The organism is Acaryochloris thomasi RCC1774 (assembly GCF_003231495.1).
Classification (GTDB): Bacteria; Cyanobacteriota; Cyanobacteriia; order Thermosynechococcales; family Thermosynechococcaceae; genus RCC1774.
On record NZ_PQWO01000007.1, the window covers coordinates 1 to 56,860 of the forward strand.

At 50.5% G+C, this 56,860-nt stretch carries 57 protein-coding genes and 1 pseudogene (1 of these 58 cut by a window edge); 38 read left to right on the forward strand and 20 right to left on the reverse strand.

What is annotated here, in order from left to right:
• From C1752_RS12370 to C1752_RS12395, 6 genes and pseudogenes are all read left to right on the forward strand, one after another.
• Window positions 1–329, forward strand: a pseudogene (locus C1752_RS12370) (photosystem II q(b) protein); the annotation flags it as partial.
• Window positions 330–595: 266 nt separating this feature from the next.
• Window positions 596–1,312, forward strand: coding sequence for a GNAT family N-acetyltransferase (locus tag C1752_RS12375; RefSeq protein ID WP_110986390.1), 717 nt, complete (start codon window positions 596–598; stop codon window positions 1,310–1,312).
• 38 nt (window positions 1,313–1,350) lie between these two features.
• Complete coding sequence (locus C1752_RS12380) at window positions 1,351–1,815, forward strand: YiiD C-terminal domain-containing protein (protein WP_199464380.1); 465 nt, start codon at window positions 1,351–1,353, stop codon at window positions 1,813–1,815.
• 115 nt (window positions 1,816–1,930) lie between these two features.
• Window positions 1,931–2,917, forward strand: coding sequence for an acyltransferase family protein (locus C1752_RS12385; protein ID WP_158535086.1), 987 nt, complete (start codon window positions 1,931–1,933; stop codon window positions 2,915–2,917).
• The gene (locus tag C1752_RS12390; RefSeq protein WP_110986392.1) at window positions 2,917–3,099 is read left to right on the forward strand and encodes a hypothetical protein; all 183 of its coding nucleotides are present in this window, start codon (window positions 2,917–2,919) and stop codon (window positions 3,097–3,099) included. Before C1752_RS12385 ends, C1752_RS12390 begins: the two co-directional genes overlap by 1 nt.
• A 210-nt stretch (window positions 3,100–3,309) precedes the next feature.
• Entirely contained in the window at window positions 3,310–5,511 is a 2,202-nt protein-coding gene (locus C1752_RS12395; protein WP_199464381.1) for a caspase family protein, read from the forward strand.
• Window positions 5,512–5,751: 240 nt separating this feature from the next.
• On the opposite strand, the gene C1752_RS12400 is transcribed toward C1752_RS12395, so the two are convergent.
• The gene (locus C1752_RS12400) at window positions 5,752–7,485 is read right to left on the reverse strand and encodes an Rqc2 family fibronectin-binding protein (protein ID WP_110986394.1); all 1,734 of its coding nucleotides are present in this window, start codon (window positions 7,483–7,485) and stop codon (window positions 5,752–5,754) included.
• Between the two features lie 287 nt (window positions 7,486–7,772).
• Between C1752_RS12400 and remA the strand changes: the two genes are divergently transcribed.
• Both remA and gmk read left to right on the forward strand, forming a co-directional pair.
• Window positions 7,773–8,039, forward strand: a complete 267-nt coding sequence (gene remA, locus C1752_RS12405; protein ID WP_110986395.1) for an extracellular matrix/biofilm regulator RemA — start codon at window positions 7,773–7,775, stop codon at window positions 8,037–8,039.
• Window positions 8,040–8,068: 29 nt separating this feature from the next.
• A complete protein-coding gene (gene gmk, locus C1752_RS12410) occupies window positions 8,069–8,623 on the forward strand; it encodes a guanylate kinase (RefSeq protein ID WP_110986396.1) in 555 nt (184 codons plus the stop codon).
• Between the two features lie 10 nt (window positions 8,624–8,633).
• Here the strand turns inward: gmk and C1752_RS12415 are convergent, their stop codons facing one another.
• The 8 genes from C1752_RS12415 to C1752_RS12450 form a co-directional block, all read right to left on the reverse strand.
• Window positions 8,634–9,137 (reverse strand): GspH/FimT family pseudopilin, encoded by a 504-nt coding sequence (locus tag C1752_RS12415; protein WP_110986397.1) that lies wholly within the window; start codon window positions 9,135–9,137, stop codon window positions 8,634–8,636.
• Window positions 9,138–9,214: 77 nt separating this feature from the next.
• Window positions 9,215–9,808 (reverse strand): prepilin-type N-terminal cleavage/methylation domain-containing protein, encoded by a 594-nt coding sequence (locus C1752_RS12420; protein WP_146242333.1) that lies wholly within the window; start codon window positions 9,806–9,808, stop codon window positions 9,215–9,217.
• Window positions 9,809–9,873: 65 nt separating this feature from the next.
• Window positions 9,874–11,112, reverse strand: a complete 1,239-nt coding sequence (locus C1752_RS12425) for a hypothetical protein (RefSeq protein ID WP_110986399.1) — start codon at window positions 11,110–11,112, stop codon at window positions 9,874–9,876.
• Between the two features lie 154 nt (window positions 11,113–11,266).
• A complete protein-coding gene (locus C1752_RS12430; protein ID WP_110986400.1) occupies window positions 11,267–12,532 on the reverse strand; it encodes a hypothetical protein in 1,266 nt (421 codons plus the stop codon).
• A gap of 588 nt (window positions 12,533–13,120) precedes the next feature.
• On the reverse strand, window positions 13,121–14,680 hold the full coding sequence (locus C1752_RS12435; RefSeq protein WP_146242334.1) for a PulJ/GspJ family protein: 1,560 nt from the start codon (window positions 14,678–14,680) through the stop codon (window positions 13,121–13,123).
• Window positions 14,681–15,027: 347 nt separating this feature from the next.
• Entirely contained in the window at window positions 15,028–15,594 is a 567-nt protein-coding gene (locus C1752_RS12440; RefSeq protein WP_110986402.1) for a GspH/FimT family pseudopilin, read from the reverse strand.
• Window positions 15,595–15,702: 108 nt separating this feature from the next.
• A complete protein-coding gene (locus tag C1752_RS12445; RefSeq protein ID WP_110986403.1) occupies window positions 15,703–16,287 on the reverse strand; it encodes a PulJ/GspJ family protein in 585 nt (194 codons plus the stop codon).
• A 48-nt stretch (window positions 16,288–16,335) separates the two neighbouring features.
• Window positions 16,336–17,589 (reverse strand): hypothetical protein, encoded by a 1,254-nt coding sequence (locus C1752_RS12450; RefSeq protein ID WP_110986404.1) that lies wholly within the window; start codon window positions 17,587–17,589, stop codon window positions 16,336–16,338.
• A gap of 690 nt (window positions 17,590–18,279) precedes the next feature.
• On the opposite strand from C1752_RS12450, the gene C1752_RS12455 reads away from it, so the two are divergent.
• Both C1752_RS12455 and C1752_RS12460 read left to right on the forward strand, forming a co-directional pair.
• A complete protein-coding gene (locus C1752_RS12455) occupies window positions 18,280–18,870 on the forward strand; it encodes a hypothetical protein (RefSeq protein ID WP_110986405.1) in 591 nt (196 codons plus the stop codon).
• 89 nt (window positions 18,871–18,959) lie between these two features.
• A complete protein-coding gene (locus C1752_RS12460) occupies window positions 18,960–19,847 on the forward strand; it encodes a hypothetical protein (protein ID WP_146242335.1) in 888 nt (295 codons plus the stop codon).
• On the opposite strand, the gene C1752_RS12465 is transcribed toward C1752_RS12460, so the two are convergent.
• Entirely contained in the window at window positions 19,844–20,308 is a 465-nt protein-coding gene (locus tag C1752_RS12465; protein ID WP_110986407.1) for a hypothetical protein, read from the reverse strand. The two genes, C1752_RS12460 and C1752_RS12465, sit on opposite strands and share 4 nt — an antisense overlap.
• A gap of 12 nt (window positions 20,309–20,320) precedes the next feature.
• Window positions 20,321–20,482, reverse strand: coding sequence for a metallothionein (locus tag C1752_RS12470; protein ID WP_110986408.1), 162 nt, complete (start codon window positions 20,480–20,482; stop codon window positions 20,321–20,323).
• Between the two features lie 111 nt (window positions 20,483–20,593).
• On the opposite strand from C1752_RS12470, the gene C1752_RS12475 reads away from it, so the two are divergent.
• On the forward strand, window positions 20,594–20,992 hold the full coding sequence (locus C1752_RS12475) for an ArsR/SmtB family transcription factor (RefSeq protein ID WP_110986409.1): 399 nt from the start codon (window positions 20,594–20,596) through the stop codon (window positions 20,990–20,992).
• 4 nt (window positions 20,993–20,996) lie between these two features.
• Here C1752_RS12475 and C1752_RS12480 read toward each other — a convergent pair whose 3' ends face one another.
• Window positions 20,997–21,893: an alpha/beta fold hydrolase gene (locus tag C1752_RS12480; RefSeq protein WP_110986410.1), complete on the reverse strand. Its 897-nt coding sequence runs from the start codon at window positions 21,891–21,893 to the stop codon at window positions 20,997–20,999.
• 108 nt (window positions 21,894–22,001) lie between these two features.
• Between C1752_RS12480 and C1752_RS12485 the strand changes: the two genes are divergently transcribed.
• From C1752_RS12485 to C1752_RS12495, 3 genes are all read left to right on the forward strand, one after another.
• The gene (locus tag C1752_RS12485; RefSeq protein ID WP_110986600.1) at window positions 22,002–22,655 is read left to right on the forward strand and encodes an ABC transporter ATP-binding protein; all 654 of its coding nucleotides are present in this window, start codon (window positions 22,002–22,004) and stop codon (window positions 22,653–22,655) included.
• A complete protein-coding gene (locus tag C1752_RS12490) occupies window positions 22,655–23,458 on the forward strand; it encodes an ABC transporter permease (protein WP_110986411.1) in 804 nt (267 codons plus the stop codon). Before C1752_RS12485 ends, C1752_RS12490 begins: the two co-directional genes overlap by 1 nt.
• Before the next feature lie 99 nt (window positions 23,459–23,557).
• Window positions 23,558–23,761 carry a hypothetical protein gene (locus C1752_RS12495; RefSeq protein WP_110986412.1) on the forward strand — a complete coding sequence of 68 codons (204 nt, stop codon included), beginning with the start codon at window positions 23,558–23,560 and terminating at the stop codon, window positions 23,759–23,761.
• A gap of 168 nt (window positions 23,762–23,929) precedes the next feature.
• On the opposite strand, the gene C1752_RS12500 is transcribed toward C1752_RS12495, so the two are convergent.
• Both C1752_RS12500 and psb34 read right to left on the reverse strand, forming a co-directional pair.
• Entirely contained in the window at window positions 23,930–24,112 is a 183-nt protein-coding gene (locus C1752_RS12500) for a hypothetical protein (protein WP_110986413.1), read from the reverse strand.
• A gap of 72 nt (window positions 24,113–24,184) precedes the next feature.
• Window positions 24,185–24,355, reverse strand: a complete 171-nt coding sequence (gene psb34, locus C1752_RS12505; RefSeq protein WP_110986414.1) for a photosystem II assembly protein Psb34 — start codon at window positions 24,353–24,355, stop codon at window positions 24,185–24,187.
• A gap of 786 nt (window positions 24,356–25,141) precedes the next feature.
• Between psb34 and C1752_RS12515 the strand changes: the two genes are divergently transcribed.
• From C1752_RS12515 to C1752_RS12575, 14 genes are all read left to right on the forward strand, one after another.
• Window positions 25,142–26,158, forward strand: a complete 1,017-nt coding sequence (locus tag C1752_RS12515; protein ID WP_110986416.1) for a chlorophyll a/b binding light-harvesting protein — start codon at window positions 25,142–25,144, stop codon at window positions 26,156–26,158.
• A gap of 31 nt (window positions 26,159–26,189) precedes the next feature.
• Window positions 26,190–27,692 carry a chlorophyll a/b binding light-harvesting protein gene (locus tag C1752_RS12520; RefSeq protein ID WP_233501571.1) on the forward strand — a complete coding sequence of 501 codons (1,503 nt, stop codon included), beginning with the start codon at window positions 26,190–26,192 and terminating at the stop codon, window positions 27,690–27,692.
• A gap of 135 nt (window positions 27,693–27,827) precedes the next feature.
• On the forward strand, window positions 27,828–28,859 hold the full coding sequence (locus tag C1752_RS12525) for a chlorophyll a/b binding light-harvesting protein (RefSeq protein ID WP_110986417.1): 1,032 nt from the start codon (window positions 27,828–27,830) through the stop codon (window positions 28,857–28,859).
• Between the two features lie 162 nt (window positions 28,860–29,021).
• Window positions 29,022–30,164, forward strand: a complete 1,143-nt coding sequence (locus tag C1752_RS12530) for a chlorophyll a/b binding light-harvesting protein (RefSeq protein WP_233501573.1) — start codon at window positions 29,022–29,024, stop codon at window positions 30,162–30,164.
• A gap of 530 nt (window positions 30,165–30,694) precedes the next feature.
• On the forward strand, window positions 30,695–31,210 hold the full coding sequence (gene fldA / locus C1752_RS12535; protein ID WP_110986419.1) for a flavodoxin FldA: 516 nt from the start codon (window positions 30,695–30,697) through the stop codon (window positions 31,208–31,210).
• Between the two features lie 27 nt (window positions 31,211–31,237).
• Window positions 31,238–32,002 carry an alpha/beta fold hydrolase gene (locus tag C1752_RS12540; protein WP_110986420.1) on the forward strand — a complete coding sequence of 255 codons (765 nt, stop codon included), beginning with the start codon at window positions 31,238–31,240 and terminating at the stop codon, window positions 32,000–32,002.
• 5 nt (window positions 32,003–32,007) lie between these two features.
• Complete coding sequence (locus tag C1752_RS30530; protein ID WP_199464382.1) at window positions 32,008–32,418, forward strand: hypothetical protein; 411 nt, start codon at window positions 32,008–32,010, stop codon at window positions 32,416–32,418.
• Window positions 32,348–32,959: a Crp/Fnr family transcriptional regulator gene (locus C1752_RS12550; protein WP_110986421.1), complete on the forward strand. Its 612-nt coding sequence runs from the start codon at window positions 32,348–32,350 to the stop codon at window positions 32,957–32,959. The genes C1752_RS30530 and C1752_RS12550 overlap by 71 nt, the downstream gene beginning before the upstream one ends.
• A gap of 619 nt (window positions 32,960–33,578) precedes the next feature.
• The gene (dpsA, locus tag C1752_RS12555; protein ID WP_110986422.1) at window positions 33,579–34,118 is read left to right on the forward strand and encodes a DNA starvation/stress protection protein DpsA; all 540 of its coding nucleotides are present in this window, start codon (window positions 33,579–33,581) and stop codon (window positions 34,116–34,118) included.
• Window positions 34,119–34,200: 82 nt separating this feature from the next.
• Complete coding sequence (locus C1752_RS12560) at window positions 34,201–34,443, forward strand: Asr1405/Asl0597 family protein (RefSeq protein ID WP_110986423.1); 243 nt, start codon at window positions 34,201–34,203, stop codon at window positions 34,441–34,443.
• 22 nt (window positions 34,444–34,465) lie between these two features.
• Window positions 34,466–34,702 (forward strand): hypothetical protein, encoded by a 237-nt coding sequence (locus C1752_RS29300; protein WP_233501574.1) that lies wholly within the window; start codon window positions 34,466–34,468, stop codon window positions 34,700–34,702.
• A complete protein-coding gene (locus C1752_RS12565; protein WP_110986424.1) occupies window positions 34,695–35,234 on the forward strand; it encodes a (2Fe-2S) ferredoxin domain-containing protein in 540 nt (179 codons plus the stop codon). The genes C1752_RS29300 and C1752_RS12565 overlap by 8 nt, the downstream gene beginning before the upstream one ends.
• A 261-nt stretch (window positions 35,235–35,495) precedes the next feature.
• Window positions 35,496–37,019: an iron uptake porin gene (locus C1752_RS12570; RefSeq protein WP_110986425.1), complete on the forward strand. Its 1,524-nt coding sequence runs from the start codon at window positions 35,496–35,498 to the stop codon at window positions 37,017–37,019.
• A gap of 91 nt (window positions 37,020–37,110) precedes the next feature.
• Complete coding sequence (locus C1752_RS12575) at window positions 37,111–37,842, forward strand: histidine phosphatase family protein (protein WP_233501575.1); 732 nt, start codon at window positions 37,111–37,113, stop codon at window positions 37,840–37,842.
• Between the two features lie 112 nt (window positions 37,843–37,954).
• On the opposite strand, the gene petE is transcribed toward C1752_RS12575, so the two are convergent.
• The 3 genes from petE to C1752_RS12590 all read right to left on the reverse strand — a co-directional run bounded on the left by petE (window position 37,955) and on the right by C1752_RS12590 (window position 40,514).
• Complete coding sequence (petE, locus tag C1752_RS12580; RefSeq protein WP_110986426.1) at window positions 37,955–38,347, reverse strand: plastocyanin; 393 nt, start codon at window positions 38,345–38,347, stop codon at window positions 37,955–37,957.
• 153 nt (window positions 38,348–38,500) lie between these two features.
• Window positions 38,501–38,887 carry a SpoIIAA family protein gene (locus C1752_RS12585; protein ID WP_110986427.1) on the reverse strand — a complete coding sequence of 129 codons (387 nt, stop codon included), beginning with the start codon at window positions 38,885–38,887 and terminating at the stop codon, window positions 38,501–38,503.
• Window positions 38,888–38,966: 79 nt separating this feature from the next.
• Window positions 38,967–40,514 carry a mercuric reductase gene (locus C1752_RS12590; RefSeq protein WP_110986428.1) on the reverse strand — a complete coding sequence of 516 codons (1,548 nt, stop codon included), beginning with the start codon at window positions 40,512–40,514 and terminating at the stop codon, window positions 38,967–38,969.
• A gap of 855 nt (window positions 40,515–41,369) precedes the next feature.
• Here C1752_RS12590 and C1752_RS12595 point away from each other — a divergent pair.
• From C1752_RS12595 to C1752_RS12605, 3 genes are read left to right on the forward strand one after another with little or no spacing between them, the layout of a single operon-like run.
• Window positions 41,370–41,645 carry an HU family DNA-binding protein gene (locus C1752_RS12595; protein WP_110986429.1) on the forward strand — a complete coding sequence of 92 codons (276 nt, stop codon included), beginning with the start codon at window positions 41,370–41,372 and terminating at the stop codon, window positions 41,643–41,645.
• Between the two features lie 13 nt (window positions 41,646–41,658).
• The gene (cobD, locus tag C1752_RS12600) at window positions 41,659–42,756 is read left to right on the forward strand and encodes a threonine-phosphate decarboxylase CobD (protein ID WP_110986430.1); all 1,098 of its coding nucleotides are present in this window, start codon (window positions 41,659–41,661) and stop codon (window positions 42,754–42,756) included.
• Window positions 42,757–42,776: 20 nt separating this feature from the next.
• The gene (locus C1752_RS12605) at window positions 42,777–43,982 is read left to right on the forward strand and encodes an FAD-dependent oxidoreductase (protein WP_110986431.1); all 1,206 of its coding nucleotides are present in this window, start codon (window positions 42,777–42,779) and stop codon (window positions 43,980–43,982) included.
• Here the strand turns inward: C1752_RS12605 and C1752_RS12610 are convergent.
• The 3 genes from C1752_RS12610 to C1752_RS12620 form a co-directional block, all read right to left on the reverse strand.
• The gene (locus C1752_RS12610) at window positions 43,979–46,399 is read right to left on the reverse strand and encodes a response regulator (protein WP_233501576.1); all 2,421 of its coding nucleotides are present in this window, start codon (window positions 46,397–46,399) and stop codon (window positions 43,979–43,981) included. The genes C1752_RS12605 and C1752_RS12610 overlap by 4 nt on opposite strands.
• 13 nt (window positions 46,400–46,412) lie before the next feature.
• Window positions 46,413–46,805 carry a rhodanese-like domain-containing protein gene (locus tag C1752_RS12615; RefSeq protein WP_110986433.1) on the reverse strand — a complete coding sequence of 131 codons (393 nt, stop codon included), beginning with the start codon at window positions 46,803–46,805 and terminating at the stop codon, window positions 46,413–46,415.
• Window positions 46,806–46,904: 99 nt separating this feature from the next.
• Window positions 46,905–48,818, reverse strand: a complete 1,914-nt coding sequence (locus C1752_RS12620) for a protein kinase domain-containing protein (RefSeq protein ID WP_110986434.1) — start codon at window positions 48,816–48,818, stop codon at window positions 46,905–46,907.
• A 294-nt stretch (window positions 48,819–49,112) separates the two neighbouring features.
• Between C1752_RS12620 and C1752_RS12630 the strand changes: the two genes are divergently transcribed.
• The 7 genes from C1752_RS12630 to C1752_RS12660 form a co-directional block, all read left to right on the forward strand.
• On the forward strand, window positions 49,113–50,249 hold the full coding sequence (locus C1752_RS12630) for a beta-ketoacyl-ACP synthase (protein WP_233501577.1): 1,137 nt from the start codon (window positions 49,113–49,115) through the stop codon (window positions 50,247–50,249).
• Between the two features lie 200 nt (window positions 50,250–50,449).
• Window positions 50,450–51,490, forward strand: a complete 1,041-nt coding sequence (locus C1752_RS12635) for a hypothetical protein (RefSeq protein ID WP_110986437.1) — start codon at window positions 50,450–50,452, stop codon at window positions 51,488–51,490.
• 261 nt (window positions 51,491–51,751) lie between these two features.
• Complete coding sequence (locus C1752_RS12640) at window positions 51,752–53,473, forward strand: iron uptake porin (RefSeq protein ID WP_233501578.1); 1,722 nt, start codon at window positions 51,752–51,754, stop codon at window positions 53,471–53,473.
• A gap of 414 nt (window positions 53,474–53,887) precedes the next feature.
• The gene (locus C1752_RS12645; RefSeq protein ID WP_110986439.1) at window positions 53,888–54,844 is read left to right on the forward strand and encodes a LysR family transcriptional regulator; all 957 of its coding nucleotides are present in this window, start codon (window positions 53,888–53,890) and stop codon (window positions 54,842–54,844) included.
• A gap of 21 nt (window positions 54,845–54,865) precedes the next feature.
• Window positions 54,866–55,936, forward strand: a complete 1,071-nt coding sequence (locus C1752_RS12650) for an anthranilate phosphoribosyltransferase family protein (RefSeq protein WP_315865258.1) — start codon at window positions 54,866–54,868, stop codon at window positions 55,934–55,936.
• Window positions 55,936–56,526: a molybdenum cofactor guanylyltransferase gene (locus tag C1752_RS12655; protein ID WP_233501579.1), complete on the forward strand. Its 591-nt coding sequence runs from the start codon at window positions 55,936–55,938 to the stop codon at window positions 56,524–56,526. The genes C1752_RS12650 and C1752_RS12655 overlap by 1 nt, the downstream gene beginning before the upstream one ends.
• 37 nt (window positions 56,527–56,563) lie before the next feature.
• On the forward strand, window positions 56,564–56,860 hold the 5' portion of the coding sequence (locus C1752_RS12660; protein WP_110986442.1) for a nitrate reductase associated protein. It continues 162 nt past the right edge of the window; only the first 297 of its 459 coding nucleotides appear in the window; its start codon is at window positions 56,564–56,566; its stop codon lies beyond the right edge, outside the window.

Here is a 56,860-nt window from a genome sequence, read left to right on the forward strand (position 1 = left end):
ACGGCTACTTCGGTCGGTTGATCTTCCAATATGCTTCTTTCAACAACAGCCGCGCACTACACTTCTTCTTGGGTGCATGGCCAGTGATTGGAATCTGGTTCACAGCAATGGGCATCAGCACCATGGCATTCAACCTCAACGGTTTCAACTTCAACCACTCCATCGTTGACAGCAGCGGCAACGTCATCAACACTTGGGCCGATGTTCTAAACAGAGCTAACCTTGGTTTTGAAGTCATGCACGAGCGCAACGCTCACAACTTCCCTCTGGACCTAGCTTCCATGGAATCCACTACAGTTGCTCTGACTGCTCCAGTCATCAATGGCTAATCACACCCTTCTAATAGACCTAGCGTAAGTTAGCTCAATAATTAGATAGTGATTAACGAAAGTCCGCCCTCAATTGAGGGCGGACTTTTGCTATGTGAGCAGACTGACCTGATCCAAGAGCAGGTGGCGTTTGTTGATAGATGGCCTAAACTGGTGAAACATTTACCTCCTCAGATTAGACAGAGATATAGGGAATCGCTGTAGAGCGATTCTACGAGCAGTGCTAGAAAGGGCCTCCCTTTACACCCATTAGCAAGTGATTTCTGATGAGCCCAAAACACTCTAATATTCCCGATATAACGCTTGAGGCGTTGTGCCGAACCTTTTTCAAGGAAGTGACAACCTATGGCTTTCAGCAGCTTGACTACATTCGGTTCGTCAACCTGCTGCTGGATCTGGCAATGCAGAATGATCGTGGGAGTGCGTCCGTTTCGCACACTCCCAGCACCGCAAACCTAGACTTTCCTGTTTCTAGTGGGCTGCCGATTGAAGGCCCCCGAGTTGATCTTCGGGCCTTTAATCCTGCGACAGATCTCGATCTTTTAGAAGGCTGGCTTAATGATGATGATGGCAGATATTTTTTGCTGTCTAGAACCACCTCTCCTGATCTAGATATTGAGGATGTCATCAATCAGAAAAGTAATTTGGTGGGTACGATCTCGCTCAAAGATGGTCAGGCTATTGGTTCCGTGATCTTTCTCGATTATGACGCCATGCGGCATAAGGCAGAACTGCGTAAGCTAATTGGAATCAAGTCTATGCGGGGTATGGGGTATGCCAGAGAGGCTACCGAGTTATGGCTAAGCTACGGTCTCAATAGCCTTGGGTTGAAAAAGATTTACCTCAATACCCTGGATACAAACTTGAGAAATCTCAGACTCAACGAACAACTGGGGTTCAAAATCGAGGGCATCCTGAGAAACGAAGTCTATTTTGATGAAAGGTATCACGACGTTCTCAGAATGGGACTGTGGCGGGAGTAAACGTCTAATGAACTCTGTTGCGGCAATTTTGAGGGTGTATGGATCGGTTGTCTGAAAGCATGGAGAGTGCCACCGTAGAGCAGTACCTCCATGACCACATACCTCTGTCTCGGTCTATGGCTGTGTCAGTGGTACAAGTCAATCAAAAGGGCGTGGTTTTGTCCGCGCCGCTGCCCCCAAATATTAATCATCGCAGTACTGCCTTTGGTGGCAGCCTCTCTGCAGTTGCAATTCTAGCGGCTTGGACTTACGTTCACTGTCAGCTTCAGAATTTATCTTTGCCTTGTCGTATTGTGATTCAAGGCAACAGTATCGAATACCTGCAGCCTGTTGAGACCGATTTTCAAGCTCACTGTATGGCTCCGTCTCAGCTGCTCTGGGATCGCTTTATTAAAACAATTACGAGGCGGGGCAAGGGTCGGATTTCTCTAAACGTTGAAATTGTCTCAGATGCTTTACTGGCCGGGACATTTCAGGGACAATATGTGGCTCTTAAGCTCTAGGAGAAGGGCTTCTTCATTGGAGTAACCTCATAAAATTCACGATCACTATTTAAAGTCTCTCGTAAATGCCCACTGGAACATCCTGGAACATCTGTGGTATTTAGAGAGCGAGATATTGAGACAGAATAGGCTTTTAGAATTAGATGCATTAAGAGGTCTGGGGGCGGTTGCGGTGGTTTTGTATCACTACTTTTTCCGCTATAGCGAAATCTATGGTCACCCAAATTTATCTGTAGGTTGGGCGGACTATGGAAAATACGGTGTCCAGTTGTTTTTTATCATTAGTGGTTTTGTGATCTATTGGACTCTCAATCGCGTAGAGAAGCCAATGGATTTTATCGTTTCTCGCTTTGCTCGACTTTATCCTGTCTATTGGATGGCACTAATCCTCACCTTTGCTCTGGTTAGCTATTTTGGCTTAGCGGGACGAGAGGTAGAGCTTAGCGATGCGATCAAAAATTTGCTGATGTTCCATGAATACTTGGGAGTGCAGCATGTTGATGGTGTTTACTGGACGCTAACAATAGAGCTGAGCTTCTATCTCTTAGTTTTTGTGATTTATCTTTTGAATCAGCTTCGGTCTGTGGAGCTATGGTTCACACCGCTAATTTTTCTGTCGTTAGCGAGAACAGCAGGATTCATTGCTATTCCAGGTTTAGCTGCTCAGCTTCTAATTCCTGAATATATTATGTTTTTTGTGGCTGGCATTTGCTTTTTCAAGATCTATAAAAACTTGTCAGATCGCATGACGGTTCCTATCTTGCTGCTGTCTCTTGTCTCAACGAGCTTTGTGTTTTCGGTCAAAGATTTCTGGGTGTTTTCTGTTCTCTATGCTGTTTTCTATTTGGCTATCACAGGATGGCTGGCTTTTCTGCGGCTGCGGTTGTTTGTGGGGCTGGGGACAGTTTCATATGCCCTATATTTGGTCCATCAGAACATTGGCTACATTATTATTAATCAGTCGTATCGATGGGGTTTGCCTCCTGTTTTTGGAATATTAGCTGCGATCGCAACCTCTTTACTCATTGCATCTGTCCTGACTTATTACATTGAGAGGCCCTCCGCCAGGATGATTCGGAGGGCTTATAAAAGCCAAGCCTGATGGTTATTAAAGGCTCTTCTGCTCTTGCAATTGATGGCTTGAGGGATAAAGGGTCCATCAATATATTTGTGTTAGCCAGCCATCTCTACATGGAGGTGAGCCTTCTGGTCGTTCGAGGTGTTGGAAGATTAAAAAAGAGCTGCGGGGAAATGCCGCAGCTCAAGGGTGTGTTTGGAGTGTGAGGAGTTGTTCCTGCTCTCATTTTAGGAGGACAGGCCCTGGTAATTGACTGCCGTAACAGTTTTTGTAACCAGGTCTAGGCGTTCTGTTTCGGTAACAGGGGCATGGGATGCGATTTCATTTTCCATACTTGAAGAGTGGTCTGATGCATTATTTCAAGTTCAGTCGGCCATACTAGATTTTGTGGGGTTACTTATACAAGGATAATTTTGATGACACGGATGAGACGCCGTCAGTTTTTGCAGTTTGCCGGTGGTGCAGTTGCATCTTTGGGGTTCAGTCAGCTCGATATTCAAAAACAAAGCCTTCGCTATGCGCAGGTATTGGCCCAGGATAATGCTCGCAAGCTAGCGCTGCTGGTAGGTATCAACACTTATCCCACGGCCCCGCTCTACGGTTGCGTCACTGATGTAGAGCTACAGCGTGAATTGTTGGTCCATCGGTTTGGCTTCAACCCTAAAAATATTCTGACAGTCACCGATGCCCAGGCGACGCGCAAGGGTATTTTGCGGGCCTTTGAAGAACATCTGATCAAGCAGGCAAAACCAGGAGACGTGGCGGTATTCCACTACTCTGGGCATGGCTCACAGGTGAATGATCCTGACAAAGATACGCGGGATGGCCTTAACGGAACGCTGGTGCCGGTTGATAGTGTCTCTGGTCAAGAGCAAGGCCGCCAGGTCGTGAATGACATTATGGGGCATACTCTTTTTCTACTCATGTCTGCGGTGCCCACCGACAACCTGACAATGGTTTTAGATAGCTGCTTTTCGGGGGGCGGTAAGCGCGGTAATATGCGCGTCCGGTCTATCAATCGCCTTGCCAGGGAGTCGGGTGGCGTTTTCCCAAATCGTGAAGAACTCGCCTATCAGCAGCAGTGGTTATCTCGGTTGAAGATGTCGGCGGATGAATTTAAGCAAAAGCGGCGGACTGGTGTTGCCAAGGGCGTTGTGATTGCCTCAGCCAATCGCAATCAGTTTGCTTCTGATGCTACCTTTGACGGGTTTAATGCGGGGGCCTTTACCTACCATATGACCAAATACCTCTGGCAACAGACAGGGGAGACGCCGGTTGTCGGTGCGATCGCAAACATCTCACGCCGCACCACCCAAGAAAATGACCAGGATCCTGAACTCGAATGTACGCCCCAGTGCGATCCGAATAGCGTTGCCGATCAGCGCCCGTTTTACTTCCTCAATGCATCTACGGCCCCTGCTGAGGCTGTGATCACTGACGTTAGCGGCAATCAGATGACCTGCTGGCTGGGCGGAATCGAAACTTCGAACCCACTGGATAAGAATACAATTCTGGCCGTCGTCGATGATCAAAGCCAAGAGCTTGCAAAAGTTAAGCTAGAGTCCCGAACCGGGCTGATTGGTAAAGGCACTTTACTACAGGGCAATGCTCAAGCCTTTAAGCCGGGTGCCCTTCTGCAAGAAGAAGTTCGTGGCATCCCGACCAATCTGATGCTGCGGATTGGGCTTGATCCTTCTTTGGAAACCGGCATGTCAGAGGCAAAGGCTGCACTAGTCTCGGCTTCCAGAATTGAAGCTGCAGAGTTAGGAGAGGGGCAAGTTGACTATATTTTGGGGCGCATAACGTCTAAAGATCGTAAGCGCCTCCAGGGGCGTGTTCCCACCGTGCCAGAAGTTGGAATGCTCGGATTGTTTACCCCTACGAAAGAGAATATTCTGAGCGACTCTTTCTCCGGTGCAACGGATGAATCTGCTGCTGATGCTGTTCTGAGACTGCAGGCCAAGTTCAAGCTTCTGCTTGCCAACCGCATCCTGAGGGCAATTCTCAACCCGAGTTCTTCAAAATTAGGCGTTACCGCCACCGTGGTCCCGATTGGCGCTGAGAGTCGAGCACTGGCGGCAACCAGAACACGAGGCAGCGACCTCGTGACCACTGCGATTACACCTGAAGTGGGCGAGGTCAAACCCGGCGATAATATTCAGATTCAAGTGAAAAATCAAGAAACCCAGGATCTCTATATCAGCGTGCTGGGGATTGGCTCTGATGGCGAAATGACGGTTCTGTTCCCCTCAGACTATACGGCAGCTACGGATGCCTCTCTGGTCGGCGCAGGACAAACCCTTAAGGTTCCCCAAGCCGGACGCGATGACTATGATTTTGTTGTCAGTGGCCCCGCTGGAACCATTGAAGTGATTGTGTTGGCCAGTGCTCGCTCTCTGCGCGATACGCTCAAAGGTCTGAAGAAAATTGCGAGCCGCTCGGGGCAACGGCCCGGGGAACCCCTCGCGATCAGTGAGCCTTCAGCGGTTGTCGAAGGACTGCTCGGTGACCTGACTGATACCACCCGTGCCTTTTTGAAAGTTCAGCGCCAGGAAACACAGCAGATAGACGCGACCCAGCTCGCAGCGCTGTCTCTCTCGCTTAATGTCGTTGAATAATAAAAAAGCTCAACTCCAGACGGAGCGAGCTTTCGTAAGAATCAGTTACGTGATATCTCAAGTGAAGGAGGTCAGACTGAGCGTTCCCACACGCGACAGTGACCTTTTGTATAATTCCTCACAGTTTTATCGTAATGTAACAGGCGCAATATTTCTTAATAGATAGATTTTTTGTTTTTTTTTGTGGCTTTTCAATAGCTAAAACTTATTGATTCGCGAAATTCAAGTCAAAGCTAGCTGTTACGCCTTGGGCTGCTGCATTTTAGCCTTCGCGAGCTGCGGCTGTCCCCAGGTTACTTGCTCATGCTTATAGATCACCATGCCGGGCTGCGCGCCCTTGGGTTTGTAAACATGCTTGGGGCTGGTGTAGACCACAGGAACCTGATGGCTTTGACGGGCACGACTGTAGTAAGCCACAAAGTGGGCTGCCCATTCAATGTCTGTTTCACTGGCAACCGCGCCTGCGTCTAGGCGCAGAAGGGCATGGCTACCGGGTATCTCTTGGGTGTGAAACCACAGGTCATAGCCGGTGGCGACGCTGAAGGTGAGCTGATCGTTTTGGCGATTGTTGCGGCCCACCAGCAGTTCCCAGCCGTCTGGAGATTGATGGCGAATAAAGTCGGTCTTCGCCTGTGGTTTGGCGACGTGGTCAGGGGTTGGCCAGTAGCCCTGCTCAATTAGCTCTATCCGGATCTCTTCTAGCGTTTCTAGATCGGCCTCGTTTTTATAGGTTTCGGTCTGCTCAATGGCAACCTCAACTTGATGGAGGTACTGCAGCTCTAGTTCGACTTCAGCCAGCAGCGGCTCTAGGCGATCGCGCGATCGCTTTAGCTTTTGATGCCGCTTGTAGAGAGCCTGGGCATTCTGAACGGCGTTCTGCTCAGGATTGAGCGAGATGGTGCGTGAGGTATCTCCCTCAAAGTCTGGCAGCGTAATCGACTGCATTCCGATTTCCCAGGATTGTAGGTTTGCCATCAGCAGATCGGCCTGCTGGCGATGCTCGTCGGCGGTTTCAGCGGCCTGAAGCTGCGTATGAAAGCTGTTGGCTTTGATCTGGAGTTTTTTGGCAACGCTGCTGACCTTTTGCTGGAGCTGATGGCGTAGTTGCTTAAAGACTTGCTGGTTGAGCTGCTGGGTATAGTACTGATCTAAAACCTGATGAATGCTTGGGGCAGGTTGAGTCATCTGCCAGCCCATGACGGTATAGCCCTCAGTTTGCCAGCCAGGAGTGAAGGTTCCCTGTTTTAAGGCCCGGAGCCAATCCTGCCAAAGGGCGAAGAGCTGTTGCCATTGATCAGGGGTGAGCTGATCGGTGTTCTGATCTGCTGATGGTCCTGCTGTTGCCACCATTGATCGAGCTAGGGCTGGACTCAGGCCACGATAGGTGCGCAGGTTGCGAGCCACGGGGCCAGGAACGAGGGCAACCCGCTCTTGCCAATGTGCTTGAGATTCTTCGAGAGAGGGGACAGGATCGGTGAGGGCGGGGGGTAAGCTGTAGGGCTGTCCTGTCTGGAGCGGCCGCACCCTCGATTGTTTTTCGCTCACCTGATGGGCGACGGTCACTATTTTTTGTTCAGCGGTGGTCAGGATCACATTGCTGTATTTATTCATGACCTCAACGTAGAGATGCCAGGACACCGGATCTTGAGGGCGGCGGGCAAACTGGAGGTCGATGACGCGCTCCCAAGGTCCTGAGGGTTTGAGCGCCACAAGCGCTAGGCCTTTGAGCTGATGGCGAAGCTGTTCGCTAAAGGTAAAGGTATCTGCTGCTTTGGGAGGGGGCGTGCCGAGACAGAGGCGTGCGGCTTGGGGGTGCCAAGAAATGGTGAGCCACCCCCGCTGGTCAAGGGTGCGCAATGCTAAGTAGAGCGTGTAGCGGTCGCGTTGATAGATCTGCTCGAGGCGGGCAGGGAGCCAGTGCGATCGCAAATCACAGCAGGCGGCACACAAAGTCGTAAAGTCAACGGGCTGCACTGAAATAAAAACTCAACTGATATTTTTGATTAATAGACTTTCATCAATCTATATAAATAAACTCACCCAATTAGGTGATAGGATCCCCGCCTAATCGGGTGAAAAGCCTGATTTCAAACGTATATAGACGTTAAGCACTGGCACTTTAATGGGGTTTGCCGATACCATGAGAGTAGGGATCGTAATCTAGAGCAATTCTCAAGAAAAAGCGTCTATTTCCCATTTATTGGGTGAAGACGAACTGTTCTCATCTTTATTTATATAGCCACCTGCGGGGAGTAAAGTCGATGGATATCAGACTCATTAATATTGGTTTTGGGAACATTGTCTCTGGTAATCGCGTAATTGCGATTGTCAGCCCAGAGTCAGCACCTATTAAGCGTATCATCACCGACGCCAGAGAGCGGGGCGAGCTGATTGATGCCACCTATGGTCGGCGAACTCGAGCCGTGATTGTGACCGATTCGGGCCACGTCATTCTCTCGGCGATTCAGCCAGAGACAGTGGCGAACCGTTTCTTGCTCAACAAAGACAGTCGAGACGAAGATGATTAGGCGGCTCTGTCATTGCATGCGTAATTAAGATGTCGGGGCTTCTCGTGGTCTTAACTGGACCCAGTGGTGTTGGTAAGGGGACATTGCTGCAGGCTCTCCTGCAGCGTCACCCAGATATCTATGTCTCTGTTTCGGCGACGACCCGCTCGCCGCGTCCCGGTGAGGTAGATGGTCAGCACTATTACTTTTGGACGCCTGAAAAGTTCCAGGCCATGATTGCAGCGGGAGCATTTTTTGAGTGGGCGCAGTTCGCTGGGAATTTTTACGGTACTCCGCGCGCGCCGGTCATGCAGCGAGTTGCTCAGGGGCAGCGGGTGATTTTAGAAATTGAACTGGAGGGGGCTAGACAGGTGCGGAAAACGGCCCCGGATGCCTTCCAGATTTTCATTTTGCCGCCCTCTGTGGAGGAGCTAGAGCGGCGCATTCGCGATCGCGGTCAGGATGATGAAGGTGCGATCGCACGTCGTCTTGCCCGAGCAAAGGTGGAGCTGGCTGCCGCCGATGAGTTTGACCTGCAAATTATGAATGATGATCTACCGACGGCCCTTTCGGCTCTGGAGTCAGCCCTTTTGGGTTCGCAGTAGTGCTGGTCTCTTACCCTGATGTTTCGCAATTGCTGGCTGACAGGGTATTGGGGTTAACGATTTCGGTATAGTCGCCGATGCGAACAATTCCCAGTCCGCTCGAAATAGCGAGACAGCGTCCGGTGTTGCCGGGGCGGTAGAAGACGAGCAAATTATTGGTGGTTGTGGTCCCCCTGGGGGAAAATTCGACAGTGGTACCGTTTGTGAACGCCATGGCGATGCCGGTTTCGTTGTTGGTCAAAATGCTGACCCCTAGCTTTTCAAGATTGCGGGGGCCAGTGGGCAGGCAGGTCTGTGATGTTCCCTGAACCCGTGCCGTAATTGTATTGGGAACCAGCACACCCAAATCCACTTCACAAATTTGTCCCTGTTTGATGGCTTCGGACTGCGCTTCTTTGAGTGCGCCTTCCACCTGGGCGATCACGTCATCGACTTTTTTTCGGTTGAGCCATCCTAAAAAGCTGGGGACTGAGATCGCAGCAAAGATGCCCACAATTAAGCCAATAATCACCATTTCGGTGAGTGTAAAACCGTGCGGGGCCTTTTTATACGTTGTATACGTTAATCGACGGTTTGAAAGGAGACCCAGCATCATTCGCAGGCAAAGGAGGCGTTGGGGATGATTTCGGAGTAGGAGGTTGCGATCGCAGCCGCATCCATCGTATCAGTGTCATCGATAGGCTCCTCGCCCTCTGCGTACACCGCATAGCTCACGCTCAAAACGTTAAAGGGCGCAGTTGTTGCGGGCGACATCACGCGCCGAAGAACATAGGGTCTTTGACCCATTGCACTCTCTCGATCTAAATCTTGTGGACTAACGCTATCGCCAGTTTCTGAGTCCCCTTCTTTGATCAAGATATCGTCTCGCAGTAGATCGGCATAGCCCGCTGCTGCATTGCCAGCCGAGCAGCGATTGCTGTGTTCTGTCTCTTGAGGCACCCCACTACTGATGTTTAAGCGACTAGCTTCAAATCGGATATTCTCTGCATCTTGCTGCATCCAAGTTGTCGCCTCACTGAGCTCCTGACCTCGAACCTTAAACATTGCGGAAACCACAAATGCCTGTGTGGAAATACCCACAAAGGTCAGCGTCAGCAAGACCCCCACCAAAACTTCAACCAGAGTAAAACCCTGCTCCATTCGCTTTTTCTGTCTCAGGCTCAAGGCTAATATCAGCTTATCCATAGGTGTTTTGTCGATAAATCTTACAAAGGAACTGCACGGATTATCTTCTACTTGAAGTAAAGAAACTAAGGCACAGCCTGCTGAGTCTCCCACTGAGAGATCGGTTCTAACTGGGGCGGCAGGACAGCTCCGACGGGAGGACCATTGTTGATAGGATTCACAACAACGCCATTAGTGTCACCATCCCAACTATTGATCCAAAAAGCCCCCGTTATTTGGACTGCCGGAGTGCTGGGGTTGGCCGGAGTGCAGTCTCCCGCCGGTGTACCGCCAGAGATGAAATCAACATCATAATTAGGGGCATGGAAATGCACGTTGCATAGCACCGAGCCTTCATCGAGCTGAATATCAGACGTGCCGGAGGCATAGATAGTAACTCTAAAGGGATCATTTGCACCGCAGGGGGTAATTCCATCTGTCTGAACGCATTTTATAGCTTGCCCCCTGAGGTCTATATCTCCGCTTGTCCACAGCTCGACGACAGAACCACTCCAGATTTCTAAAGAGCGATTGAGCGTAGCGGTCTGATATCGATAGACCGTATTAGCAGGCGGGTTCTCTGCCCCTAGCGGACCACTCGCTGGTACCGCCAGCGGAGAGGCAGGTAGAGGTTCTATTATGGGTATGCCCTGACCGGACAAAGATTGATCAATCCGAATTAAGTTAGCCGAGGGACCGATATTGAGAGGCGCTGAACTGCAGTTACCCACGACCGTTCCTTCGATGGCGGGGCTATCGGCAATGGAACCTCTAACCCACACAGTTGCAACTTGATTGACGGGCCGAATTGGGAGAACAACCTGCACCTGAGAGATTGACTCGCCGGGTTCTCCGGCATTGACGCGCCCCTGCACTGTTAATGTGCCGTTGCTACCAGGGGTTCCCGGAGTGTCATAGACATAATCAACAACACGAAACTCTCCGTTGAGGGGTTGTGCGCCGGACTCGCTGGGATCGACATTCGGCCAATCCGACCCAGTAGAGAGTAGAGCAGCCAGTTCAGCGGTATTGACATTCCCAGGGCAGATATTAATGCTACCGAGATTATTCCAGCTTGCAGACCCTCTGTCGGGATACATTGCCAACGTTCGATGGCGGTTCAAAAAGGTCTGTACTTTGCTGACGCCGGATTCAGCGGCAGCAAGGCTTTTGGCGGTCGCTTTTTGAGCAGAGGCATTGACCTGATCGTTTTGAGATCGCACCACCATCGTCACCCCGAGCAACAGCATAATTAGCCCGACGCCAATAGCAACAGGTAAAGCAAAACCATCGTTATCAGGGAACGGGTTCCTATGCTCAGTCATAGAATTGTTCCTAGTAAACATATATCAACACTGGCGTCTGTCTTTTTTAACCCCTTTTAGACAGGTTCCTCTGGACGGTGAATACTGTCCAGAGGAATGCTAGCTTGTATATATTCTAAGCTTTTGTGTTGAAAACGTTGCAATGACGTAGGGATCAGTTCACTGTAGGAGTGATAGTGGCCCTAACGACTAGATCTTGCATGTCGAAGGCTGAGCTGCTGGTATCCGTTTCACCTAACTCGTAGATAAAGACAACCTCGTTACCGGCTAAGCTAACTTTGCCGTTGGCATCAGTAATGCTATCGAGATAGCTATCTAAGCTAGTTTGGTTGTCGAACGGGACGTAGTTAGGAACGGTGTCTCCATTCTGCAATGCAATTACTTGAGGTGAGCTAGAAGCAGAGTTAGCTTCGGTATAACTACCGTTGCAAGTCCCACTGCTAATATCCCCTTCTGAAATTCCGGTGATGTCAAGAGTCGTTCCTGCAGGAGCGTTGTCCCAGTTATGTACTGCAGCGGCCGAGGAAACTGTCTGAGTTGAGGTTGTGTTGCCAACAGTAAAATTTAAATCTGCACGAGTTGGAATATTAGCTCCGCCAGCGCCACAGGTAATGGCTCCACCCACGATTTCAATACGCATCGTGGAGTTTACGCCCGTTTTGATCGTGCCGTTGTTTTCCGTAAAAGTTGCACCAGATTGAGGAGTATAGGCTACAGGTGTTATTTGTTTTGCCCGCACTGCCATTTGAGAGTTCGTGGCATAGGTATCGGTCTGTTCTAAGACTTTGTTGATTCTGCCTGTTTGCTGTACTTGAGCAATCTTGCCGGTCGGATCAACACAAACATAAAATCCTGCTGCACCATTACCATTCCAGCCAGTGGGACAGGTTGGAGTGGTGCCATTGACTTCAATTTTGTCAATCAGAGGCTGATGGGACCAACTACCAGGATTAGCTGCATTGGTATAAGCGCCTGCATCATTCAAATCAGGTCCCCAACGATAAATAACCTTAGGTCCTTTCCATGTGTCATCAGCTGGATCAGCTAGGTAATAAATAACGGGTTCAGTGGCTTCAGCCATCTGCAACATGAGTACCCGCTGCACATTGGCCACGCCTATTGTGGTTTCAGGGGTAAATTCTGCAGGCACATTGGAGATAGCTGAAACATCTTGGATGATGGACTGTGAGGCACGTGTTTCGTCTTCAAAAAAAGCCAAGGCTCGATCTAGCTCTACTCGTCGTTCGCTTTTGGCGTTGGCGGTAGTGCTGACATCAATCATTCTGGCTACACCGTAGCCGCCTGTTGCAACCATCATGAGGGTGACTGCACTGCCCAACAGCAAGCTAGGTAAAGAAAACCCTTTCTCGGAGTGACCAAGGGTATGCGTTTTGATCTGTTTTAAAATTTGTAGTGACATGAAACTTCGATTTCCTGATTATCTGTAGCGCATAGAGCCTTATGGCTAATGCGGACAATCAGACTGGTTAAAGATTTGAAAAATCTTTCAAACCATAACCCCCCCCGAAGTCTTGACTGGTGTATGCGCGCTCTCAACAAAGGCCAAACAACTACGGTCAAAATACTGACCATATACTTATTATGGCGGGAGATTTTTTAATTGCCTTCCGTACAAATACTGAGGTGCAGACTTTTGGCATGTGCTAAACAGGTCAATCTCGCTTCTAAAGAAGGATGTTTTTAATCACAAGGCCGATTGCCTAATTGACATAGAGATTCTATCCGGGCTGTATTGATATAGATTTGAATAGCGTCAGCTCACTTTTAGCCGCTTGCATGCTTTTGAATAATAAAGCTACATCAATTATCGAGTTCTGAGATCAAGCTTTTGTTTATTTGCTATAAAAAAGCTCTCAAAGCCAGAAGGAAACTAAGATCCAACTGGCTTGAAGAGAGCTAATATAAGGTCTTACAGGTACTAAGGAAAAGGAGAAAACCCTTTTCTAGGATCAAGATCTGTCGGAAGAAATGTTAGCCTTCCGATTGATTATCTTCGACCACTTCGACCACTTCGACCACTTCGACCACTTCGACCACCTCGACCACTACCCTCATCATTGCTGACTTGGTTATTATTGGAGTTGCCAGGATCACATCCCTCTGACCCATTGCCGCGTCCCTGATTACAGCTGCTGCCACCGCCATTATCACTATTGCTATCGCTATTGTTTGCTGCGGTAGTAGTGTCACTGCCTCTTCTACTGCTGCCGCCACGGTCATTGCCACCGCTATTGTTAGCTGCAGGAGTGGTTGTTTCTGTGGTAGTTGTTTCCGTCGCAGTTGTCGTTGTTGTATCAGGGGTCAAGTTGATATAAAGAACTGCATCTTGAAGGTCGTAGGTTGACCCAGAGTTGTAGTAGTATAGCTCGAACAACATCAAGGAATCATAGCCGGGGTTCGGTAGCGTTGCTACTCTGTCGCTGTCGATATAACTGTTCAAGAATGAATCTAACGAAGTTCCACCACCCCATGCAGCCTCAGCTTCAGGAATTGTTTCTCCGTTTAGAACAGTCTTCACAAAGTCTGAATGGCTCGGATTCCCAGAATTTTTTGAGGTGTAGATTGACTCAGCTTCGATGTAGATTTCTGTACCTTTTGCCAAATTAGCAATCTGGACTTGGCCATTTGTATTATTACGGTAAAACTGCTCTTGTCTCCAGCCACTACCAGGCTCTTTGTAATGGACAGTCTGCAGAGTATCGATAATACAGCTGCTAGAACCACAGGAGCGGATATCTCCGCCTAAGAAGGAGACGGTAATGGTTCCTGGCGTCTCTAAGGTAAGGGTGCCGCTATCTTGTGTGAGGCCGCCTGTGGGTGCCGAGATCCCGCCTGGGGGAGTATAGGCTACAGTCGTAACTTCTGAGGATCGAGTTGTCGCGGCAGTCTGAGTTTCATAGGTGTCAGAGTTTTTGCCATGCTCTAGCTCACCCGTGTGGAAGACCTGTGCTTGGCTCCCGTCGTCAGAAACGCAGGCTCGGAAACCTGTATTGTTGTTAGCTGTCCAGCCTGTAGGACAAGCAAAGCCAGCAACCGCATTGGCATCAATTTTGTCGATTAGAGGTTGGTGAACCCAAGAGCTAGATGTGTCGGCCACGCCAGTTGCGTTATCAATCGGTGGCCCAAAGCGATAAACGACCTGAGGACCGCGCCAAGTATTGCCGGTAGGGGCTGCTGTGTAATAGACGACATCTTGTTGTCCATTGTTTTGCAAGACAAGGACTGGAGTGATGGTGCTTGTATCAATACCGCTGGGATAGGTTGTAAAATCAGCCGGCAAGGTAGCTGTTGCGGCATTGGCGACAATGGCGTCAGCCTGATTCACTTCGTTAGTAATAAAGTCAACGGAGCGGTTGAGTTCTGCGCGACGCTCTGCTTGTTCTTCAACCGTCTGGCTGTTTCCAACCATTGCAGAGACGCCTGCTCCCCCAGCAGCAACCATGGCTAGGGTTGCAACGCCTGCGATCATTAGATCAGGCAGTGTAGCTCCTAGTTCTGAATTGCCATTGGTGAGCTTTCGTAGCTGTCTAGTAAATTTAGTGTACATGTTAGTTGTGATCCCCTCGTAACCTAAGAAATATATCGATGGCTTTGCCAAAAGGCAGTACTTGCTTCTGCTGCTAAAGTAAGTTGCTAGAGCGATCAGAAGCTGGGTAGACAATCATGATCAACAGCGATTGTCTGAGCATTTGGTTGACCATTTCTATACGGCAAAGGCTATCAATTTTACTATTACTATTCTTAGAGAAAAATACAGGGGAAGCCTGCGTAATATTACGGATATTCAAAAGTACGAACACAAGCTGTTTTCGTGACAGAGGCTCTAGGGACTGTTTTCCCTAGAGCCTTAGTGATACTGGATGCTTAAGTGCTGGTTTCGATTATCCTGTTAGATTAATCGGTGATGCAGTTCCCCTCAACTGGGTTGGCTGGTGGGGGATTGGCGCCGGAGTATTCTCCAGTTCTCAAAAGGCCCAAGCCGCTAGAAATGACCAAGCATCGCATATCGCCAGAACCGTCAGCTTGGTAAACTACGGCAACTTTGTTAGAAGTGGTTGTCCCTTTTGGTGAAAACACAATGTCATTGCCAGGATTAGATAATTCGACTAGGGCACCAGTGTCATTGCCGGTCTTGCCGTTCGTTCCATCTAGTATACGAACACCTAGCTTGGATAAATCTCTCGATCCTGTTGTTAGACAGTTGCTTGGATTTGCCGTAACGCTTGCACCAATTGATATCGTGCATTGCTGACTTTGCTTGATGGCCTCTGACTGACCTTCTTTTACTGCGCCTTCCAATAGGGCTAGTGCGTCATCTACTCGTTTGCTATTCACCCAAGATAAGAAGCTAGGAGCTGCGATCGCAGCCAAAATGCCAATGATTGCAATCGTGACTAATGTTTCAATTAGGGTAAAGCCTTCATCTTTAACTTTGAGGTGTCGCGGTCTAACAAATAGCATTTAAACTTTCTCCAGTGAGGCAGTAAGAATAGATTGACGATGGGTTATTCACCTATTTCTAGAATGCCCAAGGACCTACCGAGACTAACTTGAACTCCTCGAAAATCATTAGCTCGGTTGTGCGGGACAGACCAGCGAGGCATCAGGTAAGAGCTCACTATAGAATGTCGCAACGACACTGTTATCTGCCTGATCAGTAACGGTATAGGTGACTGCTAGCCTGTTGTAGGGAGACGTATTCACGTTCGTAAATGCGCGGGCTAAGGTGTAGGGCCGTGAGCCAATCTCACTGTTCATGGTCATTGAGTTTGCGTTGCCACCGCTTAAGGGGGCATTGGTGACAATGTCATTGTTCAATCTGGCACCATACCCTTCTGTGCTATTGGACCCACCGTCGTCTGCTGAGTCTCCAAGGCAAGCCAAAAGAAATGGATTATATTCAGTTCCTCCCAAATCAAGCTGGGTTGCACGAACCTTTAAGCTTTCTAAGTCAGCGTTAATCCACTTATCTGCTTCACTGATCTCCTGGGCACGAACTTTAAGAGCAGTGGCAGCTACAAAAGCCTGCATTGATACAGCGGCAAAAATCAAGACCAGTAAGATACCAACCAAAACTTCCACTAAGGTAAAACCTTCGTTGGGCTGCTGCCGCTTCAAAAGCAGGGCCTGAATATTGGATCGCTGAACAGGCATAATGGCTATCTTCCTTTTGTTCGTAATTTTTTAGTTGTTTGTACTTGATTACTGGGCTTGCTCTGTTTGCCAGTCTGCGATGGGTGCCATTTGTGGCAAAGGTTGTGTTGGCGCTGCCTGCCAGCTTGCTCTGGGAGCATCAAGCACAACTGCGCTCGATGTATTGTCTGTCCAATTGTTCACCCAAAAGACTCCTGTGTTTCGGGTCCCAGCGCCACAGTCAACAGGTGTGCCCCCTGTCGTATTGTTGAACGTGACATTATAGGTCGGGGCATGGAAGAAGATGTCGCAAATGCTTGTGCCCCTATCGAGGGTAATAGTAGGTGTCCCTGTCGAAGTAGAGCCGACTCCGTAAATCGTGGCGTTGAAAGGACCACAGCTTGCGCTGGCACCACAGTAATGAACGGCTGATAATGCGCTGAGATCGATGTCACCTGTGACCCATATTTCTACGGAGCTACCCTCAGATATTTCAAAGCTGCCGTCTAGTGTGGGCACAACATATTGGTAGGTGTCGCTACCATCAATAACCCCGCTGCTATCAATGTTGCCTGGCTCTGGCAGTGTTATATCTGTAATGCTTGTTAATGTATTAACGTTGCTACCCGGTTGGCTAGGAATGCCAGGCATTGTGAGATTTGTTCTTAGGAGGTCGTTGCTAGCCTGAAGACTGACACTGGGGCTAGATCCGCAGGGTGCGATGACGTCTGCATCAATGACAGAGTTGCCTGCAATTGTCCCCCCTACCCACAATCCCGCTGTTTGTTTTCTAACGGGGTTAATGGGAATCTCGACTTGAATTTGAGAAATAGCGTCACCTGCATTAATGCGCCCTTGCACCTCTAGAGTGCCTGTACCCAAGGGAGCATTCGGGGTGCCGCTAGTGTCGGCAGCATAGGTGTAGCTGAGTAAACGGAATTCACCTCTGCTCGCATCAGTAGGGTCAACGTCAGGCCAATCACTGCCGCTGGGCTGTAGTTCTCCTAAGTCACTACTAACACTGTTTGCGTTGCAGCTTTCCAACACATTAGTGACGGAACCATTCCAGCTTCCGGATGGGAGCACTGCTAGAGCGCGATATCGGTTAAGAAAAGCGCGGACTCGATTGACCCCAGATTCAGCTGCAGATACGCTTTCAGAGGCATCAGCTTGATTAAGAGCACTGACCTGATCGTCTTGAGATCGCAAAACTAAGGTTATGCCTAGCAATAGCATGACAAGTCCCATACCTATAGCAACTGGCAGGGCAAAGCCCGCTTCTTTGTTGTCTTGCTTGGGTATTAACCACTTTGTGTATCTCATCTGTTGCTATTTAAACCTAACTGCGATGAATAGAAACTAACTTTTGAGGTGATAGATAAAACCAGTTTGCTGCTTGATCTGCTACGACCAACTGTATAAATAGTGTTCAGATCCGCATCCAAATATTAATCCTGAGGTCTACAGGCTGACGTAGAGCGCAAGAGGCTCAGGCACCCTAAAATAGTCCCCACCCTAAAATGCAGGGAGATGACTATGGCGAGTCGCGAGGTTATGCCTACTGCAACTTTGCCTACTTATATGATCAGCAGAGAAACTCGTATCAACTTGAGTAAAATTACTGAACTTGCTGTACGACCTCACTGATATCGTCAGTTTTCTCAGTAGTAGAGATAGCCTTTGCGTATAACCCCAGTAACCCCAAATCAAGCTTTCTTTATGATGCCCAAAGCCTCCGGTCTATCTAGCACCGTTGGAATAACACAGCCGCTTGCTGTTTGGAGCTGCATAGCTAATACCCTACAGCTGCCTGCGGACAAGAGTTTTAAGCGAAGCCAGAGAACTATTGCGAGTGGTGCAGAGCGTAATCGGCATCACTCGATTGCTTGTGTGAGCATCACCTTGAAGAGCTAGAAATATCACCTGTACGGCTAGAGAAGCGTCACTGAGTTAACTGTGCGTTGCCGCCATGATAGTCACATGGTTCAAACAACACACACAGGAGACCCAACCATGAAACGTACCGTTCTTTTCACCATTACAACTGCTCTTACTCTTTCTGCTGGCTTACCTGCCTTTGCCAATCCTCTTTCTCCCAGTGCTCGCGATGCCGACGACCCACGGGCCATGTGCAGCGATGTCTTAATTGGAAACAACGTTAAAAACCATATTGTTGAGCAAACTAACGTACAAGAGAAAACAGACATTCACAAATATAACCAGAAAGATATCCGCAAAACGGCGCGAACTGCAAAGTGGGACAACAGCACCTATGAGCGCTCCACTCGCAAGGGGGGCGGTAGAGGAAATGTGAAGGTTCTCTGGGGCCTTGTCAGCGCTGGGGGTGGGGGTGATAAAACCACCACTAATCTCTCCAAGACAGCTAATGCTGGGGAAAATACCTTCAACAACTATCAAGATCGTAGCCGTTCTGGTTTCCGTGACCGCAGCACGTTCTCTGATACCAGCCGGTTCGAAGACTTCAGCACTAGTACTGTTGTAGCGGGTCAAAACTGTGATGCTGTTGTGCAGGCTGAAGCGGCTAAGCAAATTAATCGACAGAACAATAACTCTGCTGCTGCAGGTCACTTTCTATCCTGGTAAGGCTTTGTAATCAGGGATAGTTGCTATCCCTGGTTGTCTTTCTTTTGTCTATTTCTGTTGCGCTCACTGCTATTTTCGGAGAAATCATCATGTATAAGCAAGCTGCTGGTGTTGCGATCGCACTATCAACCATCACATCGGTCACTTTACCTGCGTTCGCTCAGTCCACTCCTAGTTCTTATCAAGCCGCATCATCCGTCAGCACGATTCCGGCTTCCACAGCATTGACGGTTACCTTTCCCGGCAATATGGTCGTGAATGCCAAGAAAAAGCAAGATTATCCGATGACCTTGTTTTTAGCCCAGCCCCTTTTTGATAGCCAGGGACAGCAGGTTGTTGCAGCTAATTCACCCATTGTTGCGAAGATGACGCCGACGAAGGGAGGCGCGCAGATCGTTGCTGAATCTTTAGTGATTAATGGCCGAGTGGTTGCGATCCAGGCTTCGAGTCCCTTGATTCCTAGCTATAGTGTGACTCAAACTAGTAGCTATCAGTCTGCCCGCGAAGGTAGCGCCATGTTTGCCAACATTGCGGGCGGAATTACCGGCGGAGCGACGGGGAGCGCAAATGCTTTTAACCGAGCTTCGTTTCTGGGCGGTGGTCTAGGTGCCTTGGCGGGTCTAGCGTCGAGCAAGAAGCATAAGGTGGTTGAGGTTCCGGCAGGCAGTATCTATGTTCTGACGCTCGAAGCGCCGATTGCAGTGGGTGGAGCGCCCCAGCCCGCAGTACAAACTGCCACCCAGCCAACATCTCAGTTTCAGTTCAAAACAGAGCAGGAATATGGCCATGGACTCGCACAATTGCTGCAGGCTTATCAGCGGGGTGAAGCGTCGGCGGCTCAAGTCTTAGATCGGGTTCGTGCGGCTGATCTTTATGCAACGAAACAGCTACAGGCACCGCTCTATCCTCCTGTGGCTCAGCGTCAGTTGGTGAAGCAGATTGTCGGATTTGAGTATGCAATTGATGGCGCGATCTAAAGGCGGCGCTGCAGTCGACGTAGCGTGGCTGCTCGACTGACGATTTGAGTGGTTTTTGATGAGCGCTGAGCGGTAAATACTTTGCCGGAGAATAGGCTTGCCAGCCCTGATCGGCGATAAACGGTATAGTCTTCTTGCTGTTCTGTGGCCTCAGGATCACGTTCAAAGCCTAGTTCCGCCAGGATCTGCTCAAGCTGGCTCTTTTGAACGGATGCATTTTGAGTGCTGATATCGATGCTCGCTGTCCTGTTAAAGTAGCTGCCAATGCCGCCCGCAAGCAACCCTAAAATAATGCCGTAGCGATAGAGCTGCACTGAGCTAACGGATAGGTTTAATCCTTGAGATCCAGCGACCACAACTACCACAATGGTCATGCTGAAGTAGTACAGAAAGGTAAACCCGACTCCTGGCCCCGGTAGCTGGGAACCATCTGAGCCGGGTTCTGTTTTATCTTTCGTCATCTATTGGTCCACTTAGCACCCGCATCCAGTATGACCGCATCCGGCCCCTTGAGGATGTCCCTGGGCACAGGCATCGCTGCAGTAGGGCTTATCATTCGCCATCACGGCTTCTTTGAGATCGACGATACAAAGACAAGAGGGACAAGCACATTTCATTTGACTAACGGCTGCCATTTGCTTTCTCCTTTGCGCAACTTGCGCTGCATTACTATAAACTTATGATATCTGAACATATGTTCAGACGTCAATTAGGGGTTCAAAGTGTTGTTATTCGAAGGTGCCTCTATGTCCCAGTCCTCTCTTCCTGATGCAGAGCTTTCCAGTCTGTTAGATACGGAGTCGCCGATTTGTGATGATCAGCATGATCCTGATTCTGTTTGCGCGACAGAGATTTTGGCTGCGGAGAAGGCACAGAGAATGGCGGAGTTTTTTGCGCTGTTAGGGGATGCCAATCGATTGCGAATTCTATCGGTGTTGGCCGCTCGAGAGGTCTGTGTGGGTGACCTGGCAACCATTCTGGAGATGAGTGAATCGGCTGTCTCGCATCAGCTACGAACGCTGAAGGCGGTGCGGCTGGTGAGCTATCGCAAACAGGGTCGTCATGTTTATTACGCTCTGCATGACCATCATGTTCTGGAGCTATATCAGGCGGTGGCAGAGCACTTAGATGAAGGAGGGCGGTAGCTCTCTAGCTGTATTCCTGTTCAATTTCCCTGAGAGACTGCCAGAATTTTTGGGTATGCAGCCAGCCGACAAAGCCGCCGTAAAGATACTGCCCTTGGGGTGAGGCGGCGAAAATATGAGGGATGCCGAGGGGATTCTTCCAGGTGCGGAGGGTGATGCCGTTGGGGAGCTTTAGCCAGACTTTGGCGCGATAGAAGTCGCGTTGGTGGGCGTCGGTCATTCCTTCAATATTTTGCAGACGTTCAATGAGCTGGGCAGTAATGTCACAGGTATCGCATTGAAACTGAGCGGAATCTCGCCAAAATTCTCGGATGGTGTCAGAAACCTGAAGGTGATGACGTAGAGCTGGATGGCTAAGTCCCGGAAGTTCGGCTACAGCAGCGTGACGAAGTTGGGTTGAGCAGCTTGTGATCGTTCCGTCGCTGCCGCCATCTACGTTTCCTCGGATGATTAGGGTCGGAATTTTGGATGCGATCGCAACCCCTATCCCCCTCCGACTTTTTCCTAAATCTCTGGCAATGCCAATGCCCCAGCCAAAGGGATCAATCATGCGGGCTAAATCCGCGCCACCGACGGGAGATCCGACGAGGACCAGTGATTCTACCTGCGGCCACCATTCGGGGTGACGGTGCAGAACTTCGAGCCAGATTAAGCCCCCCATTGAGTGGCCAATAATTCGCATGGGGGTGTGGGGATGCTGGGCGTGAGTTTGGGTTGCGATCGCATCCACCCGATCAATCAAAGGCTCAATCCGTAGCCAAGTGCGCCAGTAGCCTAAATTCGGAGCGACAATTTTTGAAGTCGGAGCCGCCAGTTGGGTTGCTAAATACTCAATATGACGGTGATCATCTGCCCATCCATGTTGGGTATAGATGATGTGTTGGGGTGATTCCTGAAGCATAGTGAAGATCGTGCAGCTCTAATCTAATTTTATGCAAGTACAAGAGGGGATGGATGCTCACAGGTACAGTTAGGGTATTGGTCTTGTCGTGCATATGCTTGTTTTATGATGCCTCCGCCCACTTTGGCTGCAGTACAAATGGGCCGAAATATTGAAGGCCAATGGATTTGGCAGAATTTAGACCTTGAACTACAGCCGGGTGAGCGTCTTGCCATTGTTGGTCCTTCTGGGGTCGGTAAAAGCCTTCTTCTTCGCGCGATTGCTGGGCTAGATCCCATTCAAGCCGGTCAGCTGACTTTTGAGGGACAGTCTGTTTCCGCGCTCTCAATGCCTCGATATCGTGCGCAGGTCATCTACTTGCATCAGCGACCTGCGCTCATGGAAGGGACGGTGGAATTTAACCTCCGGCAGGTTTATCGATTAACGCTGCATCGGAAGAAAGCCTATAGCCAGGAGCAGATTCTGCAATATCTTGCCCCCCTCAGCCGAGAGGCTGACTTCCTGCAACGCTCAGTAGAAAATCTATCAGGTGGGGAAGCGCAAATTGTGGCTTGCCTGCGGGCGCTGCAGCTCTCGCCCCAGGTTTTGCTTTTAGATGAACCGACGGCTTCAATGGATGAGACGATGGCTCAACAAATTGAAGCCCTGATTACGCAGTGGCAGCAGACTGATGAACAACGTTCCTGCATTTGGACAAGCCACAACACGAGCCAGATTGAACGTGTCACCGATCGCCAGTTTATTCTTCAGAGAGAGCCTTAATGGATCAGAACTATATTCCAATTAGCAATGCCCAACTGGTTCTGGCCTCCAGTCTGATTTTGATCAATATGGGCCTTTCTTTCGCGCTGCGGCTGGGCTTAGAGAAGAGTCTTGGAATTGCCACTATCCGCTTGGTGGTGCAGCTTTTGCTGGTGGGCTACATCTTAGATTGGGTGTTTGCTTTAAATAATCCCTGGCTGGTGTTGCTAGTGGCGTTGATGATGAGCGCGATCGCAGGTCAGGCTTCTGTCAGTCGAACCCGCCGTCGGTTTCCTTCGATTTACTGGCACAGTCTGCTTTCGATTCTGGCCTCTAGTGCTTTGGTTACAGGTTTACTGGTTCAAGGCGTGATTCGGATCGATCCTTGGTATGACCCTCAATACGTCATTCCGCTGCTGGGGATGGTGCTGGGTAATACGTTGACGGGAACGTCTCTAGCCTTAGATCGGTTTATGGAGGATTTGGTGCGGTTGCGATCGCAAATTGAATCCCTCCTAGCCCTAGGCGCAACCCGCTGGGAAGCAGCAGGACCGACGATCAATGAAGCTATTCGCACCGGCATGATTCCGACGATTAACTCAATGATGGTGGTGGGGTTAGTGAGTTTACCTGGAATGATGACGGGCCAGATTTTAGGAGGCGTTGATCCGACCGATGCGGTGCGCTACCAGATCGTGATCTTTTTTACCATTGCGGCGGGGACTGCTTTGGCCTGTATGGGGATTGTGATGCTGGCATTTAGAGTGTTATTTAGTGCAGATCATCAGCTACGGCTAGACCGACTGAGAAGATGCGATCGCTAAACCAGACTTTCTTCAAGGTGCCCCCTGAAATAAGTGAAAAAGGACTTCGAGTTACACCCGCATTAGAAGCTCATTATTACCCTAATACCCTTGACCTCTATGCCCGAAGTCATTGAGAGCCCCCTTGAGTTGACTCACTTTCAACTCCCTGAAGCTGTTCATGCGCGTCTTCAACTATTGCTCGATCGCCAGGATGCCGGTGAATCCTTAACTCCACTGGAACAAAAAGAGGCAGAGGGTCTAGTCGAATTAGCGGAATTTCTGCCTCTACTGCACCTGCGGTCACCAAGAGTTGCAAAATAAATAAAATGGCCTCGATCCCTTTCTAATATCAGGCATGAAGTAAGGCGACTGTTAAAAAAATAGCTCGCTCTCATTACAGAGGCGAGCTAGAAAGGAGAGTTGTGATACACGTTGAAATCGTTGCTTCTGATGTTTGCTCGTGACGAAAGCAGACAACTGAAGACTCTTCTAAGCAGCCTGTGGCGGTTCGAAGCCATGCGTTCCCCGCTGGGCTGCAATCTGTCGTAGAGACTCTAGCTCCGCATTGCGAGCATAGGGTACGGTGAGCATCTGCTCTTGTGAACATCCTTGAGCGTTGAGGAGTGAACCTGCAATCTTGCCAGCAATAGCAAGTGAAAGTATTAAGAGCATGGGCTGAATCTCAAACTGCAATACTGGGTAAGGCTAGGGAAGAAACAAAAATGTTAAGGCCAAAACAGCTAACTAGCTGACGGCAAAAGCAATGGCGAAGACACCAGACATCAGGATTGCCGTTGCAGCTCCCATGAACCAGTAGGTGCGCTGTTGAGCCGGAGAAGGATACTCTGCTGCACTTGTTTGAGGATCCCTTGCAAAGTTGTTGATAACGCCTCTTTCATCGGTTGTGCTAATCATCTGTTGGCCTCAAATATATCTCTATGTAAATAAATGTAGCAGTATTGTAACGATTCTGCAATATTTGTTTACAATGCTTTTTTTGTTGCCTGATGATTCCTGCGGCGGCTGTTGCGGGTCCTCTTTGCAAAATATTTGGGCGATCGCATCAATTCTGTGACTGTTCTGATTCGCTTTCACCATAATCACTGCATTGTCGTGAGGACTTTGAGGCGAATCGACGCTTGCTGGATGATCCATGAAAATGTTTGCATCATGCACTCGTGCGAGTCACCTGGTTGTTGAAGCGGTTTGTTATTGCGCGGGCATTCCCTGATGTGATGTATCGAGCCACTTAGAAAGCTTCTTTGCTCGAGTGCGATTGATGAGGTACTGAGAGCTCATCCAGGCCGCGTTTAGTGGAGTCGTCAGTCTCAAGGGAGTGGTTCTCAGGGTAAATAGGATCTGCTAGCAATAAAACTACCTGCAGAGATAAAGTATTCTCATTTGATTCACGGGAACCAAATTCTTTTACGCGATTTTTCTCACCTAATTGAAGGTGCATATCAAGAATTATCTGACCTAATCTCCATTCAGTAAATGTCTTAAGTCCTTTTCTAAAGGGTGTTCTGAGCCTTGTTCGCATTGATGGAAGTCGCTGCTGACACAAAAGTTAATCCGCTGCTTATTGCGAATCACTTTCATTTCTGCTGTAATCAAATTGTGATCTTATTGAGATTTGATATCAATAAGATTTAGGGCTTCGCTAATGGTCCATTGATATAGCGCTCAGAGGAAACAGCCATCGTGACGACCACAATTCCCGCAGCCAAAGAAGCAGAAGAATTTCCCTGGTGGGCTGGTAATGCCCGCTTTGCAGACGCTTCAGGGCAGCTACTCGGTGCCCATGTCGCCCATGCAGGGCTGATTGTCTTCTGGGCCGGAGCCTACACCTTATTTGAGTTAGGTCGCTTCGACCCGGCCCAACCCATCTATTTACAGGGGTTGATTCTGCTTCCCAACTTGGCCCGCTTCGGGTTGGGACTGGGTGACGCAGGGCAGATTATCGACCCCCATCCCTACTTTGTTGTGGGTGTTTTGCACCTGATTAGCTCTGCCTTTCTCGGATTTGGTGGCCTGTATCACGCACTCAAAGGTCCGGCTCAGCTTGAAGATCGATTCCCGCGCTATGGCTATCGCTGGGATGACCAGAAAGCGATGACCAATATCTTAGGGACTCACCTCATCCTGTTGGGGCTGGGGGCAGGACTGCTTGTGCTAAAGGCGACTAAGTTTGGGGGACTCTACGATTCGAGCTTGGGTCAACTGCACCTCGTCACGAATCCCACGCTGAATCCGGTGGTGATTGTGGGCTATCTGCTGGGCCTCCAGAGTCCAGACTGGATTGCGGGCGTCACCTCTCTTGAAGATATTGTCGGCGGTCATGTTTGGGTCAGTGTTCTCTGTATCGGAGGTGGTCTGTGGCACTGTGCCACGAAGCCGTTCCCTTGGGCACAGCGATTGTTCACCTGGTCCGGTGAAGCATACCTGTCCTATAGCCTTGGTGCGTTGGCCCTAATGAGCTTTGTTGCCACCTACTTTGTGGCGGTCAATAGCGTGGCGTATCCCACAGAATTTTATGGGCCTAGCTTGAGCCTAGTTTTTGGGCAGGTGCCTGAATTTGTCTCAGTGGATGGTCAATTGACCACACGCGTCTGGCTCGCTAATTCCCATTTCTGGCTTGGGTTCTTCGTACTTCAGGGTCATCTCTGGCATGCTCTGCAGGCCCGAGGGCTCAACTTAAATCGCGAACTTTTACGCTAATTTCTTGCACTCTCAGCGTTAGGAAAAAACTATGACAGCAGTCATTGATTCTACGATGGCCGAAGGCCGGTCGGAGACCATCGCATCTGAGCCGGCGACGCCTATAGCTGCAACCCAGGCCCCATATCCTTGGTGGCGGGGCAACGCTCGATTTATTAATCAGTCAGGAAAACTCCTTGGTGCCCACCTTGCCCAGGCCGCGCTAATCATCCTCTGGGCCGGAGCGATGACGCTCTTTGAAATCTCGCACTTTAACGCCGCACAGCCGATGTACGAGCAGGGGGTAATTCTGCTGCCGAATCTTGCTCGTTTGGGTTATGGCGTCAGTGATGGCGGAATCGTCAATGATCTCTATCCCTACTACGTGATTGGCGTTGTGCATTTGGTCAGCTCTACAGTGTTGGCGGCAGGTGGACTGTTCCATGCCCTCATTGGCCCTGCGACATTAGCGATCGATGATACCTTTGCAGGTGACTTTGGCTACGACTGGACTGACCCCAACAAGATGACCTCGATCCTCGGGACACATCTAGCGGTTCTAGGGTGCGGTGCTTGGTTGCTGGTGGTGAAGGCGATGTTCTGGGGCGGGCTTTATGACGCCAATCTAGAAACGGTTCGCGTTGTTACGAACCCAACCCTCAACGCGGGTCGCATTTTCGGTTATCTCATCGGTCCACTATCGAGTGGTGGAATGGTGGCTGTCGATAGCCTCGAAGATATTGTCGGTGGTCATCTGTGGATTGGTTCTGTTCTGGTTCTGGGCGGTGTATGGCACACCACTACGCAGCCTAGAGAATGGGCAAAGAATCTGCTGGTGTGGTCTGGTGAAGCCTATCTCTCCTACAGTCTGGCGGGTTTGGCCTATATGGGGCTGTTGGCCGCTTACTTTGTGACGGCGAATACGGTGGCTTACCCAGAAGCTTTCTATGGATCTTATGTTGCGCCGTTGGATCAGCATCCGTTTGTGAACTCTCGGAGTTGGCTTGCGATCGCACATACCTTCCTGGCCCTAGTCGCTCTCCTCGGCCATCTTTGGCACGGCTTCCGCGCCAGAGCCGCTGTCGCCGGATTCGACTTTACCCAAAACCAAGTCGTTCAGACTCCAGATTCCCAAATTGGCAACCTACAAACTCCAGTCAACTCATCTGCTGCTGTTACTTGGCTGATTGGCAACCTGCCCATTTATCGCCCTGAGCTGACCGCCTTCCGTCGCGGCCTAGAAATTGGCATGGCCCACGGTTACTTTCTCCTTGGTCCTTTTGCTCTCCTCGGCCCCATGCGGACCTCGGATATTGCCTTTGAGCGGGGACTACTGGCTGCCTGTGCTCTAATTGCCGTCTTAAAAGGAGCCTTAGATTTGTACGGCACCGCTAGCTTTAGTCAAGGCCGAGCACCCAAGGGATTCTCGCCACAGGTTCCTACAGCCCTCAAGACTTTAGAGGGTTGGCGTCAGTTCAGCTTGGCTTTTTTAATCGGGGGCGTCGGCGGAGCCGTGTTTGCCCATGAGTTATTGACTAAAGCTCAGCTCTTTTAGCCCCCGATCTAGATTTTGAGGATGTCGCTCTTCTAACTGCTTAGCTGAGTCCTCAATGTGCCTGCGGCTGTGGCACGCAGCTGCAGGCTTCTCTCCATCGTGTCCCTATCTCTGACTATAAGGAGTGTTTTTTAGATGCAAAGTTACGGAAAACCTGATGTCAAGTACGACTGGTGGGCCGGAAATTCGCGGTTTGCAGAACAGTCTGGCCTCTTTATCGCTGCCCATGCGGGGCAAGCCGCTCTCAGTGCCCTCTGGGCCGGAGCCTTCACGCTATTTGAACTCTCTAAATTCTCGCCTGATATACCGATGGGCGAGCAAAGTCTGATTGTGCTGCCGCATTTAGCCTCCCTTGGGTTGGGCGTCGGGGCCGGCGGTCAAATCGTGGATACCTATCCCATGTTTGTGGTGGGGGCCATTCATCTTATTTCCTCGGCCGTTTTGGGTGCTGGAGCACTCCATCACGTTTTTGGTGCCTCTGGTAACCTGCAAGAAACGGATGGAAAAGCCAAGAGCTTCCACTTTGAATGGGATAGCGATCCTAAGGCTCAGCTCGGCATGATTCTAGGGCACCATCTTCTATTCCTCGGCATCGCCTGTCTGCTGTTTGTCATGAAAGCCACTACCTGGGGCGGTCTCTATGATCCGGCTCTTCAGGATGTGCGCTTAGTCTCCCCAACCCTCAATCCAGCAACAATTTTTGGTTATCAAACCCACTTTGCTACCGTCAATAACCTCGAAGACTTGGTCGGCGGTCACGCTTTCGTTGGTTTTCTTGAAATTGTCGGTGGCATCTGGCATATTCTCGTTCCACCGATGCCTTGGGCCAAAAATCTGCTTCGTTTTTCTGGCGAAGCTGTTCTCTCTTACTCCCTTGGTAGCGTTGCCCTAGCCGGTTTTGTCGCTTCTTACTTCTGTGCCGTTAATACATTGGCCTATCCCATTGATTTTTACGGCCCCGTTCTGGATGTGAAGTTTGGCATCATGCCCTACTTTGCTGATACCGCAGCTCTACCCGTTGGTATTCATACTGGCCGCTGCTGGCTTGCCAATGCCCACTTCATCTTGGCCTTTGCCTTTTTGCAGGGACATTTTTGGCATGCATTGCGATCGATGGGCTTTGACTTTGAGCGCGTCGATCAGGCTCTGAAATTTGAACGTTCTTAGTCATCGTTATTCAAGGCTAGTTCAAGCAGAACGCAATCAATCAATCGGCAGAAGCTTTAGGGTTCTCTCTTGACAGACCTTCTGCTTAAACCCAAGGCGTCATGCAGACTCTCCTCTGTGGCGCCTTTCTCATTGACATCAAAACTTTGAGGAATTCCCACCGTGACTACGGCAAATCTTTTATCATTTACCCCCGACAACATGACCAAGAGCTGGTGGAATGGCAATGCCCGTCTCACCAAGTTTTCGGGTTTGCTCCTTGGGGCTCATTTGGCCCATGCTGGCTTAATTGTGCTTTGGGCAGGTACCCGAGTCATTTCAGAAGTCGGTAACTTTGACCCCAGCCTGTCTTTCCCTGACCAAGGACTGCTGTTAATCCCCCATCTTGCGGCTCTTGGCTTCGGTATTGGCCTCGATGGAACGGTTGATACCTATCCTTATTTTGTGATTGGGGTTTTACATCTTGTCGCCTCTGCTGTTTTAGCAGCAGGTGGCCTCTACCATGTCTTTGGCGGGTCCCCAGTTCTAGAAGAATCAGAAAATAGCCGAGCGGTGAAGTTCCACTACGAATGGAACGATCATCGACAATTAGGCTTAATTCTTGGCCACCACCTTATCTTTCTCGGGGTCGCGGCTTTGCTCTTTGTTCTCAAGGCCACCACCTGGGGCGGCATCTATGATCCGACCGTGGGGACAGTCCATACTATTGACAACCCAACCCTAAATCCAGCCACGATCTTTGGCTATTTGTTTGGCCGCAATCATGGCGTTTGGTCCGCTCAAGGGCTAGCTAGCGTTAGTACGCTACAGGATGTTGTTGGCGGTCATGCCTGGATCGGTGCCCTTGAAATTTTGGGGGGTATCTGGCATATTCAAAAGCCCCCGGCACCTTGGTCTCGCTGGTTGCTCAAGATTAACGCCCATGCTGTTCTCTCCTATAGCCTCGCCGGAGTCGCCTGGATGGCGTTTTTATCCTGCTTCTTTCTCTATAATCCTTTGGTGTTTCCGCCAGAGCTGTACGGTACAGGCAAAGATTCATTGGCGAATGTTCAGTTTCTCTTGGGCTTGACAGCGCTGGGAGGGCACGTATGGCACGCTTCTATTTCTCGGGCTGAGGTGCAGGCAAAGTCTAGCCGCGTCTCTGATTCAAAGGTTCCTGCTGCGACTAAATCCAGCTCGACCGTAGTAGAGAAAGAAATACAGGATAGTCCGGAAGACGTGACCACAATAAAAGAGACGCCCCAAGGTGATGTAGATGCATCGGCTGAGGTAAAGGTCGAAGAGACTGAGACGAAAGATCCATAACACTCCTTTCAGCTTTACTTGGAATACCCAGTCTCTCTACTCACGAGGAACTGGGTGTTCACTTTTTAAAGGAGACATCGCTCAAATACAATTCTTTTTCATTTGTTTTTTAGGTCAATTAAAAGATTTATTTTACGTGTATCGCTCAAACCCTTTTATAGAGGGAGTTATAAGGATTGTTGATTTCCTCTGACAGGGGTTGACAACCTATCTATTGAAATATATTCTCAATAGTGTGATGAGTAATTGTTTGCTGCAGCTGTGAAAAACTCGATCGATGCAAATGTATGTGCCGTGATGGAAGTAGGTCTGATCTCAGCGTATCTATGGGCAGGTAATCAGTCCTTCGTTGGGCGAGTTCAGTTGTTTTAGCGTTCGCTCCGCTTTCTGCGATCGCAAGCCTTCAGGAAGCCTAGATCTTACCGGTACTGGCAACTTCGCTCAGATTTTTCAATAGCTTTCTAGAGAATTTTTGTTTTGCGGTTGAGTCCAGCGACGACCGCGCATTTAGTTAATGACAGGAGACTTTAATGACACAGGTTGGTTTATTTTTCGGTACCACCACTGGCAAAACAGCGAACATCGCCGAGATGATTCAAGACGGTCTGGGGGGCGCAGATGTCGTTTCCGTGGCTGAAATTCATGAAGTCGAAGAAAACAGCGAGCTGCTGGCCTATGACTGCTTGATTATTGGCTGCCCCACCTGGGATATTGGCGAGCTGCAGAGTGACTGGGATACGTTTTTCCCGAATCTAGACAGCATTGATTTCAGCGGTAAAAAAGTGGCCTACTTCGGTACGGGAGACCAAATTGGTTATGCCGATAACTTTATGGACGCAATGGGAATCTTGGAAGCCAAAATCAGCGAAAAGGGCGGTGCGACTGTCGGACAAACCTCTACAGAGGGCTATGAATATGAGAGTTCTAAGGCAGTGAAAGACGGTCAGTTCTGCGGTTTAGCGATTGATGAAGACAATCAAGATGACTTTACTGATGAGCGTGTTTCCGCTTGGATTACGCAACTGAAGTCAGAATTCGGCCTTTGATCATTTACTCTATCTTTTTGCAATATTATGTCCTCCATTTGTGAAGCCCTTTGGGTGAATACCAGCGCCAGTCTCCAGCGCTTTGATCAGCCTTTACTAAAGTGCTTGGCTGGCCATATTGGGGTTGCCCATTGGGCCTATCGACAAACGCCTGATGAAGCCAGTGATCTAGATGTTCCAGTCCAGCTTTTGCATGAGTACTTGCAGGAGCAAGATCGCCCGCTCCATCTAATCGGCCACGGTACCGGTGGACTTGTCGCTCTGTTAGTGGCGCGCCAGTTCCCGGAGTATGTGCGATCGCTCACGTTATTGAGTGTGGGTGCCCAAGCCAGTCTGGACTGGATCGCTCACTACTATTTTCATCTCAAGTTCTTGGGCTGTCGTCGAGAGCAAATCTTTTATCAGCTGATCACTGATCTATTTGGTCGCCAGAATCCCGCTGGGCATCAATATCTGGGTAAGATTCTGCAACAGGCATTAGCGACCTCGCCATCCCCTAATTCAATGATCCAGACGGCAAACGTTCCTAGGAATGGAGTGCCCGTGCCGTTTTTGGCCTGTGGAGGCCATGATGATGTGGTTGTCGATCCCCATGAAATTGAAGGTTGGCGAGGGTGGTTAAAGGACTGCGATCGCATCTACCACTGCCCCCACGGTCGGCATTTTTTCCATGGAACGCATCCTCAGCTTGTGAGCCAACAAGTCCTGGAGTTTTGGAATCAGGTGAATTTGCAAACGACCCCATCCTGGTTCGAGATCTCACCGGCCTTTGCGATTAACTGCAGGCTTTAGCATCTATGCTTCATTATTTTTTCTCACAGCCTTTGATGGTCGTCATTCCCCAAAGTTGTCTGCTGCTGTGTAGTTGGGGACTGATTGCTCTCTTGATCAAGTCCGGTGCTCAAACCCTAATTCAAGGCATTACTCATTTGAAGCGTCTCCACAGCATTCCCTGCCATCGCTGCGCTTACTTCACCGGACATTATCAACTTAAATGTACCGTTCATCCTTGCGAGGCCTTGACCGAGCAGGCCATCAATTGCCCAGACTGCATGATCTGTAACACGCCGACAGAAACGGCTCGCGTTCCGCTCTGGAAATGTAATTCAGCGCATCAACCTCTACAGGAAGCCTCCCATGCCGACTCCACAACTGCGCAGCAACCTCACCTACCTCAGTCCGGTTCATATCAGCCAACACTGCTTTAAACGACGGAGTTTTATACCAACGCTGCCCCATCAGCTTTGGCAAATTGAACAGGGCTTTGTTCGCACCCTCACCTGGGATGAAAATGGTAACGTTTCTACACTGGGGATTTGGGGGCCTGGAGATGTGGTGGGACTGCCGCTGACGCAGGTGGAACCCTATTATGCTGTTTGCCTTGGCCCCGTTGAAGCCAAGCTGCTGGCCAACCGCTGCCACTGGTCGATGGAGGCGATGCTCTGCCATATTCAGCAAACAGAGGCGTTGCTCCAGATCACGCGCGGGAAAAGGATTTGCGATCGCCTCCAGCAGCTTTTAATCTGGCTTGCTCAACGATTCGGCTATCAGACCGAGCAGGGACAGGTCACTGAACTCCAGATCACCCATCAAGAAATTGCCGAGACCCTCGGAACCTCTCGGGTCACAATCACTCGACTCTTGAAAGTGTTGGAACAAGAAGGCTTTATGCGACGTTCCAGGAAGCGATATCTGCTTCTACATCGGCCTAACACTAGGTATCCTAGAGACTTAAAGCCCATTGTATAAATTTTCGGATCCAATTTTATATACAGAGTGATTGCAACTGTGTATACAGCTTTCGCGGCTGCCACTAGTCAGAGCTGAGCCTATTGATGATCCATTTGCCGCTATCAATAGAAACCAAAATCCTCTGGAGTAATAATCCAGAGGATTTCTCTTATAAAGCTAATCCCGGCGGAATTAGCGGTATTCACAAGGAAATTTAAATACTGACCTGATTATGAAGCGGTCAGCCGTATTGATGGATGTTGTATCTAACCTAGCGAGTAATCATGAGGAAGTTGTGTGGTGCGCGGCTACCGTGCTAGAAAACCGTCTTGCATCATATGGCTAGTCTTTATCATCAAAACTTATTCAAGATATAACTACCTCAGCTTTTTACGATAGGATTTTATGCTAGCTGTGTTGCGCCAGAAAAAATTTGAGCCGTAAATTGAATGCCCTGTATCTCTTGGCAGACAGAGATTTCAGACTGTTCCTTTTGATCTTTATCCGTTGTGGAGATATCTACTGCAATCTATATATTGAAAATCTATTGCAATAAGGATTATTCTTTGATAAATTCACATAAGTAAGTTTGTTGACTAGTTTTCTCAACTGAGTCAGGGAGTGTAAAGGAGCTGTCATGCCTGAGACGTCTACGATCCGCCAGCCTTTTGATCAAGTGAGTGACAATGCGGTCGCTCTAGGCGCAGAAATTACGGTCCCTGTTTGTGAGGGGATGAACCTGGCACTGGCGAGCTTTCAGGCGCTTTACCTGCAGTATCAGAAACATCACTTTGTGATTGAAGGGACGGAATTCTACCAGCTTCATCAGTTCTTCGACGAGAGCCGCGCGGCGGTGCAGGGCTATACCCATGAGTTGGGAGAGCGTTTGAATGGGTTAGGTGGCGTTCCGGTTGCCAGCTTGAGCAAGATCGCTGAGCTGTCCTGCGTCGAAATTGAGGCAGATGGTTGCTTTGATGCCCGCACGATGGTGGAGCATGATTTGGCCGCAGAGAAAAACGTGATTGGGCTGTTGCGATCTCAAGCTTCTCAGTCCGAAAGCTTAGGCGATCGAGCCACCCGCTATCTCTACGAAAAAATGCTGCTAGAGACCGAAGAGAGAGCTTTCCATTTAGACCACTTCCTTGCCAACGATAGTCTCACCTTGGGCTTGAGTTAGCGCCATTGAAGCAGGAGAGGCTGCGCTGAGCCTCTTAGGGGAACTGCTTTTATTCAAAGATTTTTCAGTTAGGAACTGAGTGATGCATTCATCTCACACTTCACTAAAGCCAGGACATCAGATTGTAAGAGTGCCGAGTTGCGATCGCAGGCAAGTGCAGCGGCGATTACAGGAGCTATCGATTAATGCCTGGTGCTCCACCGATGGATATTTACGCGTCGAGGTCAAAGATCATGTGGAATCGGCTCAAATTTGGAGCGTTGTCCAGCAGTTTATCGCTCCCCGTACCGAGCTGGTGGGCTGGCTGGAACAGTGCTGGCTTTGATGGTTTGAACCACCCGCTACCTGTGACCGTTCAACGCAGTGATTCGTGGACCGATTTTTTCTTGGGTGAAGCGCAGACTGCGCACCGTCACAGTTTATTAGATAGTAAATCCAAGGTTGCCCTCCACTACTGCATCTCGGACATCGATCAGATCGCCACAATGTCCTGTCCTTCCAGCGAAATCCCGAAGCATTTGTGGCAAAAGCTACAGCAGCAGCACGCCAGATCTTCATTCGCGAGTCGAAAATCCTATGGGTAAACACGGGATTAAAGTACCTTTCAGCATCAGTGGTCGTTTCTTGACCTACAAGGTCACCGGCACTTTCAAAATTAAGGGCATTTACTTGGCAACGGCCCAGGGTGAAGTGTATGTAAAGCTGCCCAAGTCCCTGAGATATACATCAATGCAAATGCTGGAGTCTGGAGCGTGGGTCTGCGTCAAGGGCCATCAGAAAATCAAGCACGGGAAGCGCAAGCTGAAAGCGCTTTCCATTGTTCGCACAAATCCCTGTACTGATGAAGAAACAATGTCTAAATCCAAAGGTTCAGTGAAGCAGATTAAAGTGTGCCAGAAATCTAGTTGTCGAAAGCGCGGCAGCAAGGCTATCTGTAAAGCCCTGAACAAAAGTCTGAAGCAGACGGGCCTTAAAAAGAAAGTCGCGCTTCAAGATGTAGGCTGCATGGGCAAGTGTAAGGCGGGGCCGAATATTTCTATTCTGCCGGACAAGACCCGCTATACCCATGTGCGACCCAAACAGGTCGCGGGTATTATTCAGCAACACTTTTGCTAGCCAATGCTATGTGATAATCATTCTCTAAAGTGAGTTAGAGAACGGTTATGTCAAATCCGGGGGGATCAAAAAGGGTGAGCATATTTTTAATCGATAGGGTTTTAGGCTTAGGTCGTTCGAAACCCTATCGAAAGTTTGCTTGCGATAGATTTCTGTTCTGGCCGTATTAGCCATGAACGACTTTGAGATCTAGGTTTGGCAAAGGAGTAACTGCTCCGCGCCCATTCAACTGTGTAATTTGTGGTGTTTAGAGTGTCAAAAATGAACAAACGTCCTTTCCTGAGCGGAGGTCTGGGGCTTTTAGGTGCCCTTGCGCTGACTGCTCCAGCATTTGCAGACACATCGGTTTCAGACCTGATTGCCGAAACAGAATCAGACAGTACTGGCCAGGTGACCTCTGTCTCTCAGTTATCTGATGTGCAGCCCACTGACTGGGCCTTCCAGGCGCTGCAGTCTTTGGTGGAACGCTATGGCTGTATTGCAGGCTATCCCAACGGCACTTTTAGGGGCAACCGCTCAGCCACTCGTTACGAGATGGCCGCAGCGCTCAACGCTTGCTTGGACCAGATTAGCGATCGCTTCGCCTCCAAAGCCGACCTCGATGCCGTCAAAGCCCTACAGGATGAATTTGCAGCAGAGCTTGCCACTTTGAGAGGCCGGGTCGATGGCCTAGAGGCCCGCGTTGATACCGTTGAAGCCCAGCAGTTTTCAACCACCACCAAGCTCGAAGGTTCCGTGATTGGAACCATTCAGTTTGGTGACCAAACCGACGTTGACGGTGGTATTGGCAGCAGTCGTGCTTCAGCGCTGGCAGAAGTTGGATTAACCTTCAACACCAGCTTTACGGGGGAAGACTTACTGCAGATTACCCTCTTGACAGGTAATGGTGGTAACGACTTCTTTGGCGAGTTCTTTGACGCAGGGGGTGGCCTTGCCGGTGGCACCGTCAATCCCGGCGCTATCGAATATCGAGATACTGGCCCAGGCGTTGAGCTAGATCGTCTTGCCTATGAATTTAGCCCTGTGGAGAACCTTTCAGTCACCATTGGACCACAGCTCTATCCCAGTGATTTTATCGATGGCAATAGCTATGCTAACGATCCGGGTGCTGACTTTAACTCTGGCTTTTTCATTAACAATGCTCTGATCATTAATGATGCCGTCGATGATCCCGGTGGGGCGGGCTTTGGTTTTAACTACAACCTTGGGGGCGGTCCTCTGAGCTTGCGTGCAGGGTACGTGGCCGCTGCAGGCGGTAGTGCGGTTGAAGGCGCAACAGAGACAGAAGGCCTTTTCGGCGACCCGCATCAGGCGGTGGCAGAGGTTGAATACGCTACCACTTTTGGCGCTTCTGATGATGGTAACTTCGCTGTACGCCTTCAGTATGCCTACACTGAGACCTTTGCACTAGTTCAAAACGTAGTTGGCGTTAACGCTGAAGCTACCTTTGGCCGGTTTGGCGTGTTTGGCCGCTACGGTATTTCTTTAGACCCCCAGGCGGGTGGTGCAGACCTCTTTGCCGTTGGGACGAATAATGCTCAAACCTGGATGGCGGGCGTCGGCGTCTCGGATTTGCTGATCCCTGGCTCAATGCTTTCCTTTGCGGCTGGGCAACCGTTCATTGCTCCAGGTCAGCCGGATCAGACTAACTTTGAGGGGTTCTATCGTATTCCGGTCAATGACAACATCACGATTACGCCTGCTGTCATGGTGATTACTGACCCCAACAACATTGACCAGAATGCACTGATTCAAGGGGTTCTACGCACGACGTTCTCCTTTTAACCCAAGCGCTCATTGTTCTCCGTTGAACAGGCAACGCCCTCTCAAGAGGGCGTCCTTTTTCGCTCGCCTTCAAATCATAAGGATCCTGATCATGATGCATCAACTCGTTAAACCGTTCGTCTTGGCTTTCACTCTCAATATTGCTGTGGTTAGCTATGCCCCATTGATTTCGGTGGCTAATGCTGAACCGTCTGCAGACCTGAAAGACTCAGGTCGTGGTCTACTGGTTGCCCAGGAAGAAGAAGCGCTCACTCCAGGGGAGCAAGCCAATGCTGATTTTCAGGACAAGCTGGCGGGGGCAGAACTGCTGTCAGCCTTGAAAGAGGGCGGGCACGTGATCTACTTCCGGCATGCTCAAACAGAGAAGGACTATGCTGACCAGGTGACGGCAGATGTTAATAACTGTTCCACGCAGCGGACTCTTAGCGAAGCGGGTTGGCAAGATGCTCTGGCGATTGGTGCCGCATTTAAAGAGAAAGCGATTCCCGTCGATCAGGTCGTCTCTAGTCAGTACTGCCGTGCTTGGCAAACTGCAAACTTGGCGTTCGGCAAGTATGAAAAGAATCCAGCTCTCAACTTTTTGCCCTTTGAAGACTACACTGAAGCTCAGGTTGAGCAGATGAAAACCAACGTGATGCCGCTGCTGACGGCGGTCCCAAGTGCGGGCATGAACACTGTGATTGTGGGGCATGACGACATTTTTGAGTCAGCCACAGGCATCTACCCAGATCCGCAAGGGATGGCCTATGTTATGAAGCCAGACGGCCAAGGTGCTTTTGAAGTGATTGCGAATATGCTGCCCCAAGAGTGGTCAGAGTTATAGGAACACAGATTGAAGCTAGCAAAAGCCCTGTCTACATTCAATGTAGACAGGGCTTTTAGAAATTTGAGGATCTTAGTAGACCGACAATTTCAGTCAATTTCGGAATCAGAGACTACTGAACAACAATCTTACCGACCATTCCTGCACCTCGGTGTGGCTCACAATAGTAGGCGTATTCTCCCGCTGTAGCATCGGCTGGGAAGCTCACATCGAAGCCGCCAGACATTTCTAATGCGTTATGAGACAAAGAGCTGGCCTCACCTGCAGAGTTCGCTGAATCAAAGACAACATTATGGGGACCTGCAAGACCCACGTCGAAGTGGACCGTATCTCCCGGTGAGATTGTGACTTCAGCAGGACTATAGGCAAGCATACCGCCCTGACCCATCTCCACGGACACAGTGTTGGCGAGGGCGGGTGAGGCAGAAGCTATGACACCTAAAGTTAGGCACATCGAAAATAATACAGGTGCGATGCGATGTACAAGGGATTTCAAAAAGCTCATCATCTAATCTCCAAGGCTCTATCTTTTTTAGTACGACGGCCTGTCGTACGACGATAGGTCAATGATAGCGCTTATTGACAATGCCTGGGACTCAGATGCCTGTGGATGTTGCCAGTCTCAGGTTCAAAAACAGCCGCTGGGTGGTCCTTGTTTTTAAATGGATGCTCGATTTTGATCGGGTGCTTTGGGTACAATCCACTGTCTGGCTTTCTCTAGCTCATCCATGCTGTAGATGCGGATTTGGCCCAGCATGAATAGGCGAGAGGCAATGATCCCGCGCTTGACCCAGATTTGATCGGTTGCGATCGCATAGTGGCTCAAGTCAAAAAAGTGCCGAATCCCAAACATCACATCATGGAAGATTAGAGTCGGCTCAAAGCTAGATAGCTTCAGTACCTTGATCAACAGACGTAGTTTTGAGTGCCGCTCAAACTGCCCATCCATCATCTGCAAAAGCTCAGCAAACTCTGCCGCTGACACGTGTCCATCAATCGACATCTCGATCACATTGGTGTCTGGCACCACCTGATATTCAAGCATAGGATCTTTTCCCAGAACGGCTGCCCTTCATTGTCCCTTACGAAACGGGTAGCCGATTTTCCGTGTCCAGAGTCAGCCTTTACGAAAGCTTTGTCAGGATCCCTAGGAATTTGATAGATAGAGGCGTCAACAGCGTTCGGCGATAGCCATCCGCTGCCCGCTTGATCGCATCAGCCTGAGTTGGATAGGGATGAATGACGCTCGCCATACTGCCCAGACCCACCTTGTTCACCATGGCCGTGGTGATTTCACTAATCATCTCCCCTGCATGGCGGGCCACAATGGTCGCTCCCAGAACCTGGTCTGAGCCTTTCTTGAGGTGGATTTTTACAAACCCATCTTCTTCTCCGTCAGCCAACGCGCGATCGACGTCATCAAACAAAATCTTGATCGTATGGATATCCATACCCTGATCTTGGGCCTCGTGTTCATAGAGACCGACGTGGGCAATTTCAGGATCGGTAAATGTGACCCAGGGCATCACCAAGTCACTCAGCTTGTACTTGCCAATCCCGAAGGGTGAAAATAGCGTATTTTTGAGTACAATTCGTGCCGCTGCATCCGCTGCATGGGTGAACTTCCAGTTCATGCAGATATCGCCTGCGGCATAGATCTTCGGGTTCGTTGTTTGCAGATTGTCGTTGACCACCACCCCGTGCCGAGCATCGTACTCTACGCCAACAGCCTCTAGATTTAGCCCCTGTACATTAGGCGCTCGTCCGGCCCCGGCTAAGATTTCATCTACGATAATTGATTGTTCATGACCACCCGACTCGAAGAAAATCTCTTTGCCTGCTGCGGTCTGAACCACTCGCTTCAGTTGACTGCTCAAAACAAGCTGAATGCCGTCTTCGATGAACTGTTTCTGCACAATTTCCGCCGCATCCGCATCTTCTTTGTTCAAGATGTGGCTGCCACGATGAAACAGCACGACCTTACTGCCCAGGTGGTGAAAGGCTTGAGCAAGCTCACAGCCAATCGGACCGCCGCCAATCACCGCTAATCGTTGGGGTGACTCTGTCAGCGAGAAAACCGTTTCGTTGGTGAGATAGCCGACGGCTTCAATGCCCTCAATTTTAGGCTTAACGGCTCTAGCACCCGTGCAGATCACTGCTTTTTTGAAGCGCAGCGTTTGGCCTGCCACCGACACCGTATTCGGTCCTGTAAAAGTTCCTTCGCCCAAGAACATATCGACGCCTGCCTTTGCGGCACCGGCAGCGGAATCTACGGGACTGATCTGAGCGCGTACTTTCCGCATCCGCTCCATCACCGCCGGGAAATCTACGGTCACTTGGTCCGGCGGTACAATTCCGTAGGGCCGCGAACCTCTGATATCTGCTGCAGCTCGGGCAGAGCGAATTAAGCATTTTGACGGGACACAGCCGACATTGAGGCAGTCTCCGCCCATGAGGTGCTTCTCGATTAGAGCAACTTTGAGGCCGACGCCGAGGCCTGCTGCTCCCTTGGCCGTTACGAGCCCCGCTGTTCCAGAGCCAATCACCACTAAGTCGTAGCATTCCACGGGTGTGGGGTTGACCCAATCCGAGGGGTGGACATTTGCGATTAACTTCTGATTATAGACATCCATTGGGGGCATTGTTACCCCTTGACCTGAAAATTGCGTCATTGCTTTACCCACAACTCCTAAATTGTTCCTGACAGCCTAGTGGTTGGCCTCTAGAGAAGCGTTTGGTCTGGGACATTTCTATACATACGTCCACTACTGTGATCTGTGTGCACAGAATACCGCTAATCCTGCGCTTGCCTTACTGACGATGCGCCATGAGCAAGCCTGCGTCGGGTGATCTTTCATCACGCACAATTTAGAGGTTGAGCCTGAACATACGCCGATAACTTTCTGCAGACTTCCTGAGAATTCTAGGAGTATTTCCTGAGAATCTAGGAGAGTATTGACGCCGTCAATCTATCCGAGCAGGAATATGGGTGAGATTAATTCGCCCTATTGATGGCTAATGTGCTAAATCTAAATCCTTTAAACCTCTTAGACAAGCGGTCCACCTTTGCTTGAATAAGCGTGATTTAACCGTAGTTATTTACAAAACAATACGTTTCTGAAGTCATTTGTTGGAAAAATCTATCGGAGCTGGCTAGGAATATGGTGAAGCAATTTTTGCGTCTCAAGCTTTAACTTCAAAGCGCTGTAACTATTTCTGGGTAAAGAATGTATCTCTTGCTTATGTGGTTTGAGAGTGCCGTTTTTGTCTATCTCTAGACTCAAAAGGTGCGAAAAGACCCGAAGAAATCTTGAAATCCTTACAATTTAATGATTCTAGCGATACTATATTGTGCCAATACCCCTTAGAATGAACCATTGAAATTTCGATGCGGTAGGAGTTCCAGCTCTCTGGACGGGGTCGTTGTTACTTGATAACCTTTGGATAACCAATTAAGTTGTCTTTAGAAACCCAACCTGCAGGTTCGAAATTGCTAACCACGCTTAACTAATCATTAGGAGTTACCCATGAACAAAGGCGAACTCGTTGACGCGGTTGCTGATAAGGCAAGCGTGACGAAAAAGCAGGCTGACGCTGTACTGTCAGCGGCTCTAGAGACCATTATCGAAACGGTCGCAGATGGCGACAAAGTGACGCTAGTTGGTTTTGGCTCCTTTGAACCCCGCGATCGCAAAGCTCGGGAGGGCCGTAACCCCAAGACTGGTTCCAAGATGAAAATCCCCGCCACCACTGTACCTGCATTCTCGGCTGGCAAGCTGTTCAAAGAGAAAGTCGCGCCTTAGCGGTTCACCGAAGTTGAAAAGACCTCTCCACGGTGGCAATTTAAGTTGGGCTGCACACCTGGCTGGCTGTGAACCGGGGGAGGTTCTAGATTTTTCTGCTAGCATCAATCCTCTCGGGCCTCCCGCTAGCGCCTTGGCGGCTATCAAGTGTCATTTGGGGGACTTGAGCGCTTACCCTGACCCGGCCTCAACGGCTCTACGTCAGGCGATTAGTGAGTTCCATCAGGTCTCTGCCGACTGGATTCTACCGGGCAATGGTTCGGCAGAGCTGCTAACCTGGGCCTGCCGTGATTTGGCGCAGCTCCGGGCCACGCATGTACTGGTGCCGGCGTTTAGTGATTATCACCGAGCGCTAACGGCTTTCTCTGCGGTTGTGCAGGTCCACGCTCTTAACGTAGAACCTGGCTTACCCACCTTCCAAGATTGGCAGCCTCTGCTTTCGGGGCCCAATGCAGGTCTTTTATTCAATAATCCCCACAATCCTACGGGAGGTTTGCTGGGGCGCGAGTATCTGCTCGCCTGCCTTGATCAATTTGAGCTGGTGGTGGTGGATGAAGCTTTTATGGATTTTTTGCCGGTCTCGGATCAGCAGAGTTTGCTGGATGAGGTGATTAATCATCAGAATTTGGTGATCTTGCGATCGCAAACTAAGTTTTACAGTTTACCGGGACTGCGACTTGGCTACGCCGTTGCCCATCCTGATCGCTTAGCGCGGTGGCAACGATGGCGTGATCCCTGGTCCGTCAATGCTCTGGCAACCGCTGCGGGGACTGCCGTGCTTAGAGATCAGGCTTTTCAGCAGCGAACTTGGGACTGGCTACCGCCGGCGCGCGCTCAACTGTTTACAGGGCTTCAGCAGCTCGGATTGCAGCCGCTACCGGGGGTTGCTAACTATTTACTGGTGGCGGCCCCCTGCTCCGTCACGGCCCTGCAGCAGTTGTTAATGCAGGAAGCTCGAATTTTAATCCGAGACTGTATTAGCTTCCCGGAGCTGGGTGATCGCTATTTTCGAGTTGCCGTGCGGACCTTGGCTGAGAATCAGCAGCTTTTGCAGGCGCTAGCCGCTGTGCTGCCCCGTCTGCCTCGCTTGAGTGGGGATGGCCGGACATGAATCAACGTTGGGATTAACCTATGGCGGTGGATTATGATTTGGTCATTCTGGGTGGCACAGATGCTGCTCGATGGGCGGCCATCACGGCGAGTCGTTTCCATGCTCGCGTGGCGCTGGTGGGTGACCAGGCTTACGCTGATGCTCGGAGTGCCACAGATACGCCCGCGGCCCTCGCCAGTCGAGGCATTGATGTAATAGAAGCTGAGGGGCGCTTCGTTAAACGGCCCTTGCAGGTAGTGGCGCAGAATCGAGAGTTGCGATCGCGTTACTACTTACTCGCGCAAGCCCCTTCAGCCCCTAAATCTCTCTACCTCAGCGTTGATGCTGCCTATGCCAAGATTTACGAAAGCCCTCAGTCCTGGCTAATTGTCGGCGACAGTCCCACAGCTTTACAGCTCAGCCAGCGCTTGGTCAAACAGGGCCATGCTGTGACCCTTGCTGCCCGCTCTAAACTGCTGCCGTTTGAAGAACCTGATGCCGCCATGCTTCTGCAGGCACAGCTCGAAGTTGATGGCGTCTGTATCTTGACCCATACGCCTCTCCCTGCCGATTCTGTCTTTGATCAGGTTTTATTGTGCAATCGTTCCTTCTCGCCCTCGCAAATCGTTTGGGCTGAAGATAGTCCTACAGTCCCTTCTCCCCTTGTACAATCTTTGGATCTGACCCACACCTCTGACGGTCTATGGGTTGATGCAACGCTGAGAACCAGCCACCCTAGAATTTATGCCTGTGGTGCCGTCTTGGGGGGCTACAATCTGTCCCATATTGCTCGATATGAAGCCAGTCTTGCCGTTAAAAACGCTCTTTTTTCCCCGACTCACGCCATCAATTACTGTCATCTTCCGTGGGCCATATTAACTGAACCTGCTTTGGCTAGAGTGGGCCTCACCACCGCTCAGGCCCAGCGACAGTACCGTCAAATCAAGGTTTTCAAGCAGCCCTACGCAACCGCCGATTCCACCCATGGACAGCCGGGACTCTGTCACCTTATTTCCCGAGACAATAATACTTTAGTGGGGGCACATTTATTCGGTACCGCTGCTGCAGAGATGATCCACCTACTGGCCCAGGCTGTAGAGCAGCAGCGCACTGTGTCAGAAATTGCGAATGGGGTCTTTATTGATGCCGCCACCTCAGACATCATACGGCAGACGGCTGAGGAGCCTGTAGAACACCGCGATGGGTTAGAACACCTGTTTCATCGGCGACGACGCTGGAACTTTTAGTCCTGGGCTGCTGCATCCGCGACCGCGTTGAGCGTTTCCTTCAGATCTTTGAGGCGAATCGGCTTACTAATATAGGCATTCATGCCCGCTGCCAGACAGTCTTCACGATCGCCCTGCATGACGTTTGCCGTCATCGCAATGATGTAGGGGCGCACGTCCACCGACCATTCCTGGACGATCTGTTGTGTTGCCGTCAAGCCATCCATCTCTGGCATCTGCACATCCATTAAAACCACGTCATAGGTCTTGAGGCGCACTTGTTCCAGCACCTCCCGACCATTGGCGGCTAGATCGGCCTCGTAGCCTAGCTGCAGCAGCATTCTCAGCGCCACCTTCTGGTTGACGACATTGTCTTCGGCCAGCAAGATTCGTAGGGGCTTTGATGTGACCTGAGGCGAGTCAGCCTGCCCATGGGATGGCGTAATCTCAAGCTGGGGATCAAGGATGCGCAACAGAATCTGATGGAGTCGTGCTTTCTTAACCGGCTTGCGAAGGGAGGCCGCAATCTGGAGGGATTGAGCTTCAGGATTGATATTGCCGATGGAGCTGAGTAAGACAACGGGGGGAGCCTGATCGCCCAAGTGCTTCTGTAGGCGAGCCGTTAGGGTTAGACCACTGATCCCCGGCATTTGTACATCTAAAATTGCCAGGTCAAAATGATTCTCGCCGAGCAGCATCAGCGCCTCTACCCCTGACGCTGCTAATATCGGCACCATTCCCCAGGATTTAACCTGCATGCGCAGAATCTGCCGATTGGTGTTGTTGTCGTCAACAATTAAGACACGCTTCCCTTGAAGTCGATGGTGATCTGCCGCGGAGGGGGCTGCCATCTGCGGGGCAGCTTGTCCGTGGATGGTAAAGAAAAAGGTAGACCCCAACCCTTCTTGACTTTCAACCCAGATGCGTCCGCCCATCTGTTTGCTTAGACGCTTGCTGATGGCGAGTCCTAGACCCGTGCCACCATACTGGCGCGTGATTGAAGAATCAACTTGGCTAAAGGACTGAAACAGACGATCGCAATGCTCAGGTTTGATCCCAATGCCGGTATCTTTAACAGCGAACTGTAGTTCGTAGGTCGGTGGCGCATCAGCGGACGCCTCTGAAAGAATCTGGGCCGTCATTGAGACTACCACCTCCCCTTCAGGCGTAAATTTGACGGCATTGCCCAGTAAGTTGACCAAGATCTGGCGCAGACGATGCAGATCGCCAACGATAAACAGAGGCTGCTCTGATTCTCTAGAATAGGCTAGTTCCAGTGCTTTCTCTGAGGCTCGGGCATTGACCAGATCGAGAGTTTCTTCCACGCAGAGATCAATATTGAAGGGTTGAGCTTCGAGCTCCAGCTTACCGAACTCAATTTTAGAAAAATCGAGGATATCGTCAATAATACTCAGCAACGATTCGCCGCTGGTGCGTGCGGTATTGACCAAGTCTGTCTGTAGCTCACCTAGGTCGGTTTCTAAAAGCAGATCCGTGGTGCCAATCACGGCGTTCATGGGGGTGCGGATTTCGTGGCTCATCATGGCGAGGAACTCACTCTTGGCCCGGTTCGCTGACTCTGCTTCTCGTTTTGCCCGCTTGAGCTGTTGTTCCGTGTGTTTGAGGGGGGTCAAGTCCTGCATTTCGGCGATCAAGTAGGCTGGCTTGTCTGTGATATCCCGAACAAGTGCGACGCTGACGAGGCTCCAGACGACTGTTCCGTTGGCGTGTAGAAACCGTTTCTCCCCCTGGTAGCTGGCAATCTTGCCAACTAAGAGCTGTCTGAACTGCCGTCGTTCGGCTTCAAGATCGCCTGGAAAGGTTAGGTCTTGGATTGTCTTTTGCAGCAGCGCGGCCTCTTCGTAGCCGAGCAGTTGGCACAGGGCTGGATTAACCTGGAGCCACTCACCCTCAATGCTAATGAGAGCCTTGGCGGCTGCACCGTAGGTAAATGAGGTGCGAAAGCGCTCTTCTGTTTGGGCGGTCTGTAGACGCAGGCGATCTTCTCGCTGCTGCTGGAGTCGTTTTTGATCAGTGACGTCTCGGTAGATGCCCCAGATACAGGTGACGTTCCCGCTGGCGTCCATAGTCGGGGTGTAGACCGTGTCGTAGTGGCGAATCTGCTGCTCGATCTGCAGGGTTCGCTCGACGAATACTTTTTTTCCGGTCTCAGCAGCTTCTTCTAAAAAGGGTTCAATCTCATCGGCCTGATCGCCCAGTAGCTCTCGATGGGTGGAGCCGATGATTTGTTGCGGTTCTAGGCTGAGCAAGCAGGCACCGCTGGCGTTGATGGCGATGTAGCGAAACTTGAGATCAAAGGCAACAAAGGCGTCGCTGGTTTGCTCGACAAAAGCAAGAAACTGCTGCGCCATCTGTCCCCCCACGCTGTTGAGCTTCATGGGGTCTGGAAAGGGGGATGAGGTCTGAGAAGATGCCATGCTTACTGCGTGATCAGTCCGGTGATGCCTTGGTGCCTTTGCAGGTAGAAAGCCCCATTCTGTTCCACTCGATCAGTCCTCCTGAGATATTGCTGATAGTGCTGAACCCCAATCTCTCTAAACAAGAAGCTGCGATGGGGCTCCGGTGGGCCGTGAGACAAATGACCGCCACAGGCTGTTCTGGAGATAGTGTCTGGAACCAATGAGGCCAAGCCCAGCGTCGCAGGGTGGGTAGAGTGCCAAGCAATAGGCGGAGAAGGCTGAGATTTATGGCCTGAGCAGGATGCATCAGTCGATACTCCAGGGCACTGCGGACATCAATGAGTAACGGAGGTGAGGTCTGATTTGCGTACTCAGTGGGCGATAAGGTTGCAATTTTAGATACTGTCGTTCGTGGCTCCGTCATTATCTTTAGCCCAAATCCTGTTCTTTTTTAGTCTAAGGGCTACTGTTGGGGCGTTGCCAACGGTGAGCGGAAGATATCACGATCGTTGCTTTGACTGCACTATTGAGAGAGGGATGCTGCTGGATCAAATTTGAAGGTGTTAATCATCTTATTGAGCGTGCTTTCAAGATCTTGAAATTGTTCTTCTGGAACGATATAGCTCAGGAGGGCCACCCGTTGGCCTTTATTCTCAATGAAGCTATTGCCTAGAAGCTCCACTTTGATGTCGCCTGTTGCTGTGCCGGTGTATCCCCAGATCAATAGGACGCTGCCATCTTTTTGGGGCCGCGCATCCTCGATAAAAAAGTCGGGCTTGTCGCTGAAGGTTTCTGTAAGAAAGGTCTCTACAATCTCAGTTAGTTCAGCCTGGGAGGGTTCGCTGGCGACGTCAAAGAGGTCTGCTACCATTTCGCCGTTGCCGGTGGGATCGGTCCACACCATAATGATTTCTTCCGACTTGCTATTGTCTTTGAGGGTCCACCGTTGGGGAGCACTAATAGAGAACCCCTGCGTTTGATGTTCATAGGGTTCCAATGCACGAATCTGGACGCGCTGAAATTGGCTCTGGGTTTGAGGGCTAGGCGAGGTGGTCAGTTCGGGGCTAGGGCTAGAGGATGTTGGCTCATCGGCATCATCCTGGGGGCCGACGATGATACCGATGATTACCAGTAGGGTGAGCAATCCCACAGGCAAGAGGACAATGAGACTTGCGATCGCACATCCCCATTTCCAAGCGTTGCCACTCTTCGGCTGACTCACCGCCACAGGAGATGTTCCTTGAACGGTTGGTGGTATCGGAGGCTGAGCAGGATTTGTGGTTCCTGCTGTAGCCACGTTTCCCTGCGAGCTTGGTGGATCGATTAAGGTCGGTGGCGGCATTGATGGCGGTGAACCGGCTATTGAGACTACCTCAGTGGGCGGCACGGTATTCGGAGCATTTAGCGCCTGCATCACTTCTGCCGCTGACTGATACCGATCCAATGGTCGAGCCGCCAACATCGTTTGCAAAACAGCGCTGAAATCGGGGTTCAAACTGAGATCTTGCTGCCAAGTCCACTCTAGAGATTGAGGATCTTGAAGATCCTGTGGCAGTTTGCCCGTCATTAAAACCAGTGCAGAAACGGCCAAGGCGTAAAGGTCACTGTGAGGGGCGACCAGCCCCAGGCGCATCTGCTCATCAGGGGCATAGCCAACTTTGCCGAGCCGAGTGCCGCCCTTCGAACTAAAGCCACTGGCCTGAGGGGAGATTACCTCGGTTGCGACATCCATTGCCACCTGCTTAACACCCCCGAGATCGATCAAGATCGGGAGGCGATCGCGATCTCGACACATGATGTTATCGGGCGAAATATCTCGGTGGATGACGCCCTCCTGATGTAAATAACTCAGCACCGGCAACAGATCTCGAAAGAGCTGGAGAATATCAGACTCTTTGAAAGCCCTGCTCACCTGCTTTTCCTGAAGCTGCTGGTACGTGTGGCCTGCAATGTAGTCTTGGACTAGAAATAGGCGTTTTTCAGCCTGAAAAATCTCCCAGAACCGAGGAATTTGAGGGTGCTCCAGTCGATGTAGGGTGGCTGCTTCTCGCTGAAAAAGTTCCTCTGCCTTTTTCAGGGCTGCTGTTCCTTGAATCGAAGGGGTTAGCTCTTTAAGGACAATGGATTCATTGAATCGGCCTGTGTCTTGGGCTAGATAGGTCCGACCAAAGCCGCCCTGCCCTAAGGGGCGATCGATAATGTAGCGATCTCGTAATCGTGTCCCGGCTGGTAATGCGATATAGGAACTGCTGGCGAAGTTGGGTGATGTGCTATTCCCTGCCCCTTCTAAGCTGTGAGGGGCCAGATCTGAACGATCTGATCCGATGGCAGGAGAACGGCCAGAGGGCTGCGTCTTTAGAGACGTTCCGCAGTACTGACAAAAGTGAGATTTGGAAGCAACTTGCTGTCCACACGACGTACAGTTCATTAAATCCATACAATCTGCACCTCAGCCGACCTCAATACCCTCAGACTCCATTGCAGCATTAGTTATGGGCAATCGCCACCCTTTCCTGAGATTGTTAACATCTTCAAGAAAGGTGCAAAACTGTCCCTGTACCTCTTCTAGAAAAAAGTTTACGAATTTCTTCAACTGCTTCAAAACTGATGCAACGTGTTCTTTCGCTTGGTGTAGTAGCGATAGATAGTACCCTGTCGTTACCGATCTGATGACAGCCAATGCCGTAGATCAGAATGGAAAAACTGAAGAGAGTGAGCTGATACGTTATTCATGTCAATGCAGGTTGTTGTGACTGGAATGGGCCTTGCTTCAGCCCTGGGTTCAACGGTGGAAAGTAGCTGGGGGCATTTGCTCAAGGGGGCAACGGGGCTTCAGATTCATCAACCGTTCCCTGAGCTATCTCCCCGACCACTGGGGCTTGTCTATGATGCTCCCAGTTCGATTGCGGCTCTGCTATTCCCGACGATTGATGCTGCTTTGCAAGACACTGACCTCGATTCACTAACGCCAGGAACCGGTGTCGTGATCGGTTCTAGTCGAGGGTCTCAGTCCCAGTGGGAGTCTGCTATTCGTGCCCATCATGGTAGAGGCTCAGTCGAGAACGACCTTTTACGGCTCTATGGTGACTCTCCTGCCTCTATGGTGGCTCAGAAGCTGAGGGTTACCGGCCCCGCTCTTTCTCCTCGGGCGGCCTGTGCTACAGGTCTTTGGGCAATAGCCCAGGGGGCAGATCTGATTCGGACGGGGCAGTGTAGTCAAGTGATCGTGGGTGCTGTAGAAGCTCCCATCACTCCGCTAACGCTAGCGGGGTTTGCCAAGATGGGGGCAATGGCGACGACGGGGGCTTATCCCTTTGACCGACATCGAGAAGGACTAGCGTTGGGAGAAGGGGCGGTTGCTCTAGTGCTGGAGTCAGAAGCCTTGGCCCAGCGCAGAAATGCAGAAATCTATGGTGAGGTTTTGGGGTTTGGCTGCACTGCCGATGGCTATCATCGCAGCGCGCCGGATCGAGATCAGAAGGTTGCGATCGCATCTCTTCAACAAAGCCTTCAGCGCAGCCATTTACAGCCCACTGACATCGACTATATCCACGCCCACGGCACCGCCACCGAACTCAACGATCAGGCTGAAGCCTCCTTAGTTCAGCGAATCTTTCCGGCCTCCGTTGCTGTTAGTTCTACCAAGGGAGCCACCGGCCATACTCTGGGGGCCTCTGGGGCCATCGGTGCAGCCTTCAGCTTGCTGTCCCTTCAGCAGCAAATTGTGCCGCCCTGTGTAGGACTTAGAGATCCAGCCTTCGATCTATATCTACCTCGAGCAGCAACACCCATGAAATTACGAGCAGCTCTGTGCCTCAGCTTCGGTTTCGGAGGCCAGAATACCGCCCTGACCTTAGCTGCGATTTAAGGCCCCAGTTCCAATATGGATAAGAGACCTGTCGGCACAGTCGGCTGACATTCCCCCAAGGCTCAAAGTAGCGGATACTGTTGAAGATACTTTTAGGCACATCTTAGTGAATACTAGGAGCGTGTAAAAGATAGGCGATACTCCGGGCACTCTATAACCGGGTATCAACAATCTTGCTAAACGCATTAGGAATAAAACCTATGTCTGACAATTTCGGCCTTGACGTCACTGTCTCGACAGAACCGTCTCTTTCCAATGACGCAATCCTAGAGACGAGCGCCAGTGAGTTAATGGACGAGTTGTTCGCTCAACTTGACAATAAACTTAGAGACGGTGAAACGTCTGGACAGAAAACCTCCTCATCTCTGTCAACTCGCGTACGCCCGCGTCAAGCGCTCAGCGTACTTGAATCCAGCGACTTAGAAGTGTCCTATACCCCCATTGAAGCTGCCCTAACCCCCAGGCAAATCCCTGAATGGCAGCTCTCTCTAGATGAAACCATCGGCATTGGTAATCCGCAAGATTCAAAATTCAATCAGCGGCTCTTCGTCTGTATTGCCCTGACCTCTGTGGGTGCAGCTCTGGTATGGATTGGGACGCAGTTAGCGCCCCGCCCCGTGACCGCGCCGATTATCGCTGAAGCAACAACACAATCTCTCCCGATCAATTCTGCCGACGTGCAGTTCGCCGCAAGCATGACGCAATCGCTGCAAAAAATTGATAGCAAAAAGCCGACGCTTCCCACTGCCGTACCACCGGTACAAGCACCAACGCCACAAACTCCTAGCAAAGCGCTGAACAAGCCGACGCTTCCCACCATCAGTTCTGTTCAGGCTGCGGCACCCAAATTACCGGCCACGATTCCGGCCAGCGTTACACCTGCTCGCATCCCTGCCAAGCAAGAGCCATTACCGGTTAAGTCTGCACCTCAGGCTGCATCCGCGACCACAGAGCTACCTCAAGTTCAGCCCGAGGCTCAACCCAGTGCGACTCAAACCGTTGCAGTTGCTAAACCTGCCCCCCTGACTGATGTGAGCAAAGCTGCGCAAACGCTAGTGGGCGTCCTAGAATTTGGCGATCAGTCCGTTGCTTTAGTGGAGAACAATGGAGCCACGCGCCGAGTTGAGATAGGTGAAATCCTGAATGACAGTGGCTGGGTTTTAGCCGCCGTTGAAAATGGTCAAGCCATTATTAAGCGCAGTGGACAGGTGCGAGCCTTGGATCCCGATCAGAAATTTTAATTCGGTGAAATGCAGAAGCTACATTCATTGAATGCAGCATGACTTAAACGATCCCAGTTTAAGTAATCTAAGCTACAATCCTCCTCTTTCCTCTTTCCTAAGCTAAACCAGTCTATGACCGCTTAGTTTAGTGGTAAATAATAACTAGCTGAGAAACAGCTGATAGTTAACGGTGTGAGGAAGAACATAATGTACAACCCCTTTGGGAAGCAGATCCTCTTCAGTGTGATGGGGATATTTGTTATGGCTGGAGGGCCAGCTGTGGCTGCCTCGTCCAGCGAGGTTCAAGGCGAACAGCCCTTAGCAAAAATTAGCCGAGAAGCAATTGGCGAGACCCCTGAAGCTGCTGCGTCTAGAGAGATACAGCCCATTTTGCTTGCCGATGCAGAAGATCCCAGCGTCAGTGATTTGCTTGGGTCTCAGACAGATTCGCTTTATCAAGGCGATCGCAGCCTTCATGATCTAGACGATGCTTCCCAAGCACAGGTTACTTCTGTCTCTCAGCTTTCTGACGTGCAGCCCACTGATTGGGCCTTCCAAGCGCTGCAGTCTCTAGTAGAGCGCTACGGCTGTATTGCTGGGTATCCCAATGGAACCTTTCGAGGGAATCGCTCCGCCACTCGCTATGAAATGGCGGCAGCTCTCAATGCTTGCTTAGACCAGATTAGCGATCGCTTCGCTTCCAAGGCTGATCTCGATGCTGTCAAAGCGCTGCAGGACGAATTTGCTGCCGAACTGGCAACTTTGAGAGGTCGAGTCGATGGATTAGAAGCGCGCGTTGACACTGTTGAAGCCCAGCAATTTTCGACAACAACCAAACTCAATGGTGAAGTCATCTTTGCTGCAGGGGGGCTGATTGGTGAAAATGTGGAGACTGGCGATGACATCGACGGTCGCCTTGCCTTTAATCAGCGGACGCGCCTCAACCTCCTCACCAGCTTCACCGGCAAAGATCGCCTCTACACCCGTTTACAATCTTCGAATCGGGATGTCAACTTTGCGTCTCCTCCTCTAGGCCCCGAAGGGGCAGGCACCTTTGATACCCGAATTTCCTTTGATACCGGTAACACTGGAAATGGCGTTATTCTCGACCGCTTAGACTACAAGTTTCCCATTGGCGATAAGGTTGACGTCACCGTTTTTGCCAATGCTGCTTTTCACCACTATTATGCTGAAACTGTTAACCCTTACTTCGAAGGCTTCGGGGGGGGGAGTGGATCTATCTCCTTCTTCGGTGAACGCAACCCAATCTATCGAATTGGAACCGTTGCTATCCCTGGTGTTGCTGGGGTTGGAACATCCTTTAAGCCCACTGATAAGCTCCGGTTCGATGTGGGATATCTCGCGGGTAACGCGAATGATGCGACCGCAACGATCAGCACTGTTGATGGTGCAGATGATGGCGGTCTTTTTGGGGGCAGCTTTAGCCTCTTAGCTCAGGCGACATACAAGCTCTCTGACACATCGCAAGTCGGCCTAACCTATGTCCGCAACAACTCACCAGGCGGAAACTTGAACATGGGGGCAGGGACAAGGTTAGCGAATGTTCCATTCCCAATCGCTGACGGATCGACAACGGGTTTTGCGTTCAGTAGTGACTCAGTGGGTATTGAGGCGACCTTCGGAATCACGGATTGGTTGGCGGTTGGCGGCTGGGCAGGCTATACGTTTGCCAATCAGTCTGGCGTCGGTAATGAGGTAGAAATTGGGAATGCCGCTCTCAACGTTGCACTTCCTGATTTAGGGAAAGAGGGTGCCATCGGAGGCTTGATTTTTGGTTTGCCTCCTCAGGTTGTTAGCTCTGACTCTCCGATTGAAACCGGTGAATCTGGAACCACCTACCACCTTGAAGCCAACTATCAGTTTCCTGTGAGTGACAACATTACGATTACGCCCGGTCTTATCTATCTCATCAATCCGGGTAGCGACTCCAACAATAGCGATATTTTTGTAGGCGTGATTCGAACAACCTTTCGGTTCTAGCCTCTACTGTCGTGCTATGGCTAGTTGAGATAGGCAGCCTTGCCAATTGCTTGATTGTGCATGCATTTGGCGGGCTGTACGATGTCACTTGTCTCAGTCTTCTCCCAGTTCTGTTGTAGTACTGGGAGAATTAATTTTTAGCTGGGCTGAATCAGAGCATGAAAGCGGCGTCGCGTGATTTTCTTGACTCCTTGTACAACCCCAATTAATAGTCTGCAAAATCGACAGTCCAGATACTGCAGTACTCGGTTGAATTAGGACAGCCTTTCTTTCCTTAGTAAAGATGGATTTAATCTACTTTTATGTCCTAATCAATACGTATACCGCTATATATCAAGGATGTATCAAGGTGTACCAAACTCTAGGCTTAGATTCGCTACTGTGTTTAGAGACTGTAGCCTGGGCCACATTTTAATGCGAATTGAACAACTGCAAGCTTTTCTAGCGGTTTACGATACCGGCAGCTTTCAAGGTGCCGCGCAGAAGCTTCAGGTGACTCAGTCTACTGTGAGCCGACAGGTTCAGGGTTTAGAGACAGAACTGGGCCTCCCTCTCTTGCATCGCGGGCCCAAGAATAAGCTCACGGTTGCCGGAGAACAACTCTTGCCAAGGGTAAAGAAAATTTTATTTGAATGGCAAGAAGCAACGCAAGAGCTAGTGGATTTGCGCTTAGGGAAGCAGCCCGAACTTTGCGTGGCCGCGATTCATTCGGTCTGTGCTCACTATCTTCCACCTGTTCTGCAGCAGTTCTGCCATCAATATCCTGAGGTGCAGCTGCGGGTGACATCTCTGGGGAGCGATCGCTCTCTAAAAGTCTTGAGGGATGGTCTCGTGGATTTGGCCATTGTGATGGATAATGCCTATCTCACTAAAAGCTCGGAGCTAGTGGTGGATCAACTGTATGATGAGGCGATTTTAGTCTTGATGGCGGCGAATCATCCCCTAGCTCAGTATGAAATTGTTCCTTGGGCTGAGCTGACGCGATTCCCGCAGGTGGTGTTTAAAGATGGCTACGGGATGCAGCGATTGGTCCAGTCTCAATTTCAGCGGCAGGGCTTAGAGCTGAAGGCTGTTTTAGAACTCAATACGCTGGATGCGTTTCGGGGCGTGATTCGTCAAGGTGAGATGATTTCTCTGCTGCCTCATGGGGCACTGGTGGAGGCGCAGACTGATTCAACTTTGGCCATTCGGCAATTCGCGCAGCCGGAGTCCCAAATGACAGACCAAGATGCACTCATGCGTCAGGTGGTAATGGTGACCACCCAGGATCGACTTCTGATTCCGCCCATTGCCAATTTTCGGAGGCTGGTCTGCGACTCGTTTCAGTCTCAGAAGGCCAAGCAAATAAATTCTGTACTTCCATTGTCTTAGCCTTAAGGTTTACGTACCCCTATGACTGAGGCTATGAGCCAAGAATTTCGAGGATATTTAAAGAAGATTGGCAGTGGGGTCCACACTTCCAAAAATTTATCTCGGCAGGAATCGGCTGCAGCGACCCGACTGATGCTGCAGCAGCAGGCAACCCCGGCCCAGATTGGAGCCTATTTGATTGCCCATCGCATCAAGCGAGCCACGGTGGATGAGATGGCTGGAATCTTGGATGCTTTTGAGCTGCTGGGGCCACAGGTGCCTGAAATTGACAACCCTCAGCCGGTTGCGGTGTTCAGTGTGCCCTATGATGGACGGTCGCGCACGGCGCCTCTACTGCCGCTGATTGCCCTACTGCTGGCAACGGAGGGTAACCCGGTACTGATGCATGGGGGTACCTGTATGCCGACGAAGTATGGGGTGCCGCTGGTGGATTTATGGAAAGGATTGGGGATTGATTGGACAGCTTTAACGCTTGAGCAGGCACATCAGGTATTGTCAGAAACGGGGCTGAGTATGGTCTATCTGCCTCAACATTTTTCGTTGGCCCATCAGCTCGTGGACTATCGAGACCAAATTGGGAAACGGCCTACTTTGGCAACGGCGGAGCTACTGTGGTGTCCCTATGCGGGCAATCGCCATCAGTTTTCGGGTTTTGTGCATCCGCCGACTGAAAGGCTGTTGCAGGATGTGTTTGCGCTGCGCGGTAATGTTTATCCCTATACAACGATCAAGGGGCTAGAGGGGAGCTGTGATTTGCCTTGCGATCGCACCAATATCATCGGTGTATATAATCCCGACAACGATCCCCCCTTCGAGCGGCTATTCTTATCGGCCCGCGACCATGATTTAGGGGGAGCAGAGGTGCCTTTGGAATCCACAGAAACCCTCCTTGCCCAAATGCATCAGGTCATCGCAGGTCAAAAGTCTCCCCTTCTGCCAGCCGTCCTCTGGAGTGGTGGCTTCTATCTTTGGCATCTGAAACTTTGCCCCGATTTACGGTCAGGAATTGAAAAGGTGAGATCGCTCCTACAGGAAGGAAAAGTAGCTTCAACCCTCCAGCATCTTTGTCAAAAGATCTCGGCCTGTTCATGATGCTTGCCGAGCCTGATCAGGTCTCTGCACTCATTCTGGCAGGGGGGCGCAGCTCTCGCATGGGCACGGATAAAGCCCTGCTGCTTTGGAAAGGCATTCCTCTACTGGAACGAGTTTGCCGAGTGGCTGATCAGTGTTGCTCATCTGTCTCTGTCTTGACCCCTTGGCCCCAACGATATCAACCGATCATTTCTGTTCCCGTTCAGTTCATCGAAGAAGCCACGCCTCAGCAAGGACCACTGATCGCTTTAGGACAGGGACTAGAAGAAATTTCATCTCCTTGGATCCTGTTGCTGGCTTGCGATTTACCTTGTCTTGAGTCTCAACTCCTCCGAGGCTGGAGCCGTAAGCTTCGGGGTTTACCTGATCCATTGTTGGCTCAAGTGCCGTATCACCAAGAACGCTGGGAACCGCTGTGTGGCTTTTATCATCGACGTTGCTTGCCTCAGCTTCAGTCCTTCATTGCCCAAGGCGGGCGTTCATTTCAAGGCTGGCTGGAGCAAATGCCCGTGCAAAAGCTAGCGGTGAATGGAGCCACAGCCGCGATGCTTCGCAACTGCAATACTCCTGAAGATTTGGCATCAAGCTGACAGAATACTAATATCGCGTTCCTCTTTCTCTGGGTGTATGAACAAGCCGCAATTTTTTGAGTTTGAAGCCGACTTCACGGATTCGCTGCGCTGTATCCCAATGGCGGTGCGTCTGAACCTAGATACCTGTGGGATCAAGCTGAAGCTGGCGCAGTGGAACGAATTTACGGCTGAGGAACGACAGCAGCTTGTAGATTTGCCCTGTTCAACCCCTGACGAGATTCAAGTCTATCGGCAGCAGCTCAAGGATTTAATCTGGCAGCGGACTCAAGCCCAAGCGTCGGAGCTTGCCATTGACGAGCATCCGAGCTGGCTCAACGTTGCTGCTATCCCT

Excerpts from the sequence above, each read along its gene's own strand:
- C1752_RS12375 (WP_110986390.1), top strand. The coding sequence starts at position 596 with ATGAGCCCAAAACACTCTAATATTCCCGATATAACGCTTGAGGCGTTG.
- C1752_RS12380 (WP_199464380.1), top strand. The coding sequence starts at position 1,351 with ATGGATCGGTTGTCTGAAAGCATGGAGAGTGCCACCGTAGAGCAGTAC.
- C1752_RS12390 (WP_110986392.1), top strand. The coding sequence starts at position 2,917 with ATGGTTATTAAAGGCTCTTCTGCTCTTGCAATTGATGGCTTGAGGGAT.
- C1752_RS12395 (WP_199464381.1), top strand. The coding sequence starts at position 3,310 with ATGACACGGATGAGACGCCGTCAGTTTTTGCAGTTTGCCGGTGGTGCA.
- remA (WP_110986395.1), top strand. The coding sequence starts at position 7,773 with ATGGATATCAGACTCATTAATATTGGTTTTGGGAACATTGTCTCTGGT.
- gmk (WP_110986396.1), top strand. The coding sequence starts at position 8,069 with ATGTCGGGGCTTCTCGTGGTCTTAACTGGACCCAGTGGTGTTGGTAAG.
- C1752_RS12415 (WP_110986397.1), bottom strand. The coding sequence starts at position 9,137 with ATGGTGATTATTGGCTTAATTGTGGGCATCTTTGCTGCGATCTCAGTC.
- C1752_RS12420 (WP_146242333.1), bottom strand. The coding sequence starts at position 9,808 with ATGGATAAGCTGATATTAGCCTTGAGCCTGAGACAGAAAAAGCGAATG.
- C1752_RS12425 (WP_110986399.1), bottom strand. The coding sequence starts at position 11,112 with ATGACTGAGCATAGGAACCCGTTCCCTGATAACGATGGTTTTGCTTTA.
- C1752_RS12430 (WP_110986400.1), bottom strand. The coding sequence starts at position 12,532 with ATGTCACTACAAATTTTAAAACAGATCAAAACGCATACCCTTGGTCAC.
- C1752_RS12435 (WP_146242334.1), bottom strand. The coding sequence starts at position 14,680 with ATGTACACTAAATTTACTAGACAGCTACGAAAGCTCACCAATGGCAAT.
- C1752_RS12440 (WP_110986402.1), bottom strand. The coding sequence starts at position 15,594 with ATGCTATTTGTTAGACCGCGACACCTCAAAGTTAAAGATGAAGGCTTT.
- C1752_RS12445 (WP_110986403.1), bottom strand. The coding sequence starts at position 16,287 with ATGCCTGTTCAGCGATCCAATATTCAGGCCCTGCTTTTGAAGCGGCAG.
- C1752_RS12450 (WP_110986404.1), bottom strand. The coding sequence starts at position 17,589 with ATGAGATACACAAAGTGGTTAATACCCAAGCAAGACAACAAAGAAGCG.
- C1752_RS12455 (WP_110986405.1), top strand. The coding sequence starts at position 18,280 with ATGAAACGTACCGTTCTTTTCACCATTACAACTGCTCTTACTCTTTCT.
- C1752_RS12460 (WP_146242335.1), top strand. The coding sequence starts at position 18,960 with ATGTATAAGCAAGCTGCTGGTGTTGCGATCGCACTATCAACCATCACA.
- C1752_RS12465 (WP_110986407.1), bottom strand. The coding sequence starts at position 20,308 with ATGACGAAAGATAAAACAGAACCCGGCTCAGATGGTTCCCAGCTACCG.
- C1752_RS12470 (WP_110986408.1), bottom strand. The coding sequence starts at position 20,482 with ATGGCAGCCGTTAGTCAAATGAAATGTGCTTGTCCCTCTTGTCTTTGT.
- C1752_RS12475 (WP_110986409.1), top strand. The coding sequence starts at position 20,594 with ATGTCCCAGTCCTCTCTTCCTGATGCAGAGCTTTCCAGTCTGTTAGAT.
- C1752_RS12480 (WP_110986410.1), bottom strand. The coding sequence starts at position 21,893 with ATGCTTCAGGAATCACCCCAACACATCATCTATACCCAACATGGATGG.
- C1752_RS12485 (WP_110986600.1), top strand. The coding sequence starts at position 22,002 with ATGCCTCCGCCCACTTTGGCTGCAGTACAAATGGGCCGAAATATTGAA.
- C1752_RS12490 (WP_110986411.1), top strand. The coding sequence starts at position 22,655 with ATGGATCAGAACTATATTCCAATTAGCAATGCCCAACTGGTTCTGGCC.
- C1752_RS12495 (WP_110986412.1), top strand. The coding sequence starts at position 23,558 with ATGCCCGAAGTCATTGAGAGCCCCCTTGAGTTGACTCACTTTCAACTC.
- C1752_RS12500 (WP_110986413.1), bottom strand. The coding sequence starts at position 24,112 with ATGCTCTTAATACTTTCACTTGCTATTGCTGGCAAGATTGCAGGTTCA.
- psb34 (WP_110986414.1), bottom strand. The coding sequence starts at position 24,355 with ATGATTAGCACAACCGATGAAAGAGGCGTTATCAACAACTTTGCAAGG.
- C1752_RS12520 (WP_233501571.1), top strand. The coding sequence starts at position 26,190 with ATGACAGCAGTCATTGATTCTACGATGGCCGAAGGCCGGTCGGAGACC.
- C1752_RS12525 (WP_110986417.1), top strand. The coding sequence starts at position 27,828 with ATGCAAAGTTACGGAAAACCTGATGTCAAGTACGACTGGTGGGCCGGA.
- fldA (WP_110986419.1), top strand. The coding sequence starts at position 30,695 with ATGACACAGGTTGGTTTATTTTTCGGTACCACCACTGGCAAAACAGCG.
- C1752_RS12540 (WP_110986420.1), top strand. The coding sequence starts at position 31,238 with ATGTCCTCCATTTGTGAAGCCCTTTGGGTGAATACCAGCGCCAGTCTC.
- C1752_RS30530 (WP_199464382.1), top strand. The coding sequence starts at position 32,008 with ATGCTTCATTATTTTTTCTCACAGCCTTTGATGGTCGTCATTCCCCAA.
- C1752_RS12550 (WP_110986421.1), top strand. The coding sequence starts at position 32,348 with ATGCCGACTCCACAACTGCGCAGCAACCTCACCTACCTCAGTCCGGTT.
- dpsA (WP_110986422.1), top strand. The coding sequence starts at position 33,579 with ATGCCTGAGACGTCTACGATCCGCCAGCCTTTTGATCAAGTGAGTGAC.
- C1752_RS12560 (WP_110986423.1), top strand. The coding sequence starts at position 34,201 with ATGCATTCATCTCACACTTCACTAAAGCCAGGACATCAGATTGTAAGA.
- C1752_RS12565 (WP_110986424.1), top strand. The coding sequence starts at position 34,695 with ATGGGTAAACACGGGATTAAAGTACCTTTCAGCATCAGTGGTCGTTTC.
- C1752_RS12570 (WP_110986425.1), top strand. The coding sequence starts at position 35,496 with ATGAACAAACGTCCTTTCCTGAGCGGAGGTCTGGGGCTTTTAGGTGCC.
- C1752_RS12575 (WP_233501575.1), top strand. The coding sequence starts at position 37,111 with ATGATGCATCAACTCGTTAAACCGTTCGTCTTGGCTTTCACTCTCAAT.
- petE (WP_110986426.1), bottom strand. The coding sequence starts at position 38,347 with ATGAGCTTTTTGAAATCCCTTGTACATCGCATCGCACCTGTATTATTT.
- C1752_RS12585 (WP_110986427.1), bottom strand. The coding sequence starts at position 38,887 with ATGCTTGAATATCAGGTGGTGCCAGACACCAATGTGATCGAGATGTCG.
- C1752_RS12590 (WP_110986428.1), bottom strand. The coding sequence starts at position 40,514 with ATGACGCAATTTTCAGGTCAAGGGGTAACAATGCCCCCAATGGATGTC.
- C1752_RS12595 (WP_110986429.1), top strand. The coding sequence starts at position 41,370 with ATGAACAAAGGCGAACTCGTTGACGCGGTTGCTGATAAGGCAAGCGTG.
- C1752_RS12605 (WP_110986431.1), top strand. The coding sequence starts at position 42,777 with ATGGCGGTGGATTATGATTTGGTCATTCTGGGTGGCACAGATGCTGCT.
- C1752_RS12610 (WP_233501576.1), bottom strand. The coding sequence starts at position 46,399 with ATGGCATCTTCTCAGACCTCATCCCCCTTTCCAGACCCCATGAAGCTC.
- C1752_RS12615 (WP_110986433.1), bottom strand. The coding sequence starts at position 46,805 with ATGACGGAGCCACGAACGACAGTATCTAAAATTGCAACCTTATCGCCC.
- C1752_RS12620 (WP_110986434.1), bottom strand. The coding sequence starts at position 48,818 with ATGGATTTAATGAACTGTACGTCGTGTGGACAGCAAGTTGCTTCCAAA.
- C1752_RS12630 (WP_233501577.1), top strand. The coding sequence starts at position 49,113 with ATGTCAATGCAGGTTGTTGTGACTGGAATGGGCCTTGCTTCAGCCCTG.
- C1752_RS12635 (WP_110986437.1), top strand. The coding sequence starts at position 50,450 with ATGTCTGACAATTTCGGCCTTGACGTCACTGTCTCGACAGAACCGTCT.
- C1752_RS12645 (WP_110986439.1), top strand. The coding sequence starts at position 53,888 with ATGCGAATTGAACAACTGCAAGCTTTTCTAGCGGTTTACGATACCGGC.
- C1752_RS12650 (WP_315865258.1), top strand. The coding sequence starts at position 54,866 with ATGACTGAGGCTATGAGCCAAGAATTTCGAGGATATTTAAAGAAGATT.
- C1752_RS12655 (WP_233501579.1), top strand. The coding sequence starts at position 55,936 with ATGCTTGCCGAGCCTGATCAGGTCTCTGCACTCATTCTGGCAGGGGGG.